55 protein-coding genes (1 of these 55 running past the window's edge) are annotated in these 57,344 nt (G+C 65.3%); 18 read left to right on the top strand and 37 right to left on the bottom strand.

All coding sequences use genetic code 11. From position 1 onward, the window contains the following. The 21 genes from nusA to mutS form a co-directional block, all read right to left on the bottom strand. A protein-coding gene (nusA, locus tag VQ045_RS11820; RefSeq protein WP_327623638.1) for a transcription termination factor NusA crosses the window boundary here: on the bottom strand, window positions 1–162 show its beginning. 1,461 nt of this gene lie to the left of the window's left edge; only the first 162 of its 1,623 coding nucleotides appear in the window; its start codon is at window positions 160–162; its stop codon lies beyond the left edge, outside the window. Between the two features lie 126 nt (window positions 163–288). Then, the gene (rimP, locus tag VQ045_RS11815) at window positions 289–936 is read right to left on the bottom strand and encodes a ribosome maturation factor RimP (RefSeq protein WP_327623659.1); all 648 of its coding nucleotides are present in this window, start codon (window positions 934–936) and stop codon (window positions 289–291) included. A gap of 217 nt (window positions 937–1,153) precedes the next feature. Then, complete coding sequence (trmB, locus tag VQ045_RS11810) at window positions 1,154–1,855, bottom strand: tRNA (guanine(46)-N(7))-methyltransferase TrmB (protein ID WP_331830234.1); 702 nt, start codon at window positions 1,853–1,855, stop codon at window positions 1,154–1,156. A gap of 6 nt (window positions 1,856–1,861) precedes the next feature. Next, the gene (gene metK, locus VQ045_RS11805; protein WP_327623636.1) at window positions 1,862–3,127 is read right to left on the bottom strand and encodes a methionine adenosyltransferase; all 1,266 of its coding nucleotides are present in this window, start codon (window positions 3,125–3,127) and stop codon (window positions 1,862–1,864) included. Between the two features lie 182 nt (window positions 3,128–3,309). Beyond that, a complete protein-coding gene (locus VQ045_RS11800; protein ID WP_327623658.1) occupies window positions 3,310–3,744 on the bottom strand; it encodes a helix-turn-helix domain-containing protein in 435 nt (144 codons plus the stop codon). 153 nt (window positions 3,745–3,897) lie between these two features. Next, the gene (gene lnt / locus VQ045_RS11795; RefSeq protein WP_331830246.1) at window positions 3,898–5,556 is read right to left on the bottom strand and encodes an apolipoprotein N-acyltransferase; all 1,659 of its coding nucleotides are present in this window, start codon (window positions 5,554–5,556) and stop codon (window positions 3,898–3,900) included. A gap of 163 nt (window positions 5,557–5,719) precedes the next feature. Beyond that, the gene (locus VQ045_RS11790) at window positions 5,720–6,799 is read right to left on the bottom strand and encodes a hemolysin family protein (protein ID WP_442879858.1); all 1,080 of its coding nucleotides are present in this window, start codon (window positions 6,797–6,799) and stop codon (window positions 5,720–5,722) included. A gap of 15 nt (window positions 6,800–6,814) precedes the next feature. After that, window positions 6,815–7,369, bottom strand: coding sequence for an rRNA maturation RNase YbeY (gene ybeY, locus VQ045_RS11785; RefSeq protein ID WP_331830233.1), 555 nt, complete (start codon window positions 7,367–7,369; stop codon window positions 6,815–6,817). After that, a complete protein-coding gene (locus tag VQ045_RS11780) occupies window positions 7,369–8,367 on the bottom strand; it encodes a PhoH family protein (protein WP_331830244.1) in 999 nt (332 codons plus the stop codon). Before VQ045_RS11780 ends, ybeY begins: the two co-directional genes overlap by 1 nt. A gap of 41 nt (window positions 8,368–8,408) precedes the next feature. Further along, on the bottom strand, window positions 8,409–9,830 hold the full coding sequence (miaB, locus tag VQ045_RS11775; protein ID WP_331830232.1) for a tRNA (N6-isopentenyl adenosine(37)-C2)-methylthiotransferase MiaB: 1,422 nt from the start codon (window positions 9,828–9,830) through the stop codon (window positions 8,409–8,411). Between the two features lie 51 nt (window positions 9,831–9,881). Continuing rightward, window positions 9,882–10,754, bottom strand: a complete 873-nt coding sequence (locus VQ045_RS11770; protein WP_327645178.1) for a lysophospholipid acyltransferase family protein — start codon at window positions 10,752–10,754, stop codon at window positions 9,882–9,884. A 54-nt stretch (window positions 10,755–10,808) separates the two neighbouring features. After that, entirely contained in the window at window positions 10,809–11,333 is a 525-nt protein-coding gene (locus tag VQ045_RS11765) for a GNAT family N-acetyltransferase (protein WP_331830231.1), read from the bottom strand. A gap of 98 nt (window positions 11,334–11,431) precedes the next feature. Beyond that, window positions 11,432–12,160, bottom strand: a complete 729-nt coding sequence (gene tsaB, locus VQ045_RS11760; RefSeq protein ID WP_331830230.1) for a tRNA (adenosine(37)-N6)-threonylcarbamoyltransferase complex dimerization subunit type 1 TsaB — start codon at window positions 12,158–12,160, stop codon at window positions 11,432–11,434. A gap of 55 nt (window positions 12,161–12,215) precedes the next feature. After that, window positions 12,216–12,788 carry a NifU family protein gene (locus VQ045_RS11755; RefSeq protein ID WP_327623630.1) on the bottom strand — a complete coding sequence of 191 codons (573 nt, stop codon included), beginning with the start codon at window positions 12,786–12,788 and terminating at the stop codon, window positions 12,216–12,218. A gap of 118 nt (window positions 12,789–12,906) precedes the next feature. Beyond that, window positions 12,907–13,398 carry a universal stress protein gene (locus VQ045_RS11750; RefSeq protein ID WP_327623629.1) on the bottom strand — a complete coding sequence of 164 codons (492 nt, stop codon included), beginning with the start codon at window positions 13,396–13,398 and terminating at the stop codon, window positions 12,907–12,909. Window positions 13,399–13,509: 111 nt separating this feature from the next. Continuing rightward, window positions 13,510–14,577: a tryptophan--tRNA ligase gene (gene trpS / locus VQ045_RS11745; RefSeq protein WP_331830229.1), complete on the bottom strand. Its 1,068-nt coding sequence runs from the start codon at window positions 14,575–14,577 to the stop codon at window positions 13,510–13,512. A gap of 108 nt (window positions 14,578–14,685) precedes the next feature. Next, window positions 14,686–16,296, bottom strand: coding sequence for a murein biosynthesis integral membrane protein MurJ (murJ, locus tag VQ045_RS11740; RefSeq protein WP_331830228.1), 1,611 nt, complete (start codon window positions 16,294–16,296; stop codon window positions 14,686–14,688). Further along, a complete protein-coding gene (locus tag VQ045_RS11735; protein WP_331830243.1) occupies window positions 16,293–19,154 on the bottom strand; it encodes a [protein-PII] uridylyltransferase in 2,862 nt (953 codons plus the stop codon). Before VQ045_RS11735 ends, murJ begins: the two co-directional genes overlap by 4 nt. Window positions 19,155–19,347: 193 nt before the next feature. Then, window positions 19,348–19,650, bottom strand: a complete 303-nt coding sequence (locus VQ045_RS11730; RefSeq protein WP_331830227.1) for a hypothetical protein — start codon at window positions 19,648–19,650, stop codon at window positions 19,348–19,350. Between the two features lie 350 nt (window positions 19,651–20,000). Next, window positions 20,001–20,375 (bottom strand): hypothetical protein, encoded by a 375-nt coding sequence (locus tag VQ045_RS11725; protein WP_327645172.1) that lies wholly within the window; start codon window positions 20,373–20,375, stop codon window positions 20,001–20,003. Window positions 20,376–20,672: 297 nt separating this feature from the next. Then, complete coding sequence (gene mutS / locus VQ045_RS11720) at window positions 20,673–23,372, bottom strand: DNA mismatch repair protein MutS (RefSeq protein WP_331830226.1); 2,700 nt, start codon at window positions 23,370–23,372, stop codon at window positions 20,673–20,675. Window positions 23,373–23,518: 146 nt separating this feature from the next. Between mutS and VQ045_RS11715 the strand changes: the two genes are divergently transcribed. Beyond that, window positions 23,519–25,801 (top strand): NADP-dependent malic enzyme, encoded by a 2,283-nt coding sequence (locus VQ045_RS11715; protein WP_331830225.1) that lies wholly within the window; start codon window positions 23,519–23,521, stop codon window positions 25,799–25,801. Between the two features lie 151 nt (window positions 25,802–25,952). Beyond that, on the top strand, window positions 25,953–26,234 hold the full coding sequence (locus VQ045_RS11710; RefSeq protein ID WP_331830224.1) for a hypothetical protein: 282 nt from the start codon (window positions 25,953–25,955) through the stop codon (window positions 26,232–26,234). Between the two features lie 19 nt (window positions 26,235–26,253). Here VQ045_RS11710 and VQ045_RS11705 read toward each other — a convergent pair whose 3' ends face one another. From VQ045_RS11705 to VQ045_RS11685, 5 genes are all read right to left on the bottom strand, one after another. Beyond that, entirely contained in the window at window positions 26,254–27,180 is a 927-nt protein-coding gene (locus tag VQ045_RS11705; RefSeq protein ID WP_331830223.1) for a GNAT family N-acetyltransferase, read from the bottom strand. Window positions 27,181–27,307: 127 nt separating this feature from the next. Continuing rightward, entirely contained in the window at window positions 27,308–28,300 is a 993-nt protein-coding gene (gene acuI, locus VQ045_RS11700; protein WP_331830222.1) for an acrylyl-CoA reductase (NADPH), read from the bottom strand. 48 nt (window positions 28,301–28,348) lie between these two features. After that, window positions 28,349–28,852, bottom strand: a complete 504-nt coding sequence (gene lspA / locus VQ045_RS11695) for a signal peptidase II (RefSeq protein WP_442872849.1) — start codon at window positions 28,850–28,852, stop codon at window positions 28,349–28,351. Further along, the gene (locus tag VQ045_RS11690; protein ID WP_331830221.1) at window positions 28,849–29,727 is read right to left on the bottom strand and encodes a TrmH family RNA methyltransferase; all 879 of its coding nucleotides are present in this window, start codon (window positions 29,725–29,727) and stop codon (window positions 28,849–28,851) included. Before VQ045_RS11690 ends, lspA begins: the two co-directional genes overlap by 4 nt. Continuing rightward, window positions 29,720–30,823, bottom strand: a complete 1,104-nt coding sequence (locus VQ045_RS11685) for a class I SAM-dependent methyltransferase (protein ID WP_331830220.1) — start codon at window positions 30,821–30,823, stop codon at window positions 29,720–29,722. Before VQ045_RS11685 ends, VQ045_RS11690 begins: the two co-directional genes overlap by 8 nt. A 143-nt stretch (window positions 30,824–30,966) precedes the next feature. On the opposite strand from VQ045_RS11685, the gene VQ045_RS11680 reads away from it, so the two are divergent. Then, complete coding sequence (locus tag VQ045_RS11680) at window positions 30,967–31,443, top strand: SRPBCC family protein (protein WP_331830219.1); 477 nt, start codon at window positions 30,967–30,969, stop codon at window positions 31,441–31,443. Window positions 31,444–31,583: 140 nt separating this feature from the next. Here VQ045_RS11680 and VQ045_RS11675 read toward each other — a convergent pair whose 3' ends face one another. The 3 genes from VQ045_RS11675 to sppA form a co-directional block, all read right to left on the bottom strand. Beyond that, window positions 31,584–31,967 (bottom strand): LapA family protein, encoded by a 384-nt coding sequence (locus tag VQ045_RS11675; RefSeq protein ID WP_331830218.1) that lies wholly within the window; start codon window positions 31,965–31,967, stop codon window positions 31,584–31,586. Window positions 31,968–32,097: 130 nt separating this feature from the next. Next, complete coding sequence (locus VQ045_RS11670) at window positions 32,098–32,379, bottom strand: integration host factor subunit beta (RefSeq protein WP_327623615.1); 282 nt, start codon at window positions 32,377–32,379, stop codon at window positions 32,098–32,100. Window positions 32,380–32,478: 99 nt separating this feature from the next. Continuing rightward, on the bottom strand, window positions 32,479–33,462 hold the full coding sequence (sppA, locus tag VQ045_RS11665; protein ID WP_331830217.1) for a signal peptide peptidase SppA: 984 nt from the start codon (window positions 33,460–33,462) through the stop codon (window positions 32,479–32,481). Window positions 33,463–33,680: 218 nt separating this feature from the next. On the opposite strand from sppA, the gene lptC reads away from it, so the two are divergent. From lptC to ptsN, 6 genes are all read left to right on the top strand, one after another. Next, a complete protein-coding gene (lptC, locus tag VQ045_RS11660) occupies window positions 33,681–34,397 on the top strand; it encodes an LPS export ABC transporter periplasmic protein LptC (RefSeq protein ID WP_331830242.1) in 717 nt (238 codons plus the stop codon). Window positions 34,398–34,400: 3 nt separating this feature from the next. Then, window positions 34,401–35,000: a lipopolysaccharide transport periplasmic protein LptA gene (gene lptA, locus VQ045_RS11655; RefSeq protein WP_327623613.1), complete on the top strand. Its 600-nt coding sequence runs from the start codon at window positions 34,401–34,403 to the stop codon at window positions 34,998–35,000. A gap of 125 nt (window positions 35,001–35,125) precedes the next feature. Next, window positions 35,126–35,875, top strand: a complete 750-nt coding sequence (gene lptB / locus VQ045_RS11650) for an LPS export ABC transporter ATP-binding protein (RefSeq protein ID WP_327623651.1) — start codon at window positions 35,126–35,128, stop codon at window positions 35,873–35,875. Window positions 35,876–36,051: 176 nt separating this feature from the next. Next, window positions 36,052–37,563, top strand: a complete 1,512-nt coding sequence (gene rpoN, locus VQ045_RS11645; RefSeq protein WP_331830216.1) for an RNA polymerase factor sigma-54 — start codon at window positions 36,052–36,054, stop codon at window positions 37,561–37,563. Window positions 37,564–37,819: 256 nt separating this feature from the next. Further along, the gene (gene hpf / locus VQ045_RS11640) at window positions 37,820–38,392 is read left to right on the top strand and encodes a ribosome hibernation-promoting factor, HPF/YfiA family (protein WP_327645160.1); all 573 of its coding nucleotides are present in this window, start codon (window positions 37,820–37,822) and stop codon (window positions 38,390–38,392) included. 59 nt (window positions 38,393–38,451) lie between these two features. Then, window positions 38,452–38,916, top strand: coding sequence for a PTS IIA-like nitrogen regulatory protein PtsN (ptsN, locus tag VQ045_RS11635; RefSeq protein ID WP_327623610.1), 465 nt, complete (start codon window positions 38,452–38,454; stop codon window positions 38,914–38,916). Window positions 38,917–38,995: 79 nt separating this feature from the next. Here ptsN and VQ045_RS11630 read toward each other — a convergent pair whose 3' ends face one another. The 7 genes from VQ045_RS11630 to VQ045_RS11600 form a co-directional block, all read right to left on the bottom strand. Further along, the gene (locus tag VQ045_RS11630) at window positions 38,996–39,250 is read right to left on the bottom strand and encodes a DUF1150 domain-containing protein (RefSeq protein ID WP_327623609.1); all 255 of its coding nucleotides are present in this window, start codon (window positions 39,248–39,250) and stop codon (window positions 38,996–38,998) included. Between the two features lie 35 nt (window positions 39,251–39,285). Next, window positions 39,286–39,720, bottom strand: a complete 435-nt coding sequence (locus tag VQ045_RS11625) for an Hsp20 family protein (RefSeq protein ID WP_327645159.1) — start codon at window positions 39,718–39,720, stop codon at window positions 39,286–39,288. Window positions 39,721–39,941: 221 nt separating this feature from the next. Continuing rightward, the gene (msrB, locus tag VQ045_RS11620; RefSeq protein WP_327623607.1) at window positions 39,942–40,448 is read right to left on the bottom strand and encodes a peptide-methionine (R)-S-oxide reductase MsrB; all 507 of its coding nucleotides are present in this window, start codon (window positions 40,446–40,448) and stop codon (window positions 39,942–39,944) included. A 192-nt stretch (window positions 40,449–40,640) separates the two neighbouring features. Beyond that, window positions 40,641–41,210 carry a fasciclin domain-containing protein gene (locus VQ045_RS11615; protein WP_331830215.1) on the bottom strand — a complete coding sequence of 190 codons (570 nt, stop codon included), beginning with the start codon at window positions 41,208–41,210 and terminating at the stop codon, window positions 40,641–40,643. 231 nt (window positions 41,211–41,441) lie between these two features. After that, on the bottom strand, window positions 41,442–41,870 hold the full coding sequence (locus tag VQ045_RS11610) for a GFA family protein (protein ID WP_331830214.1): 429 nt from the start codon (window positions 41,868–41,870) through the stop codon (window positions 41,442–41,444). Between the two features lie 130 nt (window positions 41,871–42,000). Next, complete coding sequence (gene arfB, locus VQ045_RS11605; RefSeq protein ID WP_327645156.1) at window positions 42,001–42,435, bottom strand: alternative ribosome rescue aminoacyl-tRNA hydrolase ArfB; 435 nt, start codon at window positions 42,433–42,435, stop codon at window positions 42,001–42,003. Window positions 42,436–42,616: 181 nt separating this feature from the next. Continuing rightward, complete coding sequence (locus VQ045_RS11600) at window positions 42,617–44,227, bottom strand: phosphoenolpyruvate carboxykinase (RefSeq protein WP_327623604.1); 1,611 nt, start codon at window positions 44,225–44,227, stop codon at window positions 42,617–42,619. A gap of 460 nt (window positions 44,228–44,687) precedes the next feature. On the opposite strand from VQ045_RS11600, the gene VQ045_RS11595 reads away from it, so the two are divergent. From VQ045_RS11595 to VQ045_RS11575, 5 genes are all read left to right on the top strand, one after another. Then, a complete protein-coding gene (locus VQ045_RS11595) occupies window positions 44,688–45,392 on the top strand; it encodes a response regulator transcription factor (protein WP_327623603.1) in 705 nt (234 codons plus the stop codon). A 7-nt stretch (window positions 45,393–45,399) separates the two neighbouring features. Further along, on the top strand, window positions 45,400–47,220 hold the full coding sequence (locus VQ045_RS11590) for a sensor histidine kinase (protein WP_331830213.1): 1,821 nt from the start codon (window positions 45,400–45,402) through the stop codon (window positions 47,218–47,220). Then, a complete protein-coding gene (locus tag VQ045_RS11585) occupies window positions 47,217–47,672 on the top strand; it encodes an HPr kinase/phosphorylase (protein WP_331830212.1) in 456 nt (151 codons plus the stop codon). Before VQ045_RS11590 ends, VQ045_RS11585 begins: the two co-directional genes overlap by 4 nt. A gap of 193 nt (window positions 47,673–47,865) precedes the next feature. Next, the gene (locus tag VQ045_RS11580; RefSeq protein WP_253962784.1) at window positions 47,866–48,267 is read left to right on the top strand and encodes a PTS sugar transporter subunit IIA; all 402 of its coding nucleotides are present in this window, start codon (window positions 47,866–47,868) and stop codon (window positions 48,265–48,267) included. Then, the gene (locus tag VQ045_RS11575) at window positions 48,267–48,650 is read left to right on the top strand and encodes an HPr family phosphocarrier protein (RefSeq protein ID WP_442879857.1); all 384 of its coding nucleotides are present in this window, start codon (window positions 48,267–48,269) and stop codon (window positions 48,648–48,650) included. Before VQ045_RS11580 ends, VQ045_RS11575 begins: the two co-directional genes overlap by 1 nt. A gap of 17 nt (window positions 48,651–48,667) precedes the next feature. On the opposite strand, the gene VQ045_RS11570 is transcribed toward VQ045_RS11575, so the two are convergent. Then, a complete protein-coding gene (locus VQ045_RS11570) occupies window positions 48,668–50,467 on the bottom strand; it encodes a hypothetical protein (protein WP_331830211.1) in 1,800 nt (599 codons plus the stop codon). Window positions 50,468–50,665: 198 nt separating this feature from the next. On the opposite strand from VQ045_RS11570, the gene ahcY reads away from it, so the two are divergent. From ahcY to VQ045_RS11550, 4 genes are all read left to right on the top strand, one after another. Beyond that, a complete protein-coding gene (ahcY, locus tag VQ045_RS11565; protein ID WP_327623599.1) occupies window positions 50,666–52,060 on the top strand; it encodes an adenosylhomocysteinase in 1,395 nt (464 codons plus the stop codon). 218 nt (window positions 52,061–52,278) lie between these two features. Continuing rightward, window positions 52,279–54,885 (top strand): PAS domain-containing sensor histidine kinase, encoded by a 2,607-nt coding sequence (locus VQ045_RS11560; protein ID WP_331830210.1) that lies wholly within the window; start codon window positions 52,279–52,281, stop codon window positions 54,883–54,885. 20 nt (window positions 54,886–54,905) lie between these two features. Beyond that, window positions 54,906–56,480 carry a tRNA (adenosine(37)-N6)-threonylcarbamoyltransferase complex ATPase subunit type 1 TsaE gene (gene tsaE / locus VQ045_RS11555; protein ID WP_331830241.1) on the top strand — a complete coding sequence of 525 codons (1,575 nt, stop codon included), beginning with the start codon at window positions 54,906–54,908 and terminating at the stop codon, window positions 56,478–56,480. Beyond that, entirely contained in the window at window positions 56,477–57,220 is a 744-nt protein-coding gene (locus tag VQ045_RS11550) for a nucleotidyltransferase family protein (RefSeq protein WP_331830209.1), read from the top strand. Before tsaE ends, VQ045_RS11550 begins: the two co-directional genes overlap by 4 nt. Window positions 57,221–57,344: the final 124 nt, after the last annotated feature.

The raw sequence follows: 57,344 nt of genomic DNA, 5'->3' as shown, positions 1-57,344 counted from the left end.
GATGTCGACGCGGATGTTGGTTTCCTGGCCGTAGCGGCTGCGCGCCGCCTTCTGAATGGCGTCGGCCATCGCCCCGATGACGATTTCGCGGTCGATCGACTTTTCGCGCGCGACGGCATCCGCGATCTGCAGAAGCTCCAGTCTGTTCGCACTGACTGCCATACTCTTTCTCCTGACCTTCGGTCGCTCGCCGCATCCACCGCGCCCGACCTCATCAAATTCCTGGCGGATCGCCGCCGCCGTCCAATCCTTCGCCTCGGCGGAGTGACCCCGCCGGGCGTCGAAACCTCAGTGGCCGCTGTCGGCCGCGTCAGCCTCGTCGTCGTCCGCCTTATCCCCGCCCGCCTTGCGCGCGGCCTTGTCGGCCTTCAGCGACGCTTCGACCAAATCGTCGGTCAAGATCAGCCGAGCCTCGCCGATGGCATCGAAGGGGATTTCCACCGCGCTCTCCTCGCCCTCGGCCGGCTTGTCGCGCTCGATGGTGATCGCCTCGTCGCTCACTTTGACGATCAGACCGCGGTAGCGCTTGCGCTCGTTGATCAGCCGGCTCGTCTCGAGCTTCATGAGAAAACCGGCCCAGGTCTCGAAATCGCTCTTGCGCACGAGCGGTCGATCGATGCCCGGCGAGGACACTTCCAGATGATAGGCCTTGTCGACCGGATCGTCGACGTCGAGCACCGGCGAGATCGCTCGCGAAACAGCCTCGCAGCCCTCGACGGTCATCGTGCCGTCCGGGCGCTCCGCCATGATCTGGACGGTCATCCCGTTCAGGCCGGAGATCCGGACACGGACCAGACGATATCCGATCTGCTCGATCGCCGGCTCGATAATCGCGGCGATGCGGGCTTCCAGTCCTTGCTCTTTCACGAGGCGATCAGCTGCGGTCGTCACGGTGCTCCGATAAGGCTGCGGGGCGGTTCGATCCTGCCGGATCATGCCCAGTTGCGTGTGTCTCCGCCGATCCGCGCAACGTTCCCGAAGCCCGCCCGATCATGAAACCGGACCCCCGGTAACAAAAAAGAGCGGGACCGGCAGGACCCACTCTCACGATCGCATCGCAGAGAATTTGTCCGCTCTATACGCTCTTCGGGCTTACGCATCAAGCGTTTCTCGTGGCGAAGATGGGAAAGTCCGCGGCGCGACCGCCGTCGCGTCATCGCCGCCGGAAGGTCAGGTAGGCGGGGCGGCGGCCTTCCCGGATCGCCTTGGCCTCGTAACGTGTTCCCGGCCAGGCTTCGAAGGGGGTATGCCAGTCGGCGGCGCGGCGAGCCGTCCAGGCGAAATCGGGATGGTCGCGGCAGTGATGGAGCGTCCAGTCGACATAGGTTTCGATGTCGGAGGCGAAACGGAACAACGCTCCCGGCTTGAGGACGCGCGCCATGCGATCGAGGTTGCGGGCGCTGACGAAGCGGCGCTTGAAATGCTTCTTCTTCGGCCAGGGATCCGGATAGAAAAGGTCGATCCCTGCAAGACTCGCCGCAGGCAGCCAATCGAACAGCCGCGTCGCGTCGTCGTCGTAAAGCCGCAGATTCGGGCGGGGCGATTCCGGCAGCCGGCCGAGCAGCTTGGCCATGCCGTTGACGAAAGGCTCGACGCCGATGAAGCCCGTGTGAGGGAAGCGGCCGCATTCCTGATGGAGATGCTCGCCGCCACCGAAGCCGATCTCAAGGCGGATTGCCTCGACGGGCTCGGCGAACAGCTCGCGAAGATCGGTCGGCGCCGGCTCGGCGAGGTCCAGCCGCAGGCGCGGCAGGAAGCTCTCGACGAGTTCGGCTTGTCGCGGCCGGAGTCTCGGCCCCTTCAGGCGGCCGAAAAACGCTTCGCGTGATCTCTGTGGATGGTCCCGCGCCGACATCGTCTCTTAGCTGGCGAGTGCCGCCTTCAGCTTCGGCACCAGGTCGGTCTTCTCCCAGGAAAACGAGCCATCGCGCCCGGGTTTGCGGCCGAAATGGCCATAGGCCGAGGTCTTTGCGTAGATCGGCTTGTTGAGGTCGAGATGCCGGCGAATACCGGTCGGGGACAGATCCATGACCTCCCGAATCGCCGCCTCGATCTGTTCTTCCGTCACCTTCTTGCCGGTGCCGTGCAGATCGACATAGATCGACAACGGCTGGGCGATGCCGATCGCATAGGCGATCTGGATCGTGCAGCGATCGGCGAGCTTGGCGGCGACCACGTTCTTGGCGAGATAGCGCGCCGCATATGCGGCGGAACGATCCACCTTGGTGGTGTCCTTGCCGGAGAAGGCGCCGCCGCCGTGCGGCGCCGCGCCACCATAGGTATCGACGATGATCTTGCGGCCGGTGAGGCCGGCGTCGCCATCGGGGCCGCCGATGACGAATTTCCCCGTCGGATTGATGTACCAGACGCAGTCATCCGCGATCGGAAAATCGCCGAGAGCCTCGCGGATATAGGGTTCCACGACGGCGCGGACCTTGGCCGAGTCCCAGCTTTCCTCGACATGCTGCGTGGACAGAACGATCGAGGTGACCTCGGTCGGATCGCCGTCGACATAGCGGACGGTGACCTGGCTCTTGGCGTCGGGACCCAGCAGCCCGGCGTCGCCCTCGCCCTTTTTGCGCGCGGCCGCCAGAAGCTCGAGAATCTTGTGCGCATAGTAGATTGGCGCCGGCATCAGCTCGGAGGTCTCGCGGCAGGCATAGCCGAACATGATGCCCTGATCGCCGGCACCCTCGTTCTGGGCATTCGCCCCATCGATGTGCTTGACGTCCGAGGCCTTGTCGACGCCCTGGGCGATGTCGGCCGACTGCGAATGCAGCAGGACGTCGATCTTCGCGGTCTTCCAGTGAAAGCCGTTCTGGGCATAGCCGATGTCGCGGATGGCGCGGCGAGCGGCGGACTTGAAGCGAGACGGATTGATGACCTCGTTGCCGTGCTTGTCGGTCTTCATCAGACTTGGCGGCAGCCGGACTTCACCGGCGATCACGACGCGATTGGTCGTGGCGAGCGTCTCACAGGCGATGCGGACCGACCAGGGATCGAGCCCGGTCTTCTTGGCTTCGCGATAGACCAGATCGACGATCTCGTCGGAAATCCGATCGCAAACCTTGTCTGGATGGCCTTCCGAGACGCTTTCGCTGGTGAAGACAAATTCCGAACGCGCCATCTTTACCCCTCTTCGATTCCGGGAATCGCCCGTCTCAACTCCGCAGCCGTTCAACAGCGCGATGGTTCGACGGGACGAAAAGCTGCGTGGCGGGAGATTGGGTTCCCGACACATATATTGCGCGGTGCGGTGTGGGGCAACGAGGGTGGAAGGTCAAGTGCGGCGTGTCCCGCCGGCGCGATTTACTCGCTGCGGGGCTTGTCGTCCGGCTCGGAGGTGTCGGCCAGGGTCCGCACGAGTTCGATGATGCGGCGCCGGACCTTGGGGTCCCCGATCTTGACGAAGGCGCGGTTCAACTGGAGTCCTTCGGAGGAGGAGAGAAAGTCGACCACGTAGTCCGGCCCGGACGGTTCATGCAGCCCATTCTTACCGGGCGAACTGCCTGGAACATCCTCGAAGAAGAACGCGACCGGGACGTTCAGGACCTCGGATATGCGTTGCAGCCGGCTCGCCCCGATACGATTGGAGCCCTTCTCGTATTTCTGGATCTGCTGGAAGGTAATGCCGAGGCTCTCGCCCAATTTCTCCTGGCTCATCCCGAGCATGGTGCGACGCAAGCGTACGCGCGAGCCGACATGCGTATCGACCGGATTCGGCTTCTTCTTGTTCTCGATCATCGGATCGGCCTTTTCGTCTCTGCGCATCTCCAGGCCATCATCCGTGTGGCCTGAACCCCCTCCCAGTCATTCCAGAAATTGATCGTTTGGTTGACTAGGCATTTGTCACAATTCACATCGTGCGCAGGGCGTAGGCGGTGCATGGCGGCGGAGTCAATCAATCCTCGCGCGCATCCTTAACCGGGATACCACTGCGACAACCCATGTTATTGCGAATGCAAGCCAAAACGGCAGGCTTGCGAAGCGCGCGAAAAGCGTGGAGGCACCCGCGCGCGGCAATCCGACCTCGATCGTGCCGGTCGATCCAAGCCCCAGACCGCCGATCTGCCGGCCGTAGGAGTCGTTGACGACGGAGATCCCGGTGTTCGCGCTGCGCACGAGCGGTAGGCCGACCGCGACCGAGGTGAGTTCTGCGAGACGCAGGTGCTGGTAGGGACCCGGCGTCGCTCCGTACCAGGCATCGTTGGTATCATTGACGAGGAAGCCGGGCCGCGTTTCGGCCGTTCCCACGTCGATCTCGCCTGGAAAGATGATCTCGTAGCAAATCAGCGGCAGGAACGAAGGAGCGCCATCGAGCGCCACCTTGGCGCGCGCGGCTCCGGCGGAAAAGCCGCCCGGCATCTCGGCCAGTTGCGACAGGCCGAAGCCTTCCAGAATTTCCTGGAACGGGAGATATTCTCCGAAGGGGACGAGATGGGTCTTGTCGCGTGCCGCGACGATCTCGCCCTCGTCGTCGATGACATAGACCGAATTGTAGACCCGCGAGGTCGCAATGTCCGGGCCTTCGATGCGGGCCGCGCCGGCAATCAGCGTTTCGTTCGGTTGCAGCGTGTCGGCGATGCGGGCGATTGCATCGGGCCGCTCGGTCAAAAGGAAGGGAAACGAGGATTCCGGCCAGATGACGAGGGTCTTCGGCGGCGGCAGTGCCGCGCCGGTCGCGGGCGCCTTGGTATCGGACGATAGCGCGATGGTCGCGCCGGGGACCGTGGAGGGCTCCCCCCGCGCCTCGGTCAAGCGGATATGCCGATCGAAGATCGACTCGGCCTGGGTTGCTTCCCATTTCAGCGATTGTTCGATGTTCGGCTGAACCACCCGCAGCCGCACGTTCTCGACGAATTCGGTCGGATTCACCTGCATTCGCCAGAAGCCGAACCCCAGGTGGAAGATAAGGAGCGCGGAGGCGACCACCAGCACGGGACCGCGCCCGCGGCGGTCGATGAGAACGGCTGGGCTGGAAAACACGATGACGGCAAGCAGCGTCAGGCCGTGGACCCCGACCAGGCTCGACGTCTGCATCAGCAGCGGCACCGGCGCGGCCATCACGCCGATCTCGTTCCAGGGAAAGCCGGTGAAGAGAATGGCGCGCAGATACTCAAACAGCGCGAAAGCGCCCGCCAGCGCGAAAATGCGCAGGGCGCTGTCGCCCCAGACAAGCCGGGCGAGCACGGCCGCCAGACCATAATAGATCGCCAGGATGGCGGGCAGCCCCAGAACCGCGAGCGGGATGAAAGCGGCGAAGGCCGCCGCATCGACCAGCATGGCCGCCCCCAGCCACCACAAGCCGGCGACGAAGTATCCGAAGCCGAACAGCCATCCGGTGACAAAGGCCGGCGCCATGCGGCGGATCAGCGAGCGGCCAGGATCGACGACGACACCGTCGAGCAGCCAGACGAGCAATGGAAAGCCAACAAAGCCGACCGCCGGAAAATTGTACGGCGGCAGCGCGAATGTACACAGGGCACCGGCGGCGATGGTCAGGACGACGCGGCGCCAGCCCTCCAGCAGCAAGACCCAACCGGCCAGCCGATCCAGGAGGCCCCCCTCGCGCTGGCGTCCGTCACGTCGAGAGATGACGCTCACATTGTCCCCCAAATGCTGTCGACGAATCCTGATCGTTCCCGCCCCGAATGGACCGCTAGCGAAACGTCACCGTCGCGCCGATTTCCGTCCGGCAAACGACGAAACCATGTCCTCCTCAAGGCGCATCCGCCAGTCCTTCGACGATGCGACGGCGCTTTTCCCCCTGCTGGAAGCGGACGATCCGCACCCGGCGCACGCGCCGCGGGTCGGCGTCGAGGACCTGGAATTCAAAGCCCGGGACCGCTTGGACGACTTCGCCCCTGGCCGGAATGCGCCCGAGTTCGGAGAACAGCAGACCGCCGATCGTGTCGGCTTCGTCCTCGTATTCGCTGATGTCGAAATCCTCGCCGACCAGCTTCTTGACCTCGTCGAGATCGGCCTTGGCGTCGGCATAATAGATGCCGTCGCCGCTCTCGGTGATCATCGCGGGCTCGTCGTCATGCTCGTCCTCGATATTGCCGACGACCATCTCGATGATGTCCTCCAGCGAGACAAGCCCGTCAGTGCCGCCGTATTCGTCGATGACCAGCGCCATCTGCGTGCGCATCGCCTGCATCCGCGCCATCAGGTCCGAGGCGAGCATGGAGGGCGGAACGAACAGCACCGTGCGGATGATGCCGAGATCGGCGACGCGCCGGGCCAGGTTGATCTGCCGAAGATCGAGCCCCGACCGGGGTTTCTTGGCCGGCTGGCTATCGCCGCCATTGGGCTTGGCGGGACGGGCAACCCGTGTGATGTGGCCGACGACATCGCGGATGTGGATCATCCCGCGCGGATCGTCGAGGCTCTCGCCATAGACCGGCATGCGCGAGTGGCCGCTCGCCTCGAACTGCTTCATCAATTCGCCGAGCGTGGTCGTGATCTCGACCGCCTGGATGTCGGCCCGCGGAACCATGACGTCTTCGACCCGGACCTCCCGCAACCGCAGTATGTTGTTCAGCATGGCGCGTTCTTCGGGGGAGAAGGCCCCTTCGCCGTGCCCCGGCTCGAGCAGCGCCTGGGTCAGATCCTCGCGCATCAGATTGGGCATGCGCGGTCGCAGCCGGTGGACAAGACCGCCGATAAATCCCCGCTCTTTTCTGGGTTTTCCGCCGCGCCGACTTCGGTCGTCGCCAGCGCCTCGCTCGCCGCCATCCTCGGCGGCGTCTACCGCGTCGTGGTCGTTCGGACCCGTCGCGTGCGTCTGAATGTTCATCGTCTCACTCATCGTTCAGTCGGCCATCATAACCGGCTTTGGGGGATTTTCGAGGCATTCGCGATAGGGGTCCGCAATGCCGAGGTCGGCGAGGATCGCGATCTCCAGCGTCTCCATGGCCTCGGCCTCCGCTTCGTCGATGTGATCGAAGCCCATGAGATGCAGAAAGCCATGCACCAGAAGGTGGCGGACATGGTCGGCGAGGCGCTTGCCTTCGGCGCGGGCCTCCCGCTGCACGGTCTGAAAGGCCAGCAGAAGATCGCCGCACAGCGGCCCCGGACGATCGCCGGGCGCAAGATTGGCCATCGGAAACGACAGGATGTTGGTCGGGCGATCCTTGCCGCGCCATTCAGCATTGGCGGCGCGCACGGTCTCGTCGTCGGCGAGCGTCACGGCGATCTCGCTTTGCAGATCCTCCGGCAGGCCAATCCGCCCGGCCGCCGCGGCGAAAACGCCATGCGCCATCGCCGAGACATCGCCGAGCCCCGCCGCTTCCCACTCCGTCGCTTCGATCGAAAGGGCGACCGTCAGCCCTTTATACGGAACGGATCCTGATTTTCCCGATCGCACTATCTGTCCAGCGGGCTAGCCGACGCACGATGGCGCACCGCATCCTCCTCGTAAGCCTCGACAATTGCCTGAACCAGCGGATGGCGCACCACGTCTTTCGCCTCGAAGCGCACCGTGACGGCGCTCGGCACCTTTTCCAGAACGCGGAGCGCCTCGATCAGGCCGGATTTCTGGCCAGGCGGCAAATCCACCTGGGAGGGGTCGCCCGTCACCACCATGCGGGCATTCTCGCCCAGACGGGTCAGGAACATCTTCATCTGCATCGTGGTGGTGTTCTGCGCCTCGTCGAGAATCACCGCGGCATGGGACAGCGTGCGGCCGCGCATGAAGGCGAGCGGGGCGATCTCGATCGCGCCCGCCGCCAGAGCGCGTTCCACCTTCTCGGCCGGAATCATGTCGTAAAGCGCGTCATAGAGCGGACGCAGATACGGATCGACCTTCTCCTTCATGTCGCCCGGCAGGAAGCCGAGCCGCTCACCGGCCTCGACGGCCGGCCGCGACAAGATGATCCGCTCGACCTGGCCGCGCTCCAGCAGCATCGCCGCATGAGCGACCGCAAGATAGGTCTTGCCGGTGCCGGCCGGACCCACCCCAAACACGAGCTCCGACCGCTCCAGAGCCCGCATATAGGCGTCCTGGGTGGGCGTCCTGGCGTGAATCGTGCGGCGGCGCGTCGAAATCTGCGCGAGCGACATGCGCCCCTTCTTTTCGAGCGTCGGCAAATAGAGCTGGTCGTCCTGGGCGATCGCCATGCGAATGGCGCCCTCGACGTCGTTCTTGCCGATCTCGTGGCCGCCCTGAAGACGCTCATAGAGATAGTCCAGCGAGCGACGGGCCTGCTCGCTGGCGACCTGATCGCCGCGAATCTCGATCTTGTTGCCACGGGCCCGCGCATCGATGCCAAGCTTTTGCTCGATCAGGGCCAGATTCTCGTCGAACTGGCCGAACAGCGAACTTGCCAATCGGTTGTCCTCGTAGGTCAACACGATATGCGCCATATCCGATGCGCCGGAGGCGGGCGCGGTTCCGCGTTCGGCCCTCACGCGACCCTCCTCGCATCGCCGACCCGAACCGCCCCGGAGCCCTCGGCAAGCAGGGAATTCGGCAGCGTCGCCGCAATGCGCACCGTTACCAGATCGCCGATCTCGCCGACATCGGCGGCGGCGACCACCGGTTGCAGGAAGGGCGAGCGTCCGACCCGCTGATGAGCATAGCGGCCTGGCTTTTCGACCAGGATCTCGACGTCGCGGCCGACGAGGCTTTCGGCGAAGGCCATCTGCTGCTCGCGCAACAGCGCCTGCAACCGCTGCAGCCGCTCCGATTTCACCGCCTCATCGACGTGGTCGTCCATGTCGGCGCCGGGCGTGCCGGGACGCGGGGAATATTTGAACGAGAAGGCCGAGGCGTAGCCGACAGTTTCGACAAGGCGGATCGTCGCCTCGAAATCCGCGTCGCTCTCGCCGGGAAAACCGACGATGAAGTCGCCGGACAGGGCGATGTCCGGCCGGGCGGCACGAATCCGATCGAGCAGCGCCAAGTAGTCCGCCGCAGTATGGCGGCGATTCATCGCCTTCAGGATGCGGTCCGAGCCGGACTGAACCGGCAAATGCAGATAGGGCATCAGCGTCGGCAAATCGCGATGGGCGGCGATGAGATCGTCGTCCATGTCGCGCGGATGCGACGTCGTGTAGCGAAGCCGACCAAGCCCGGGAATCTCTGCGAGCGCGCGCAACAGGCCGCCAAGAGCAATCGGCCGGCCGGCGGCGTCCTCGCCGGACCAGGCGTTGACGTTCTGGCCGAGCAGCGTCACCTCGCGCACGCCGGCATCGGCCAGCCGACGCGCCTCGTCCATGATCTGGCCGAACGAGCGGGAGACTTCGGCGCCGCGCGTATAGGGCACCACGCAAAAGGTGCAAAACTTGTCGCAGCCTTCCTGAACGGTCAAAAAGGCCGTCACCCCGCGGGCGCGGATTTGCGGCGCCTCGGCGCGCGGCAGATGTGCGAATTTGTCCTCGACGGCGTAATCGGTGTCCACGACCTTGTCGCCCTTAGCCACGCGGGCGAGCGCCTCGGGCAGACGGTGATAGGTCTGCGGGCCGATGACCAGGTCGACGACCGGCGCCCGGTCGATGATCTCGCGGCCCTCGGCCTGGGCCACACAGCCGGTGACGCCGACGCGCAGTTCCTCGCCCCGCAAAGCCTTGTCCGCCTTCAAGAGACGAATGCGACCGAGTTCGGAATAAATCTTCTCCGCCGCCTTTTCGCGGATGTGGCAGGTGTTCAGGAGTACGAGATCGGCGTCCTCCATCGTCTCCGTCTGCCGATAGCCGTCCTTCGCCAGCGCGTCGCCCATGCGCTGGGAGTCGTAGACGTTCATCTGACAGCCATAGGTCTTGATGAAGACTTTGCGGGATTTGTCCCCGGCCGCCGCCGGCTCGCGTGCTTCGATCGTTTCAGTCATGCGCCCTTCTGGTCGGACCGAGCCTGCCAGCTTGGCGCCGACAGGGATGAATTAGACCCATATATCGACAGCATCATGACGCGGCGCAAGCGCCCGATCATTTTCGCGTAGCACGGAGGGGTCTTTTGCCTCCGTTCTGTGACCGCGAAGGCTCGCAGCGTGCATGTTTCGGACGCTGGCCTCGGCCGTGCGCGCCACCAATTTGCGATCGGACGATTCGCCGAAGGGGATCGGCGTGCCGAACGAGACCTCGACCCGGATCGCGCCCTCCTTGAGAAAGGTCAGAAGGTGCGGACCCAGCGCGACGGCGCCCGGCCAGGCGGCTAACGGCCGAAAATAGCGGCCGAGCGGCACGCCATTGGCGTGGGTATAGGCGATCGCTACCGGCTGCACGGTGACCGCATGGGCCTTGTAGGAGCGAAGTGCCGACTGGGCGGCGCCGAACAGCGCCGTCTTGAACGGCAGCACCGCGTTGCCATCCGAGGTCGTGCCCTCGGCGAACAAGACCATGACATCGCCGGCCGTCAGCCGCTCGGCGATGGCGTCGGCCTGGACCCCGGTGCGCCGGCGTGCCTCCCGCTCCACGAAGATGGTGCGCTGGAGCCGGGCGAGCAAGCCGAAGGCCGGCCAGTCCCGCACTTCCGCCTTGGCGATAAACGACAGCGGCGTGATCTTGCCGAGCACCATGATGTCGGCCCAGGACTGGTGATTGGCGACAAGCAGCAGCGGATGGGTCTGGCTCGGCTGCCCGACGATCCTGACCTCGATGCCGGCGACAGTGCAGGCGATGCGGTGCCAGGCCACGGGCAGTCGACGTGCCAAGCTCCAGCCGCGCGCAATCGCCAGGCTCTGGAGCGGCCATAACACGAGAGTGAGCGCGGTGAGGATCGCGGCCACGAAGCCGACGCGCAGCCATCCGATCATCGCTCACTCCCCGGTGGCGCGGTCATCATCCTGTACGCCATGGCGCTGGCGTCGCTATCTCAATGTCCGCTTGAGCATCAACGCGCTGGTCGTGCGGCCGTCCGGCTGACGGTAATAGGCCGGCCGGCGGCCAACCTCCTGGAAGCGCAACCGGCGGTAGAGCTTCAATGCCGGAGCGTTCTCCTCGTCGACCTCGAGGAACAGCGACGCCGCGCCCTCGGCATAAAGCTGCTGCAGCAGCTGGTCCATCAGAAGGCGACCGACGCCGTGATTGCGGGCACGCTTGGCGACGGCGATCGTCAGGATCTCCGCTTCGCCGCCGATGTTGCGGGCCAAAACGAAGCCCAGCGGCGGCTCCGTCGGATGGCCGACATGTCGCGCGACGATGCCGATACCACCCTTCTGGCTGAGGAGAGAGGCGAGTTCATCGCCGGACCAGGGATGATCGAAGGCCTCGCTGTGGAGATCGGCCGCCGCGTCGATATCGGAATCCTCCAGCGGCGCCGCAGCGATCTCCTGACCGCTTAGCCAGCTGTCCAGAAACGAGACCGTCCAGGTCCAGGGCAAAAACCAGTACATCGGCCCACTTTCCTCTCTGCCCGCTCATTCCGCTGTGTCAGCGGCGCTGTCGGCCGGATGAGACCAACCGATCCGCAAGCTTCACTCGACACAGAGTATCACAGCAAGAGTTGAGGAGTGCTTTCGCTTCCAAAGGCGACACCCGCCGTCGCGGAAGCGGGTTTGGCGTCGGCGCCCCGCAGATAGAGCGGACGCGGCGGCTCGCCTGCCTCCCGCTGTGCCGCAAGCCGTGCCAGCACAGCGATATTGACGCGTGCCTCATCCGTCAGGACTACGTTGGCTCGCGGCTGGAGAACCGGGGCGGCGCCCGCCCCCCCGGTTCCGACAAGTCCGATCGTCTGGTCTTGCGAAAGACCGGCGACGAAGGCCTGGAGCGCCTTCGGCGGCAAGGCCCGCGGAGCTTCGATCTGCATCCCGTCGGCGCTAAAGAGCGCCGCATAAACCTCGCCGCGCTTGGCGTCGAGGACGCACAGGATCGGCTTGCCGCCACCAACATGGGGCGCCGCAAGCGCTTCCAGTGTCGTCACGCCGATAGCTGGAACGCCGAGCGCCAGCGCGAGACCACGCGCCGCCGACACGCCGACCCTCAGCCCGGTGAACGAGCCGGGTCCGACCGTGACCGCGATCCTGGCAATGTCCGCATAGCTAGCCGAGGCGCTTTCCAGAACCGCGTCGACGACCCCCATCAGTCGTTCCGCGTGTCCCTTGCCGATCTCCGGTTCGGCACACCCGACGATTGCGCCGGAGCGAAGATCGAGGAGCCCCGCCGAACAGCGCTCGAACGCGGTGTCGATGGCCAACAGCAGGGGTGTCATCTGGGCAAGCATGCGCTCTCGACGCGCGAAAGACGGGGACGAAGGCGCAACAATCGTTCCGGATGCATCAGGCGGCCTCGACCGCCTCCACCGCTTCGACCTCGGGCACGAAATGACGCAACAGGTTCTGGATGCCGTGCTTCAGCGTCGCCGTCGAGGACGGGCAACCGGCACAGGCGCCGCGCATGTTGAGATACACCGTGCCATCGCGATAGCCGCGGAAGGTGATGTCGCCGCCATCCTGGGCCACGGCCGGACGGACACGCGTCTCGAGCAGTTCCTTGATGGTCGCGACGGTGCTCGAATCGCTTTCCTCGAAGAACTCTTCCCCATCCGGCATCGCTTCGCCGGCGGCCATGTCCGCCATGACCGGCTCGTTCGACATGAAGTGCTCCATCAGCCCGGCGAGAATCGCCGGCTTCAGGTGCTGCCAGTCCGGCCCGTCCTTGGTGACGGTGACGAAGTCATAGCCGAAGAAGACGCTGGTCACGCCGGGGATCTGCATCAATCGCGTCGCCAGCGGCGAACGCTCGGCATCTTCGTTCGAGCGGAATTCGATGGTGCCGTTCTCGACGACGACGCGGCCCGGCAGGAACTTCAGCGTCGCGGGATTCGGTGTCACTTCGGTCTGGATGAACATGTCACGCCCCTTTCGCGGCATCGACGCCGCGGCAATCTTTGGAATTGTTCTAAACTTACAGCAGCGCTGCGCTCGCTGCAACAAGACGTAAACTGAAGATAAGGTGCCAAATCGCTCCTCAACAGAGGCTGGCGATATCCTCATCGGTCAAAGTCGCCGGCACGATCGTCACCGGGATCGGGAACGCCGCGCCCTTGCCCGACACCGAAGAAACCAGCGGCCCCGGCCCCTCGGAGGCCTCGCCGGCCGCCAGGACGAGAATCGCGATCTCGCGATCGGCCTCGATCAACGCGTGGATCTCGTCGATCATCGTGCCTTCCCGCACCACGGCCTCAGGCTCGATCCCGACCTTTTCGCGCAGTTCGTCGGCGACCTTGGCAAGCCGCGTCTCGGCCTCCTCGATCGCCTCGGCACGCATGATCTTCTCGACGCCGAGCCAATGCTGGAAGTCTCCCGGCTCGATCACGTAGAGCAGCACCGCGCCGCCGCCGCTCGCCTTGGCGCGATACGCGGCATACGCCGCCGCGCGCCCGCATTCGGGGGTTTCGTCGATGATGGCGAGGAACTTGCGTTTGCCGCCGGCGTCCCGACCGATGCGTCTTGATACCATGGCGGCAAGATGGCAGCGCCGGGCCCGGACGGCAAGATGGTGGTGGTGGCCGGCGCGTTCACTCCCGACGAACGGAAAATGACAACCGGCCTGCGCCGACGAACTAGCGGATCAATCGCGCAGGAAGCCGACGATGTCCTTGACGTCCTTCATCGTCGCGTCCGCGATAGCACCGGCACGCTCGCCGCCGTCTTTCAAAACCGCGTCGATATGCGACGGATCGGCGAGATAGCGGCGCATCTCACCGCTGATCGGCGCGAGGATGTCGACGGCGAGCTCCGCCAGGACCGGCTTGAACTCGGAAAACTGCCGGCCGCCATATTCCGCCAGCACATCGGCCTTCGATCGCTCGGCGAGCGCGGCGAAGATGCCGACCAGATTGTCGGCCTCGGGCCGCTCCTTCAGGCCGTCCACCTCGGAGGGCAGCGCGTCGGGATCGGTCTTGGCCTTGCGGATCTTCTTGGCGATGGCGTCGGCATCGTCGGTCAGATTGATGCGCGACAAATCCGACGGGTCCGACTTCGACATCTTCTTGGCCCCGTCCTTGAGGCTCATGATCCGGGTCGCCGGCCCTTCGATCAGCGGCTCGGTGATCGGGAAATAACCGGCGGTGCTTTCCTCGCCGCCGGTGATCGGCACCGCCAGCCCGGCCGCTTCGATGCGCGCGGCAAAGTCGAAATTGAACTTCGTGGCGATGTCGCGGGTCAACTCCAGATGCTGCTTCTGGTCGTCGCCGACCGGGACATGGGTCGCGCGATACAGCAGGATGTCGGCGGCCATCAGGCTCGGATAGGCCAAGAGGCCGAGCGAGGCGTTCTCGCGGTCCTTGCCGGCCTTTTCCTTGAACTGGGTCATCCGGTTCATCCAGCCGACGCGGGCGACGCAATTGAAGATCCAGGCGAGCTCCGCGTGGCCGGAGACCCGGCTCTGGTTGAAGACGATGTGCTTGTCCGGATCGATGCCGGCCGCCAGGAAAGCCGCCGTGATCGAACGGATCTGACCCGGCAAATCGTCCTGGACGAGTTGCGCTGTGATCGCGTGCAGGTCGACGACGCAATAGAGGCAGTCATGGCTTTCCTGCAGGGCGACGAACTTTTTGATCGCGCCGAGATAATTGCCGAGATGCAGATTGCCGGTCGGCTGCACGCCGGAGAAGACGCGGGGGGTGATGTCGCTCATGGTCGGCGGCTCCAAAGGATCGCGGCGGTATCGGAAATCGCGGGGGTTATGGCGGAGAGACCGGCCGCGATCAAGCGCCGGTCGTCTCAGGCAACGCCGCGGCGCCGTTCAAATCTGCGGCTTCTTGCGCTTCAGTACCGCCAGAAACAGCTTGCGATCCGCCGCGCCGGTGGCCAGCGCCAGCGCGAAATAGATCGCCATGGCCGACGACACGAGAATAACGATCGCGAAGGCCTGCGTGGTGACGGGGGATTGCGGCCGCAGCCAGTCGCCGAGTTCGATCATCTCCAGGACGAGCACGGCCCCCATCAACAGCGATGATAGAACCACCAGAGCTGAGCGCTTCACCAGTTCGCGATCGATCTCCCACAATCCCTTTCGATACAGCCCGGCGAAAAGCAGACCGGCATTCAGCCAGCCGGCGATGGTGGTGGCCAGAGCAATGCCGCGTTCCGCGATCAACCAGAACAGGACGAGCGACAGGACGATATTGGCGCCGGCCGAAATCAGCGTCGCGATCATCGGCGTCCGCGTGTCCTCGCGGGCGAAATAGCCGGGCGTGAATACCTTCGCCATGACGAAGGCCGGCAGGCCGAGGGCATAAAGCCCGAGAACCGCCGCGACGGCCGGGGTCGCAGCCGCGTCGAAGGCGCCGCGCTCGTAGAGGACGCGGATGATCGGCTCGGGAATGATGAACAGGGCGACGGCGGCCGGCAGCGTCAGGAACAGCGCGAATTCCAGGCTACGGTTCTGGGTGTGCTGGGCTTCCCGCAGCCGTCCCGCCTTGAGCGCCCGCGCCAGCTCCGGCAGGAGCACGACGCCGATCGCGATACCGACCATGCCAAGCGGCAATTGATAGGGCCGGTCGGCGTATTGCAGGGTGGAGACGGCGCCTGGCTTGAAGGAGGCGATCGCCTGGCCGACGAACAGATTGATCTGGGTGATGCCGCCGATCAGCGCGGCCGGGCCGGCCAGAACCAGAAGCCGCTTCAACCGCTTGGTCCAACGCGGCCACCGCAGCGCGACGCTGAAGCCGGCCATGCGCATGGCCACGACCACCATGGCGAGCTGGGCGAATCCGGCGATCAACACGCCCCAGCTCATCAGGAAGCCGATCGTCGCCTTGTCGGCGCCATCCCAGAGCGCCCAGCCAAGGACGCCGATCAGGATGAAGTTCAACAGCGTCGGCGCCACCGCCGCGGCAAAGAAGCGGCGAAAGGCGTTGAGGATGCCGGACACCATCGCCATCAGCGACATGCAGGCGAGATAGGGAAACATGATGCGCGAGAAGGTGACGGTGATGTCGTAGCGCGCGGCGCAGGAGATGACGTTGCCGCCGGCCGCCGGGTCGTCGATGCAGACCGCGAGACCCGGCGCGATGATCGTCTTGACCAGGAATGGCATGAAGATCATCGCCAGCACGGTCACACCCACAAGGATCGTGAACAGCGTCGAGAACACTTCGTTGGCGAAGCCCCGGGCGCCCTCCTCGCCTTCCTCCTCCAAAGACCGCGCGAATAGCGGAATGAAGGCGGCGTTGAAGGCGCCCTCGGCGAACAGCCGGCGAAACAGGTTCGGAAAGCGGAAGGCGAGGTTGAACGCATCCGCCACCGGGCCGACGCCGAGGGCGGAGGCCATCATCATCTCGCGGCCAAAGCCGAAAATGCGGGAGACGAGCGTCGCCCCGCCGACCGTTGCAAACTTGGAAAGCAGGCTCATCGATGGGGTATGCCGAATGCGCGAGGGGATGACATGACGACGGACGAGGACATTTCGCCCTCGGAGCTTTCCAGAACGCGCGTCAGGCGCGCCTCGATACGCTCGATCCGCGTCTCACTGGTGATCTTGGTGCCGATCAGATCGGTGACGTAGAAGACGTCGACGACCTTTTCGCCATAGGTCGAGATATGGGCCGAGCGAATGTCCAGATTGAGGTCGGAAATCGCGCCGGTAACGTCCGACAGAAGGCCCGGACGATCCAGCCCCTCGACCTCGATGACGCTGAACTGGTTCGACAGATCGTTGTCGACGCTGACCCGTGGCTTGACCGGAAACAGCGTCGTCTTGCGCAAGGGTTTGCGCTGCGCGATGAGGTTCGCTGGCATCTCGCTCCCCTGCAGCAGCTTGGCGATGTTGTCGCAGATACGCTGGGCACGGCGGACCTCGTCCTCGTCGGACACGAATTCGCGGTTGAGCACCATGACGTCCAGCGCGCGACCGTCGGACATGGTGAAGATCTGCGCGTCGGCGATGTTGGCCCCGGCCCCGGCACAGGCGCCCGCCAGCAGCGACAACAGCCGCGGATGATCCGGCGCGAGCACCATGATCTCGGTCACCTCGTGGAACTTGTCGGTCCGCACGCTGGTGGCAAGCGGCTGGTCGGCCTTGGCGGTCCGAATGAACTCGGCGTGGCGGACCTGATCCTCGAGCGGGGCGGTGAGGAAATAATTGGGATAGTGCAGATCGAGATAGACCTGTCGCTCGAGGGCGGGCCAGGCCGCCAGCCGCTCGGCCAAAACCGCGCGCGCGAGAGCGATCCGCTCACCCCGCGACGACTGGGTGAAGCCGCCGGTCAGCGTCGGTTCGGTCTCCATGTAGAGCGTCCGCAAGAGCTGACCCTTCCAGCCGTTCCAGACGCCGGGACCGACCGCGCGGATGTCGCAGACCGTCAGCACGGTCAACAGCTTCAACCGGTCGAGCGTGCGCACCCGTTCGGCGAAGTCGAGGATCGTCTTGCGGTCGTTGAGATCGCGCTGCTGCGCCGTCATCGACATCACCAGATGGTCCTCGATCAGCCAGGCGACGAGATCCGTCTCGCGCTCGTCGAGGCCGAGGCGCGGGCATAATTCGCGGGCGATCCTGGCGCCGGCGACCGAGTGATCTTCAGGCCGTCCCTTGGCGACATCATGGAGAAGCAATGCCACGTAGAGCGGGGTGCGGTCTTTCGGCGTCCGCATGAACCCCGTGGACATCGGCACTTCGTCGGCGAGTTCCCCGCGCTCCATCCGCGACAGTGTGGCGATCGAGCGCAGAAGATGCTCGTCCACCGTGTAGTGGTGGTACATATTGAACTGCATCATCGCGACGATCTTGCCGAAGTCGGGGATGAACCGGCCGAGCACACCGACCTCGTTCATGCGGCGCAGATGCAGCTCCGGATCGATCGGGTCGGTGAGGACGTCGAGGAACAGGCTGTTGGCATCCCGATCCTCCCGCAGATCGGCGTTGACCAGCCGGATCGACCGGCGGATCAGTTTCAGCGCGTCCGGGTGGTATTCCAGCTCATGCAGTGCCGCGAGCCGGAAGATCCGTATCAGATTCACCGGGTCGTCGCGGAAGACGTTCGGCCCGGTGACGTTGATGCGGTTGTTGTCGATATGAAAGGCGAGCGTGCCGGGGATTTTCTTGGCCCTGTTGCGCAAGCTGCGCACGAAGCCTCGGAGGCCTGGGGCGGTCTTGGCGTGCTGCTCCTCCAGCGCAGCGCAGAAGATGCGCGTCAGATCGCCGACGTCCTTGGCGATCAGGAAGTAGTGCTTCATGAAGCGCTCGACATCCTTCAACCCCGGATGGGAATTGTAGCCGAGGCGCGCGGCGATCTCCGGCTGCAGGTCGAAGGAGAGCCGTTCTTCCGCCTTGCCGGTGACGAAATGCATGTGGCAGCGCACCGCCCAGAGGAAATCCTCGGCCTTATGGAACAGCCGCCCCTCGCGCCGCGAGAACACCCCGGCCTCGACGAGCGCTTCGGTGGAGTTCACCCGGTAGTGATATTTGGCGATCCAGAACAGGGTGTTGAGATCGCGCAGGCCGCCCTTGCCTTCCTTGATGTTCGGCTCGACCAGATAGCGGGTGTTGCCGGTCTTGGCGTGACGGACGGAGCGCTCACCGAGCTTGGCGGCGATGAACTCCTCGCTGGTCCCCTCGACGATTTCGGCCTCGAAGCGCTGGCCGAGTTCGATCAGCAATTCCTCGGCGCCGGCGATCAGCCAGCGTTCCAGGATCGAGGTCCGGATGGTGAAGTCGGAGCGGGCTAGCCGGATGCATTCATCGACCGTGCGGGTGGCGTGCCCGACCTTGAAGCCGAGATCCCACAACAGATAGAGCAGATATTCGGCCACCTGCTCGCCGAGCGCGGTCTGCTTGTAGGGCAGGAGAAACAACAGATCGACGTCGGATCCGGGCGCGAGCGTGCCGCGGCCGTAACCGCCGACCGCCAGAATCGCCATGCGCTCGCCGGAGGACAGGTTCGCCGAGGGAAAGACGTAGCGCAGAGCGAAATCGTGGATTTCCCGGATCACCGCGTCCTGCAACGAGGCGAGCCGCTGGGCGCACAAGAGGCCGCCGCCATCTTCGAACAGCATCTCCTCGATCATCGTCCGACCGTGGCGGATGGTATCCTTGAGCAGCGCCAGAACTTCGGCCCGCGCCGCCGTCGAAGCGCCGCCGGAAGAGTCCTTTTCGGCGATCGACGCGAGCCCCGATCGCAGCATCTCGACGTCGAGGATGCCGTCCAGCTGGACCTGCTCGCCGGTCTCGACGAACGGCAGGAGGCTCGGCTGGGCGGGGCTGGCCTCGAGCATGGTCATATGCGGTCCTGCTGCTTATTCGCTTCGCGGCGAAGGCTATAACCCATTCGCAGACCCCTTGCGAGAAAACTCACCATGGCTTCCGCACCACCAAGGCATCGCTCCTGAACAAAAAAAGGGCCACCCGCGGAAGCGGATGACCCTTGGCCCCGACGCTGCACGCGGGTGCAGCAATCGCATTTCCGGATTAGCGGCGAACCTGTCGGCGCTCGAACTCGTCCGCCTGACGAAGCTCGAAGTCCGAACCTGGAACGATGACCGAACGCGCGTCCACGGACGGCGCGGAACGCTCGGATACGTAGCCGAAGGCGCGCGCGTCGCCAGACGCCGACGGCGCGAGGGAGACGGAGCCGTCGACGACGGACTGGCGCTGCGCTTCCTGCTGCTGCTGGATGTAGAAGTCGGAGCCCGGCACGAGCGACTGGGCCGCGGCAGGCAGAACACCGGCAAGAGCGGCAACAGCGACGGAAATAGCAAGGATGTTCTTCATATCATAATTCCATTTATTTCGTTTTGGGGCGAGGTGGCCCGGTTGCATTGGATTGCTTGGGCCGTCGACGCCGGTGAACACCAGCTAATGATGATCTATCGGGATGAAATACATATCTGTTGAACAGTCCGTCCGAAATTACCGTGTCAAAACGAAGTGATCGCTCCGTGAGACGCGGATTTGTGGACAATCGACATAATCCATTGCGGGGTGCAGTTTGGAATTTCTTCTCGGGGCCGCGATCGATGGCCCCGGCGGCGCCCACCCGGCCATAAAAAAAGGGCCGCCCGTCAGGACGACCCTTTCTCACATGCGCGCGTGGCCGTTTTGGGCTACGCAGCGATTCCCGGTTACTTCACGGCGTCGGTCGAAGCCTCGTCCTGCAGCACATCCTCGGTCGTGGTCACCTTGGCCTCGGCTTCCGACGTGCTCATCGTCGCGCCCGAACCCGGGACGAGGAGCGTGCCGTCGGCAGCCGTCTCCCCGGTGGTCTCGGCTTTCGTACCGGCTGCAACCGCGTCGCGCTCAGTAGCTTCGTTCAGCTGGATCTGAGCCTCGCTGCCCGGGACCAGTGTCTCGGTGGTCGCGTCCGCTTCGGCCGCACCGGTCGCCGCACCGGGGTTGTCAGCAACCGCATCGCGAGTCGCCGCCTCGTTCTCCTCGATGATGGTCTCCGACCCCGGAATTTTCGGTGCGGCGTCCTGAGCGTATGCAGAAACGGTCAAGATTGAGGCGCCGATGATAGCAGCGGAAAAAATAGGTGCATTCTTCATAATATAAATCCTTTCATACTTGCGGCGACAGAATGCTTAGGTCTCTGCTACCGCCCGTTTAGAGATCGTTAATCTCGTCCATTGCCAAACGGTCGCCCGCCTTCCCGGTTCCGTAGTTTTTAGCCGGCTATAAATTCAACAAAATGTGATGCGAACTACTTGCCCGGTCGTTGCGCCGAGGGAACAGCGCGGATCGCATTCTGGCGGATGCGCACCGTCACCCGTCAAACGGGATCGGGCTGGCGCGTGTCAGCGTGAAGGGCGAGCGAGCGCGCTCAACCGGTAAAGCGCTTCGAGCGCATCGCGCGGCGACAGGCTGTCGGGGTCGAGCGCCGCGAGCGCGTCGCGAAGCGCGTGGTCTGGCTCAGGCTCGTGAGGATGCGTTTCGGCGCGCCGTGCGACCGCCGAGAATAGCGGCAGGTCGTCGACGAAGGCGGTCCGCTTCTCGCCCTGCTCGCCGCGTTCGAGTTCGGCCAGCACCTGCCGGGCGCGCTCGACGGCCATGGGAGGAAGGCCGGCCAACTTGGCGACCTGAATGCCGTAGGACCGATCCGCGACGCCGGCCGTGACCTCATGCAGGAATATGACCTCGCCCTCCCACTCCTTCACCCGCATCGTCGCGTTGCGCATGCGGGAAAGCCGGGCGGCGAGCGCCGTCATCTCGTGGAAGTGAGTGGCGAACAGCGCCCGGCAGCGGTTGACCTCATGCAGGTGCTCGACCGCGGCAAAGGCGATCGACAAGCCGTCGTAGGTCGCCGTGCCACGGCCGATCTCGTCGAGGATGACCAGCGCCCGCTCGCCCGCCTGGTTGAGGATCGCGGCGGTTTCGACCATCTCGACCATGAAGGTCGAGCGTCCCTCGGCGAGGTCATCCGACGCGCCGACGCGGCTGAACAGGCGATCGACGACGCCGACATGCGCTCGCGCGGCCGGCACGTAGGACCCCATCTGGGCCAGAACAGCGATCAGGGCGTTCTGGCGCAGAAAGGTGGATTTTCCGCCCATATTCGGGCCAGTGAGCAGCCAGATCGATCCTGCCCCCTCCTGCCCGGTCCCAGGCGGCGACAGGTCGCAGTCGTTGGAAACGAACGGCTCGCCCGACCCCGCCTTCAGCGCCGCTTCGACCACCGGGTGGCGGCCGCCCTCCACGGTGAAGGCAAGGCTGTCGTCGACAAGCGGCGGCGTCCACTCCTCGGCGACGGCGAGTTCGGCCAGGGCGGTCGACACATCGAGCACCGCCAGCGCCTCGGCGCCCCGCTGCAGTGCCTCCGCCGCCTCACCGACGGCGGCGACCAGGCGCTCGAAGGCCTCGAGCTCGATCTTGAGCGCTTCGGCCGCGGCGCCGGCGATCCTCGTTTCCAACTCGCCGAGTTCGGTGGTGATGAACCGCATCGCCGACGCCATGGTCTGGCGATGGATGAAGCGCGTCTCGCCGTCTTCCCCGGCCAGCGCCTTGGCCTGCCCCTCGCCGACCTCAACGAAATATCCAAGCACGTTGTTGTGCTTGATGCGCAGATTCCGCACCCCGGTCTCGGCGGCGTAGCGGCCCTGCAGTTCGGCGATCACCCGCCGCGAATTCTCGCGTAGCGTCCGCGCCTCGTCCAGCGCCGGTATCGCGCCGTCGCGGACGAAGCCGCCGTCGCGCTTCATCAAAGGCACTGCGTCGGCGAGCGTATCCGACAGCGCCTCATGCAAGGATTGGGGCAACGCGGCGAGCGCCGTGACCGCATGGCGCAGTTCGTCCGGCATCTCGGCATCGGCGACAGCGGCGATGCCGAAGCTCGCCTCCAGGCCGTCGCGGATCGCCGCGAGGTCGCGCGGACCGCCACGGCCGAGCGACAACCGCGACAGCGCCCGCTCGGTGTCCGGCAGACCCGTGAGCGCCGCGCGCAAGCGCTGGCGGTTCGACATATCCTCGACGAAAGTGCGGACCGACGCCTGCCGGGCCCGGATCGCCGCCGGGTCGGTCAGCGGGGCGGCGAGCCGGCCGGCCAAAAGCCGGGCGCCCGCGCCGGTCACGGTCCGGTCGATGGTCGACAGCAGGCTGCCCTGCCGCTTGCCCGACATTGTCCGGGTCAATTCCAGCGAGGCGCGGGTCGCCGGATCGATCTGCATGAGCGAGCCGGCGACCACCCGCTCGGGCCGCTGCAGGGCGGGGCGCGCCGCCATCTGGGTCTTGCCGAGATAGGCGATCAGCGCGGCGGCGGCAGCAAGTTCGACCCGCGAGAAACCACCGAAACCGGACAGCGTCGCCACACCGTAGAAGCGGCAGACCCGCTCCTCGGCGGTCGCGCCGTCGAACAGCGCCTGCGGCTCGGGCCGCGCGGCGCGGCCATACCGGCGCAGCAATGGCTGCAGCGTCTCGTCATGGAACACCGGCTCGGCGACGACAATTTCGCTCGGCTCGAGCGCGGCGATATCGGTGGCCAAGCGCCCGATGTCGGTTTCCGCGAGGCGGAAGGTGCCGGTCGACAGATCCGTCCAGGCCAGGGCGAAGGCCGCATTTGGGCCGGAGCCTCCCAACCGCGCCAGCGCCATCAGATAATTCGGGCGCCCTGGCTCGAGCAGCGCCTCCTCGGTGATCGTCCCCGGCGTCACCAGGCGGACCACGTCGCGCTTCACCACCGATTTGGCGCCGCGCTTGCGCGCTTCGGCGGGGTCCTCGATCTGCTCGCAGACCGCGACCCGATGGCCGAAGGCGATCAGCTTCTGCAGATAGTCATCGGCCGAGACCACCGGCACGCCGGCCATCGGGATGTCCTCGCCGAGGTGCTTGCCCCGCTTGGTCAGGGCGATGCCAAGCGTTCGCGACGCCTCGGCCGCGTCATCGAAGAACAGCTCGTAGAAATCGCCCATGCGATAGAACAGCAGGCAGTCCGGATTGGCCGCCTTGATCTCGATATATTGCGCCATCATCGGCGTGGGGGCGGCGTCCTTGTCGGCCGTCATTGCGCGGATCGGTCTCTTTCGTTCAAACTGGGGCCGCCCGGTCGTGCGGAACGCCGACGAACGCGGCCAACCATACAAGCTCCTCTCCGCTTAGCTGCGTGGCTATCGCGATGGAAGGGGAGGTGGAGACAATTACAGGGGGAAGCATGGATCAGCGCACAACAGGTCACAGCAGGCCGTCCGTCTCGGACGCCGAGGCTCTGGATTTTCATTCCTCCGGGCGGCCGGGCAAGTTGGAGATCAACGCTACCAAGCCGATGGCGACCCAGCGCGACCTGTCGCTCGCCTATTCGCCCGGCGTCGCCGTGCCGGTGCGCGCCATCGCGGAAGATCCGGACAAGGCCTTCGACTACACCGCGCGCGGCAACATGGTGGCCGTCATCTCCAACGGAACGGCGATCCTCGGGCTCGGCAATCTAGGCGCGCTGGCTTCCAAGCCGGTGATGGAGGGCAAGGCCGTGCTGTTCAAGCGCTTCGCCGACGTCGATTCCATTGACCTGGAGATCGACACCGAGAATGTCGACGAATTTGTCAATTGCGTGCGCCTGCTCGGCCCGTCCTTCGGCGGCATCAATCTGGAGGACATCAAGGCGCCCGACTGCTTCATCATCGAGGAGCGGCTACGCGCGGCGATGGACATTCCGGTGTTCCACGACGACCAGCACGGCACGGCGATCATCGCCATGGCGGGGCTGATCAACGCGCTGCACCTCACCGGCCGCGACCTCGCCTCGACGAAGCTGGTCGTCAACGGCGCCGGCGCCGCCTCGATCGCCTGTATCGACCTCATGAAGGCGATGGGCATTTCGCCTGAGAACGTCATCGTCTGCGATACCAAGGGGGTCATCTATCGCGGCCGCGAGGCCGGCATGAACCAATGGAAGTCCGCCCACGCCGTCGACACCGACCGGCGGACCCTGGCTGACGCCATGGACGGCGCCGATGTCGTTTTCGGTCTGTCGGCCAAGGGCGCGTTCACCCCCGACATGATCGCTTCGATGGCGAAGAATCCGATCATCTTCGCGATGGCCAACCCCGATCCGGAGATCACGCCCGAGGAAGTCGCGGACATCCGCACCGACGCGATCATGGCGACCGGGCGTTCGGACTATCCCAACCAGGTCAACAACGTCCTCGGCTTTCCCTATATCTTCCGCGGCGCGCTGGACGTGCGCGCGACGACAATCAACGAGGCGATGAAGGTCGCCGCCGCCGAAGCGCTTGCCGCTCTCGCCCGCGAGGACGTGCCCGACGACGTGGTCGCGGCCTATCGTGGCCAGCGCCCGCAATTCGGCCCGGACTACATCATCCCGGTCCCGTTCGATCCCCGCCTGATCTCGGCGATCCCGCGGGCGGTGGCCAAGGCGGCGATGGACACCGGCGTCGCGCGCCGCGCGATCACCGATTTCGACGCCTATGACAGAGAGCTGCGCTCGCGGCGCGACCCGATCGCCTCGACGCTGCAGCGCATCTTCGACGGCGTGCGGCGCGATCCCAAGCGCGTGGTCTTCGCCGAGGGTGAGGAGCCGCAGGTGATGCGGGCGGCCGTCGCCTATGTGAACCAGAATCTGGGCACCGCCATTCTGCTCGGGCGCGATGCGGAGATGCGCGAGACCGCGCGCGAGGCCGGCATCGATCTCGACCGTCCCGGCCTCGAGCTGGTCAATGCGCGGCTTTCCAACCGGGTCGACGACTATACCCAGCTGCTCTACTCCCGCCTCCAGCGCAAGGGCTACCTTCACCGCGACTGCGTCCGGATGATGCGCAACGACCGCAATCTCTTCGCCAGCGCCATGGTCGCCATGGGCGACGCCGACGCCATGGTGTCGGGCGTTACACGCAACTACCAGACGGTTCTGCAGGACGTCGGCCGGGTGCTCGACGTCAAGCCGGGCCACACGATGATCGGCGTCTCGGTCGTGCTGTGTCGGGGCCGGACAGTTCTGGTCGCCGACACCGCGGTGCATGACATGCCGAACGCGCAGGAACTCGCCGACATCGCGACCGAGGCGGCGGCGATGGCCCGCAAGCTCGGCTACGAGCCGCGCGTCGCCATGCTGGCCTACTCGACTTTCGGCAACCCGCCGGGCGAGCGGGCGCAGAAGGTGCAGGAGGCGGTCCGCATCCTCGATGGGCTGAACGTCGATTTCGAGTATGACGGCGAAATGAACGCCGACGTGGCGCTCAACGCCGAGATCATGGAGCAGTACCCGTTCTGCCGGCTTTCAGGCCCTGCCAACGTCCTGGTGATGCCGGCCTTTCATTCCGCCTCGATCGCCACCAAGATGCTGCAGGAACTGGGCGGCTCGACCGTCGTCGGGCCGCTGCTGGTCGGGCTGGAAAAGCCGGTGCAGATCGTCGCGCTGGGAGCCAAGGATTCCGAGCTCGTCAATATGGCGGCCATTGCCGCCTATGAGGCCATCGATTGACGCGCGAACAGATGTAATGGCGATCGCGACATTGCCGTCGCGACCGCGAGGAACCATGTCAGGTTCGTCAGCTTCCGTTCATCGGTGCTGTGCCAATATCGACAAGCTGCCGCCTTCGCTCGAGGCGGACGATCGCCCGAGAAAGTTCCCCATGCTGAGAACCGCCCTTATCCTCGCCCTGTCGACACTCGCGCTGACCAGTCTGGCGGCCGGCCAAGGCACCGACGAGAATGTCATCGTCCTGCAATACGCCGCTGAACATCCGAGCGACAACGCACGATTGCCGACGGCGCCGCAACTCGGCGATTCCGTGCCGGATACGATTGCGCTGCAACAGGTCGACGGCAATTCCACGCTCGCCTATTTCTACTACAATGGCGAACCGGTGCTGGTCGATTTGAAGACCCGCAGCATCGTGCGGATCGGCCAGTAGATCAGGCCACGCGCGCTCTTCAGGCGGCGAAGCGGCTGGCGTCAGCGCCGTAATGACCAATATAGCGCGGGTTGATGTTGGCCCGCGGCAGCACGACGAGAACGTCGGTCGTGCCGAACTGATGGTCGACGACCGCGCCTTCGCCGATATAGCCGCCCAGCCGCAAATAACCCTTGAGCAGCGGGGGCAGCGCCGCTAGCGCCCTGCGCGCATCGACCGCGTCAGCGGATTCCGGTGGGAAAATTCCTACCTTGGCATGGGCACGCACCCGCCATTCCGCCGGCGCCGGCGCGTTCTGTCTCAGGAAGGCCAGCGGCACGGCCAGCGCCTCGGGATCGGTGCCCGCCAGCGAGGCGCAGCCGAACAACACGTCGATGTCGTGGCCGAGCACGTAGCTCCATATCCCCTGCCAGAGCAGTTCGACGGTGCGCTTGCCGCGATATTCCTTGAGGACGCAGGAGCGCCCGAGTTCCAGAAACCGGGTGCCTTCATGCCTGGCAAGCATGGGCGCAATGTCGAATTCCTGGGCGGTGTAGAAGCCCCCGGCGAGAGTTGCCATCTCGCCGCGCAACATCCGGTAAGTGCCGACGATGCGGTTCGGGATCCCGCCGCCCCGGGTGTGATCGAGCACCAGAAGGTGGTCGCAATAGCGGTCGTAGCCGTCCCGGTCCCGGCGGGTCATTTTCTGCAACTTTGACGGCTGGGCGCTCATTTCCTCGTAGAAGACGTGATAGCGCAGCTTCTGCGACGCCCTGACCTCGGCCGGCCGGCGCGCCAGGCGGACCTCGAGCTGCCCGATCCGCCCGAGAACGGGCGACATCGGATCGAACCGCCGGGTCAGGTGGCGCAACCTCGCGGGAACCGTAGCCAGACCGGCGGCGCCAGGATCCGGTGCCGTCAATCCCGCGCCGATCAGTGGCGCCTGCCTCGTGCCCTGTCCGATCATCGCATCCTCCGTCCGGCCAACTCCGCGCTGCAGTGCCATAGCGATCGACAGCGAAGAATTTGTGACCGTACCGCCGCCACTATCACTCAAGTGGCCGCGACGAACAACGTCCCGGACGCGGGTCGGTTCACGTCATGTCGACGACGACGCGGCCGCGGATCTTGCCCTCGACGATGTCCTTGGCGGCATCGAGAATGCCGTCGAAGGTGATTTCCGTCGCGATCGACCGCAGCTTTTCCGGTTCGAGATCAGTCGACAGCCGGCGCCACGCCTCCAGCCGCCGCGGTTTCGGCGCCATCACCGAATCGACGCCGAGCAGCGAGACGCCGCGCAGAATGAACGGGGCGACCGAGGCCGGAAGGTCCATACCCTGGGCGAGCCCGCAACATGCGACGGCGCCGCCATAGGAAGTCGCCGCCAGGACGTTCGCCAGCGTGTGGCTGCCGACGGCGTCGACGCCCGCGGCCCAGCGCTCCTTGGCCAGCGGTTTGCCGGGCTCGGAGAGTTCGGCGCGATCGATGATTTCGGCAGCGCCGAGATCGGTCAGCCAGCCGGCTTCGTCCGGCCGGCCAGTGGAGGCGATAACATGCCAGCCGAGCTTCGACAGGATTGCCGTCGCGACCGAGCCGACCCCGCCGGAAGCGCCGGTGATGACCACCGGCCCACGATCCGGCCCCATTCCGGCCTTCTCCAGCGCCAGCACGCACAGCATCGCCGTGTAACCGGCCGTGCCAATCGCCATCGCGTCCTTCGGCGAAAAGCGCTCGGGCAGCGGCACCAGCCAGTCGCCGTTCAGTCGGGCGCGGCCGGCATAGGCGCCGTAATGGGTCTCGCCGACGCCCCAGCCATTGAGCACGACCTTGTCGCCCTCCTTCCAGTCGGCGTGGGTGGAACGGATCACGGTTCCGGCCAGATCGATGCCGGGGATCAGCGGCCAGCGGCGCACGATCGGCGCCTTGCCGGTGATGGCGAGGCCATCCTTGTAATTGACCGTCGTCGCTTCGACGGCGACGTCGACGTCGCCGTCCATCAGATCGTCCGGCGCCATCTCCACGACATTCACCGACTGCTTCTTCTGCTCGTCCCGCGATACCAGGATCGCCCGAAACGTCTCGCTCATTGCATCACTCCCGTTCTGATATTCGACTGAGGGCGGGGACCGGCGATGTCAATCGCGGGGTTCACCGACCTTGGCGACCGTCCCGCGCCGCGGCGCCAGAATGAACTCCTCGACGAGGATCACGACCGCGCCCACGGTGATGAAGGCGTCGGCCAGGTTGAAAACGGCGAAATCCCAGACCGGCGTATGGAAATAAATGTAATCGACGACATAGCCGAGCCGGACCCGATCGATGAGGTTGCCGATCGCGCCACCGACGATGATCGCCAGACCGAGATGGAGGAGACGTCGCTCGGGTGGCGTCTTCACCCAGAGATAAAGGACCACCGCCAGAACGAGCCCGGACAGAAGCGACAGCCCGACATCGCCGAACCCCGCGAACATCGAAAAGGCGATGCCGGTGTTGCGGGCGTGATAGAGCGCGAGGAAGGGCAAGACCTCGATCGCTTCGCCCAGATCCATCGTGGCGACGACGAGCGCCTTGATCGCCTGGTCGGCAATGACCGCGACTGCGACGAGAATGACGTTGAAACCGATGAACGCGCGCATCACAGGCTGAGCGCTCCCCGGCGCACTTCGAACAGCATCACGCCGGTGGCGACCGCGAGATTCAAACTGTCGGCGCGCCCCGCCTGCGGAATCCGCACCAGGACGTCGCAAGCCTCCGTGAGCCGGTCGGTCAGGCCGGCCTGCTCGTTGCCCATCAACAGCACCGTCGCCCCGGCGCCGTAATCGGGTTTGCGGTAGTCGATCGCTCCCGCCATGTGGGCGCCCGCGACCAGGCCCTTGAAGCGCTTGCGCCATTCCAGGAATTCCGTCTCGCTCGCCCGCGCCAGCGGAACCGAGAAGATCGAGCCCATCGTCGCGCGGACGGTTTCCAGCGAGAACGGGTCGACGGTCTCGCCGATCAACACGACGCCGGAGGCGCCGGCCGCGTCCGCGGTGCGCAGCACGGTGCCGAGATTGCCGGGATCGCGGACCCGGTCAAGTGCCACCAAGACGTTGGTGCCGGTGACATCGAGCTTGGCGAGCGGCGTCAGCCGGCGGCGGAAGACGCCAACGGCGTTCTGGGGATTGTCGCGGCGGGTGATGGCTTCCAGCACCTTGGCGCTTGCCTCGACGAGGTCGGCGCCGAGCGACACGGTCCGCGCCGCCGTTTTCGCCAGCAGTTCCTGGCCGATCTCGGCCTTTGCGACGATCAGGGTCTGGATTTCCCAACCCGCGTCGAGCGCGTCGATCACCAGCTTCAGGCCTTCGGCGAGGAACAAACCGGTCTCGTCGCGATGCCGCTTCTGCGCCAGCGCGCGAATATCCTTGATGATCGGGTTGGAGATGCTGGACACCTCCTTGACCCGGCCTGGCGCGCCCGTCGGGGCGAAGTGGGGCCGGGGTTCGGCGCCCGAGGCCGGTGGTGGACGATCAGACATGGTCGGCGCTCCAGCGCGAGAAGAGGGACGTCGACAGGAGGCGCGGCTCGTCGCCGGCCTCGCGGATGACGAGTTCGCCCGATTGCAGATTGCCGCCGAGCCCGCGAAAGCTTTCGCCCATGAGCGCCGACAGGGCGTAGAACGAAGCGCGGATCGAATAGGCGGTGAGGATCACGAACAGCGGACGATCCGATAGGAGTTCACGGACGAGACCTAGCAAATAGGGCAGATCGTCGAAGAGCTGCCAGACTTCGCCTTTCGGACCCCGGCCGAATTTCGGCGGGTCGAGCAGGATCGCGTCATAGCGGCTGCCGCGTTTGACCTCGCGCTCCACATAGCGGATCGCGTCCTCGCAGATCCAGCGGATCGGACGCGCGCCGAGCCCGGCCATCTCCTGGTTCTCCCGCGCCCAGCCAACCGCCTTCTTGGAGGCGTCGACATGAGTGACCTCGGCCCCGGCGCGGGCGGCGATGAGCGAGGCGATGCCGGTGTAGCCGAAGAGATTGAGCACGCGCACCGGGTTGTTTGTCTTTTGGCTGGCGGCGCGGATCGCGGCCTCGGCATAGGCCCAGTGCGCCGCCTGCTCGGGAAACACGCCGACATGACGGAAGGAGGTGAACCGGCCCTGATAGGACAACCCGTCATGAACGAGCGGCCAGGTCTCGCCGAGCGGCGCATGGGGAAAGCGCCAGCGGCCGGTGCCCTCCTCGTCGGTGTCGCCGGTAAAGACAGAGTCGGCCCTCTGCCACTCATCCGGCTTCAGCCGCGGCCGCCAGATCGCTTGGTTTTCCGGCCGGCGAACCAGCAGCGGGCCATAGCGCTCCAGCTTCTCGCCGCCGCCCGAATCGATCAGCGCGTAATCTTCCGTCGGCTCCACGGTGAGGATCAGCGGCCCTTCTTCGCTCGGACGCGCGCCCACTCGCTCGGATAGCGTCAGCCGCGTCGATGGCTCCACCGGTCGGCCGGGTCGGCCGCCCCCGCGCTGTTCGTCGCCGCCCGGGCGCGCGCGCTCCGGCCGGTCCGCCTCATGCTTGCGGGACACCGTCCGAGCCGGTTTCGTGGCCGTCTTGTGGTTCGGCCGCCGCGTTCGCGCCAAGGCGAAACTCCCTGCTACTGTGGATCAGAGCGCTCCTTAGCGGTTCCGTGGCAGCTTGGCAAAGCGACCAAAAACGTGCAGCAAGTCGCGAGCAACATATTGCGGGCGCCAGAACTCGCGCCCGCCAAACAGGGAGGATCAACATGGATCTGAAGGGCGAATATCGACTGTCGGCGCCACGGGAGAAGGTCTGGACCGCGCTCAACGACCCGGACGTTCTTCGCGCCTGCATCCCCGGCTGCCAGAGCCTGGAAATGACGGGCGAGAACGAGATGGCGGCGACGGTCGTCACCAAGGTCGGCCCGGTCAAGGCAAAATTCTCGGGCGAGGTTCGTCTGGAGAATATCAACGCGCCGGAAAGCTATTCGATCGTCGGCGAAGGCAAGGGCGGCATCGCCGGCTTCGCCAAGGGGGGCGCCGACGTGCACTTGGCCGAGGATGGTGCGGACACCATCCTCACCTATGACGTCAAGGCCCAGGTCGGCGGCAAGATCGCCCAGTTGGGCGGGCGGTTGATCGATTCGACAGCCAAGAAGCTCGCTGGACAGTTCTTCGATTGTTTTGCCGAGACGGTCTCAGGCGGCACGGCCACGGCCGAAGGCACGACCGAATCCGTCTGAGGCGCGGCAAGCGCCTCGGCGAAGGATCGCGGACTATCTGGAACGCAAAGGCCCGCTGCATGGCGGGCCTTTTGACGAGAGTGCGACTTAGGGCCGGCTCGGTCACCCATACCCGCAGGTTTGGTATGACGCAGCTCCTACTACGCCGCCCGTGAGGTCGTCAGTGCCGTCGAATTGGAGGCGGCCTGCCCGTAGGAGGCGCGGTCACGTTCTTCCTGGAGCTGGCGAAGTTTCGCCTTGTTCTCCTCGGTTTCACGCCGCAGCTTCTCCACCTCGTATTTGCGCTTCCAGGACTTGCGCCGGTAATGCGCCTGGGTCAGCCAGGTACCGATCCCGCCCAGCACGACGCCGATGATCACCGACCCCATCAAAAGAATGAACAGCGGCGCCTCGAAGGCGAGCTGCGGCATCGAGCCGATCGGATCGAGTGAAACCGGGATCGCCTCGCGGTTGGCCACGCTGAAGACGACCAGCACGATGGCCAGAGGAACCAGAATGAGCAATGAAAGTATTTTCGAAATCATGCCTACGCCTCGGACCTCTGTCAGTTGCGGCGCCCCTGCACCGGCACCCGCGGGCCTTGTCATCGTTTGAAAATGGGCACCGAACCGGATGCGTCAATCATTCGGACGGGTATCGCGGTCGACGCCTGCCTCACTCCTCGTTCAGGCGCTCGCGCAATTCCTTGCCGGCTTTGAAGAACGGGACCCATTTCTCCTCGACCTCGACCGCTTCGCCGGTGCGCGGATTGCGCCCCGATCGGGGCGGGCGATTCTTCACCGAGAACGCTCCGAAGCCGCGCAATTCGACCCGGTTCGACTCGCACAGCGCCTCGGTGATCTCGTCGAAGATCGCCTTGACGATCGTCTCGACGTCGCGCTGGTAGAGATGCGGGTTGCGGCTGGCGATCGCCTGCACGAGTTCCGACTTGATCAAGCGATTTTCCCCTCTTGGTGTCCGGCCCGGTCGCTTCCGACCGCCGAACTCTCAGCGCGTCCCGTTTTGCAATGAGAAACGTCAAATATTTCCACGACTTCACTTTAGTGGCGCGCGCCCATCCAAAGGCTGCCAGAGCGACACCATGCCGTCAAGGTGGCCGACCTTGCGCAAAAGGGCGGTTTGGAGCGAGGCGGCGCGAGGATCGAGGCCGAACGCGCCGAAGAGCATCGCCCTGGCGGCGGTAAAAAGCGACGCATAGCCTTCGGTCTCGGGTTCCCGGTCGACAATTTTGAGCCCCTTCGTCACACCGCGATCATCCTCCAGCCAGCGCCGCACCTCGGCTTCGCCGCCCAGCGCATCGACCAGCTTGCGCTCGAGCCCCTGGCTGCCGGTGAAGATCGAGCCGTCGGCGAGGGCGCGCGCCTCGGCCAGACTCATGTCGCGCCGTTCGGCGACCAGCGCGACGAACCATTCGTAGGTGTCCATGATCAGGCGGCGGATCATCGCCTTAGCCTCCTCCGGCGCGGGCGCGAAGGGCGAGGGCTCGGCCTTCATCGGGGAGGATTTGATCGCGTTGACCTCGACGCCGATGGTGTCGAGCAGTTCCGAGACGTCGACATATTGGAAGATCACCCCGATGGAGCCGACGATGGAGGTTCGTCGGGCGACGATGTGATCGGCGCCGGAAGCGATCATGTAGCCGGCCGAGGCGGCGAGCGTTCCGACCTCGGCGGCCACCGGCTTGACGGCGGCGATGGCGCGCACCGCTTCGTAGAGCGCCTCGCCGCCCACGGTCGTTCCACCCGGCGAATCGATCCGCAGTACCACTGCCTTGACCGCGTCGTCGTCCTTGACCTTTTCGAGAAGGTCGAGAAGGTCAAGGTCTTCGGTAATCAGGCCCTCGATCGCCACTCTGGCGATCTGATCGCGCGACGAAAACGTGGCGGCGCCGTCAAAACCGGAGAAAACGGCGGCGGCGAGGGCGGCGAGCGCCACGACGACCACCGCCGCCACGCGCCAGAAGCTCAGCTTGCGGCGCAGCCGACGGCGATCGATCAGGTCCTCGGCGGTTGCGGACATGGACGGCTCCATAGGATTGCGCGTTGCGGCGAGGGTTAGCCGGAACCGCGCGTCCTGTGAAGCCACACGAAACGTTCATTCCCTCAGGTTAAGAATTTACGGCAAGTTTTTGGCTTCGACGCAAAAAGCCCGTATTGCTGTCGGATCGCCGTAAGTCTGGACAAGGCGCATCGCGGGCGTCGATGGACCGAGCCAGGACGGAGAGGACCCGATTGACGGTGGACACGAACCCAACCGGAAGGCGCGCAGCCAGGCTGATGGCCTCGCCGGCGAGGCCGACCGGGCACGGCGCGAGCACGCGGACCGAGCGGGAATTCGCGCGGGCACGACGGCACTCGCGCCTCGTGCGGGTGTTGAAGATCGGCCTGCCGGCGGTCGCGGCGCTGATCGTCGCCTTCGGAATCGCGGTGACCTGGCTGGCCCGCGGCCTGCCGGACAACGTTTCCGTCGCCGACACCTCGATCTCTGACGGCCGGGTGGTGATGCAGGCGCCACGCATGTCGGGGCTCGACAGCAGCAATCGGCCCTACGATCTGGTCGCCGAGCGCGCCATCCAGTCACTGAACGGCGGCGGTGTCGATCTGGAAATGGTGAAGGCCACAGTCTCCGTCGATGACGATACAACCGCCGACATCACGGCGGAATCGGGCAATTACGATCAAACCAACCAGAGATTGCAGCTCCGCGACGGGATCACCGTCGAGACGACGAGCGGCATCTCGATCAATCTGGCGGCGGCCGACATCGATCTTGGCGAAGGAACCCTGGACGGCGAGGGACCCGTCGCGATCGATACCCCGGCCCAGACCATTCGCTCGGACACGCTCACCGTATCGGAGGGAGGCAAGGTCTTTTCCTTCGGCGGGCGCGTTAAAATGGTTCTCAATCCGGGCCCGTCCTCCGATAGTCAAGAACAAGCCTCGAGAAACGAGTAAGATATGCGATCGTCAAAATTCGGCCGCGCGGTTCCCTTGTATGCCGCCCTGTTCGCGAGCCTGATCTTCGCCGCGCCCGTGTCGGCGCAGCAGGGGCTCGGCGAGAGTTTCACCGGCCTCCAGATCAATGGCGACCAACCGATCTCGATCGAGTCGAACCAGCTCGACGTCGATGACAACAAGGCGGTCGCCACCTTCACCGGCAATGTCCAGGTGTCGCAGGGCGAGACGGAACTGAGGACCGGCAAGCTTGTGGTTTCCTATACCAAGGCGCAGGAGGGAGCGTCCGGCGGAAAAACGGGCACCAGCGCGCTGCCGGGCGGTTCCAGCCAGATCGAGCGACTGGAGGCGAGCGAGAAGGTCTATGTGAAATCCGCCGATCAGGTCGCGACCGCCGAACAGGCGACCTTCGATATGAAAAGCGAAGTGGTCGTGATGACCGGAAACGTCGTCCTGTCGCAGGGTCAGAACGTCGCCGAGGGCTGCCGGCTGACAATCCAGATGCAGACGGGTCTCGCCCGCCTCGAAAGCACGAATTGCGGTGATGGCGACAGTGGCGGCAGTGGCGGCCGGGTACGAATGATGCTGACGCCGGACCAGTAGCAGCGATTGGTAGAGCCATTGAGGTCGAACGCGTGAAGTTTCAAACGACCGCCGAATCCGGGACGTCGGCACAGATTCGGCGCCGCTCGCCCGCCGAGGGCGACGCCGTTTCCGGTCCAGAAGGGGTGGGTCAGGATCGTCCCGACGACGCCGTCGGGACGCTCTATGCCACGGGGCTGACCAAGACCTACCGCGGCAGGCGCGTCGTCGACGACGTGCGGCTCGGCGTGCGCCGCGGCGAAGCCGTTGGCCTGCTCGGCCCGAACGGCGCCGGCAAGACGACCTGCTTCTACATGATCACCGGGCTCGTTCCCGTCGACGCCGGCCGCATCGTCCTCGACGGCCACGACATCACCAGCGTCCCGATGTATCGGCGCTCACGGCTGGGGATCGGCTATCTTCCCCAAGAGGCCTCGATCTTCCGCGGCCTGTCGGTCGAGGACAATATTCGCGCCGTTCTGGAGGTGGTCGAGCCCGATCGCGCAGTCCGCGAGCGCGAGCTCACTGCGCTGCTCGAGGAATTCAACATCAGTCATTTGCGCAAGCAGGCCTCGACCTCGCTCTCCGGCGGCGAGCGCCGACGCTGCGAGATCGCGCGCGCGCTTGCCTCCAAGCCGACCTTCATGCTGCTCGACGAACCCTTCGCCGGTGTCGACCCCATCGCCGTCTCGGACATTCAGGGGCTGGTCCGGCACCTGACCAAGCGCGGTATCGGCGTGCTGATCACCGATCACAACGTCCGCGAGACGCTGGGGCTGATCGACCGCGCCTATATCATGCACGCCGGCGCCGTCCTGACGCACGGTCGGCCTCAGGAGATCGTCGACAACGCCGATGTGCGCCGCTTCTATCTCGGCAACGAATTCAGCTTCTGAGCCGCGACAGCGCCGCCACGCGGCGATTGACAAAGAACGCGACGACCCGCTTTGATGAGGCGGCAAGGGTTGCCGCCCGTCCAGCTTTCGCGGGCAAGTGCCGGGCGGCGCGTGCGCGGTGCTGGGACATCGCGCCATGGCAGCAGCCCATACCTAGGTGAGTATATCGGCGTCTCATGGCTCTTTCCGCCAAACTGCACTTGCGGCAGACGCAATCGCTGGTGATGACGCCCCAGCTGCTGCAATCGATTCGCCTGCTCCAATACAGCCATCTCGAACTGAAAGCCTTCGTCGAGACCGAGATGGAGCGCAATCCGTTGATCGCGGAAGCCGATACGGCCGCGTCGGACGAGCCCGCGCCCGAGAGCCCGGACGGCCATCCGGCCGATACGGACAAGGCCGTCGGCGAGGATCCGGAGCATGGCGGCTTGACCGGCGCCGCGAGCGATGGCGCGGCCTTCGAGAGCGGCTTTTCAGGACGCGATGACGCCGGCGACGACAGGCCAGCGCAATCCGGCCCGAGCCTGCGCGGCGAGACGCGCCTGATCGGGACCGGTTCCGATTTCGGCATCGACGACCTGGCGGACAACCGCCCGTCCCTTCACGCCCACGCGCGCGGTGAAGTCGCCGACGCGCTGGCGCCCGGCCTGGAGCGCAAGATCGGCGAGGCGATGATCGAGCTTCTCGACGAGTGCGGCTATTTGCGGATCACCCCGGAGAGTTTCGCCGCCGATCTCGGCGTTGCGGTGACCGACGTCGAAGCGGCGCTCGTGATCCTTCAGCGCGAAGCGACGCCGCCCGGGCTGTTCGCACGCGATCTTGCCGAATGCCTGATGCTCCAGCTGCAACGCCAGGGCCGGTTCGACCCGGTCATGCGGACCGTTCTCGCCCATCTCGATCTGCTTGCCCGGCGCGACTTCGCCGCGCTTAGACGCCTCACCGGCGAGGACGATGCCGGTCTGATGGATATCTTCGCCGAGATCCGCGGCCTCGATCCCAAGCCCGGACACGCCTTCGATCATGAGGGTTTCGAGACCCTCATTCCCGACGTCATCGTCACCGAAGCGCCGGATGGCGGCTGGCGGGTCGAACTCAACCCGGACGCGTTGCCGCGTGTGCTCGTCGACAACGCCTATCTGCGCACCGTGCGCGGCGGCTGCCTCTCGGACGACGATCGCGCCTTCATCGGCGAATGCCAGCAATCGGCCAACTGGCTGGTGCGCTCGCTCGACCAGCGGGCCAAGACGATCGTCAAGGTCGCGAGCGAGATCGTGCGCCGCCAGGACGGGTTTTTGACCCATGGAATTAAGGGGCTGAAGCCGATGACGCTGATGGCGGTCGCCGAAGCGATTGGAATGCATGAATCGACCGTCAGTCGGGTCACCGCGTCAAAATTCATCGCGACGCCACGCGGCACGTTCGAGATGCGCTTCTTCTTCACCGTGGCAATCGCCTCGGCGCATGGTGGCGATGCCCATTCGGCCGAGACGGTCAAACATCGAATCAGGGCGCTGGTCGACGCCGAAAGTCCCGGCAAGGTCATGTCCGACGACGACATTGCCGCCATCCTTCACAAGGAAGGCGTCGATCTGGCGCGGCGAACCGTCGCGAAATACCGCGAGGCGCTCGGCATTCCGTCGTCGATCCAGCGTCGGCGCGAGATGAACGCGCGGCGGCTGGCCTCTTGACGAGGGACCACGGGGTAGCGCAGACCAGAGAGATGCTCGGGCTTTTGCGGAAAGGGGGATGGGCCATGATCCCCGCGTTGACAGTCTTGGCGTTCATCCCTAGAAGGCGCCACTTCGTGAATTCGGTCGGATCCGCGCGATCCGGCACCGTCGCCGCGTGAAAATTGCGGACCAAACGGCATCCAACGCCCGCCCGGCGCGTTTCACTTGACCGGCACCAGAGGCCGAAACGGTCATCTCACAGGAGCTTTCAAGCATGAGCCTTCGTGTATCGGGAAAGCACATGGACGTCGGCGAGGCGTTCCGGACGCGGATCGAGGAACGGCTGAGCGAAGCCGTCGACAAATATTTTGACGGCAATTTCTCCGGCACCGTCGTGATCTCGAAAAACGCCGCCCGCTACTCGTCCGATTGCACCTTGCACCTCGACACCGGCGTGGTTTTCCAGGCCGCCGGTGAGGCGCACGATCCAGAGTCCAGCTTTGCCGACGCCGCCGAGCGCATCGAGAAGCGTCTCAGGCGCTACAAGCGTCGGCTCAAGGATCACCGCCCACACGTCAACGGCCGCGACATGGCCTACTCCGTCATGGCGGCGATCCCGGATGAAGAGGAAGAAATTCCCGAGGACTTCTCGCCGGCGATCATCGCCGAAACCACGCTGAAGGTCGGAACTCACTCGGTCGCCGGCGCGGTGATGGAACTCGACCGGCAGGACGGTCCGGTCGTTGTCTTCCGCAATGCCAAATCCGGGGATCTCAACATCGTCTTCCGGCGGCCCGACGGCAATTACGGCTGGGTGGATCCATCGACCTACGCTGGCGACGCTTGAGCGCCGCGCAAGGTTCAAGGCTCAGGTTGACGCGCTCCGCAGCAAGAGGCACCTCAGCGATGGATTTCGAGACGCTCATCGAACCCGCGGCGATTCTGCCCGCCTTGCGGGCCACATCGAAGAAACAGGTACTTCAGGAACTCGCCGAGAAAGCAGCGTCGCTGACGGGGCTGCCCGAGCGCGAGGTGTTCGAGACCATCCTGCAGCGCGAAAAGCTCGGCTCGACTGGCGTCGGCAACGGCATCGCCATCCCGCATGGCAAGCTTCAGGCGCTCGATCACATCGTCGGTGTTTTCGCGCGGTTGACGCGTCCGGTGGATTTCGACGCGCTCGACGACCAGCCGGTCGACCTCGTCTTCCTGCTGCTCGCGCCGGAGGGGTCGGGTGCCGACCATCTCAAGGCGCTGTCCAAGGTCGCGCGGCTATTGCGCAACCGGGATACCGTCGCCAATATCCGCGACGCTCGCGATGCCGGTTCGCTCTACGCGCTGATGACCAGCGCCTCGGCACAGAACGCCGCCTGATTTTCTCCATCTCCCACGAAAAAGGCGACCACGCCGGTCCGGCATGGTCGCCTTGGTCTGTCGTCGTGGTCGGTCGCCGTCAGTGGAGGCTGACCGTCTCCAACTCGTTTTCGTTGGCGCTCGCCAGGATGCTGCCGCGGTCGTCGGACACCGCCAGCGGCGTGCCGTCGGCCGAGAACAAGGCCCAGAGATTGAGACCGGGGCGGATCGATTGCGCGGCGGGGAATCTCGCCCGCATCTCGTCCGACGTCATCTGGCGCAGATACGCGACATGGCCCTCGCCGATGGCGGCAAGATCGGTCTCGCTGACAGTCGAAATCTGGTGTTCGGTCATGGCACCGTCTCCTTTAAAGGCTACGCGATACTCGGTCAGTCGGCGACCGCGATCTCGATCTTCTTAACGATTCGCTCAGGCTCCGGCTTTGCCAGATCGATGAACAAAAGCCCGTTCTTCAACCGCGCTCCGATGATCCGCATACCGTCCGCGAGCAGGAAGCACTTCTGGAACTGCCGCGCGGCGATGCCGCGATGCAGATATTCGCGCTCGGTCTCGTCGCTCTGGCGACCGCGGATCAAAAGCTGGTTCTCTTCGGTCGTGACCTCCAACTCCTCCGGCCTGAAACCGGCGACCGCAAGGGTAATGCGGATCAGGTCGTCGCATATCTTACCGTCCTTGCCAGGCCGGATACGTTCGATATTATAGGGCGGGTAGCCGTCGCCAGCCTTAACAATCCGCTCAAGGGTCTTTTCGACACTGTCGAAGCCAAGCAGAAGCGGGCTGGAAAACGGCGTCATACGGCTCATCGGTCTGCCAAGTCCTTCAAGAAGCGACTTTCTGGGAGATGGCCCTTTAGCGGCACCTTCTCCGGCTTTCACTTCTCCATATGGCGTCGCCTGTCCGGCCATTCAATCCATCGCGCTGGTGCCGTGGATGTCACGATACTGGCACCGTTTCCTTGCCAAACGGAAAACGGCGACCCGAGCCGGGCCGCCGTTGGCTTGTCCAGTCGAACCTGCCCGTCGGGTCAGGAGGCGGTGGTCGCGCCCGGCTTGAAGGCTAGCGCCACGCCGTTCAGGCAATGCCGCTTGCCAGTCGGCGCCGGACCATCGTCGAAGATATGGCCGAAATGCCCGCCGCAGGTGGCGCAGTGGACTTCGGTTCGCGGATAGATCAGCGCGTAGTCCGTCCTGGTGCCGATCGCCGACGCCGACAGCGGCGCCCAAAAGCTCGGCCAACCGGTCTTGGAATCATACTTGTTCGCCGAGGAATATGCCGGCGTATCGCATCCGGCGCAGGCATAGACGCCCGCCTGCTTGTTGTCGTTGAGCGGGCTGGTGAAGGGGCGCTCGGTCGATTCCTCACGTAGAACGGCAAACTGTTCCGGCGTCAGCTTGGCGCGCCACTCGTCCGGGGTCAGCGACACCGGAAACGCCGCTTCGCGGCTTTTCGCGCGCGAGCCGAAAAACAGACCGCCGCCGATGGCCGTCGCGGCCATCGCCGCGGTGCTCAGCAGAAAATTGCGTCTCATCATGATGGTCTCCCTGGTTCGACGAGGCGGCATTCGCCGTCACCTCCCCGGCCGCACGGGTAGTTGCCACGTCGCGACGCGGCAGCTGATCGTCGCGACAATAGGGGCACTGAGGCCCCCGCGCCATTCACGAAGGGCGCGGGGGCGATCACATCGGCAGGAGCGACATCAGCCCGCCGTGATCGGGACCGAGCCTTATTTCGGCATCAGCACGCTATCGATCACATGCACGACGCCGTTTGCCTGCATGACGTCGGCCTGGGTGACCGTCGCGGCATTGCCGGATTCGTCGATGACGACCAGCTTGTCGCCGTCCATCTGCAGCGTCAGCGTGCCGCCCGAAACGGTGGTGACGTTATGCTTGCCGCCATCGTCCTTGATCATCTGCATGGCCGCCTGGGACGTCGCCGCCGCCGGGACCACATGATAGGTCAGGATCTTGGTGAGCTGATCCTTGTTTTCCGGCTTCAGCAGCGTCTCGACCGTGCCGTCGGGAAGCTTCTCGAAGGCTTCGTTGGTCGGCGCGAAGACCGTGAACGGTCCCTCGCCGGCGAGCGTCTCGACGAGACCGGCGGCCTTTACCGCCGCGACCAGCGTCGTGAGATTGTCGGCGGCCGAGGCATTTTCCGGGATGGTCTTGGCCGGGTCCATCGGCGCGCCGCCGACCATCGGCATGTCCTGGGCGAAGCTGGCCGAGGTGACGCCCACGGTGCCGACGGCGATGAGCGAGGCGATGGCGGTGGTGCGGATCAGAGTCTTGATCATGTTGGAAGTCTCCCTGTTTCGTTGGTGAAACGTTCCGTCCCGACTTGGGAGGATGCGGGAGATACGAAGCCGGCCGCAACCGGCTTCACTTTTCGCGATCACGTAATCGTCAGGAGGGAAGGAGGCTGGGCATCCGACACGGGCCCGCGCTTGGTGAAGCTCGCCGCACGCGCCCGCGCGCCCCGGCGGACATATCAGCCGGTATCCTATCGGGCTTTTTCTGGCCCAATCCTATTCGGGGACAGCCACGCCCGTGCCACCCAGTTCGGCTGGGAAGTCCTTCAACTTGGGCAAGCCGTCCTTCATTGGCAGGACCGTCTCGGAATAGTTCACGTGGACGCCGGGGACAAAAGCGACGCTCGGGATCGTCGCGGCATAGACATCGGTCAAGCCAAAGGTCGGATGGTCGGTCATGATATGGCCGCCGCATTTCGTGCAGAATTGACGGTCGCTTTTCTCCGTCTTCTGAAACCGGCCGATAAACTCTGCCCCCTTCGTGACGCTCACATTTTCCGGCTTCCACAAGGTGAATGCGTTAACCGGTCCAGCAGACCATGACCGGCAGGACCCGCAATGGCAGTAACCCATGGCCTCCGGCTCGCCTTTCACTTCCATTTCCACGGCGCCACAGAAACATATCCCTTTGTGTCGTTCGGGCATATCGATCCCCTTTGTGGTATGGACGCCGCGCTCGTTCTAGAAGGTCGCCAGCTTACTCCTTTCCCGCAACTTGAAAAGGCGGCGGACGTTTGCGCGCCGTACCATTCAACCGGATGACCGGCACCCGACCTCAATCATCCACGCTCCCGCGCATCCGCTTGGTCTGGGAACGGCCCTTCTTGGCTTTCAGCCGGCGCTCGATCGAGCCTTTGGTCGGCCTGGTCTTGCGGCGCGGCGGCGGCGGCGGCTTCAGCGCCTCACGGACGAGCTCGGCCAGCCGCTCCCTGGCGTCCTCGCGGTTGCGCTCCTGACTGCGAAAGCGCGAGGCCTCGATGAGGACATTCCCATCCTTGGTCGCCCGCTGACCGGCCAGCCGCAGCAGCCGGCGATGCGCATCGGGATGCAGCGCAGTGGACTGACTCCCGAGGAACCGGAGCTGCACCGCCGTCGAGACCTTGTTGACGTTCTGGCCGCCCGGGCCGCCGGCGCGGATGAATTGCTCCTCGAGATCGGCGTCGGGAATCGTCACCCGATCGTTGATCTTGAGATCGTTCTCCCCCGCCATTTGCCTCGCCCTTCGCTTGCCGCCCGGCTTCCCTTGCGATCCCGGTTCGGCCTGATCGCACTATAGAGGGTCTTCGGTGATCGCAACGCGCCCGCCTCACGCCGCGCCTATCGGCAAACGAAAAGGCCCGCAGCCGGGGCCGCGAGCCTTTGCTCGAACGAACGGTCTTTGCGTGGCGGGGCTATTCGGCCGCCATCGCCTGGGCCGGCGCGGCCTCGAGCACGTCGGCATCGACGTGGCTCTCGAATTTCGCGAAGTTGTTGCGGAACATTTCGACCAGCTTTCTCGCCTGGGCGTCGTAGGCCGCCGTATCGGCCCAGGTCGAGCGCGGGTCCAGGATGGCGCTGTCGACGCCCTCCACCGCGACCGGCACCTGGAAGCCGAAATTCGGATCGGTGCGGAACTCGGCGTCCTTCAGCGAGCCGTCGAGCGCGGCGGCGAGAAGCTTGCGAGTCGCCTTGATCGGCATGCGATGGCCGGTGCCGTAGGCGCCGCCGGTCCAGCCGGTGTTGACCAGCCAGCAATCGACGTCGTGGCGACCGATCAGATCGCGCAGGAGATTGCCGTATTCCGAGGGGTGACGCGGCATGAACGGTGCGCCGAAGCAGGTCGAGAAGGTCGCCTCGGGCTCGGTCACGCCCTTTTCCGTTCCGGCGACCTTCGCGGTGTAGCCGGACAGGAAGTGGTACATGGCCTCGGCCGGGGTCAGCCGGGCGATCGGCGGCATCACGCCGAACGCGTCGGCGGTCAGCATGATGATGTTCTTCGGATGGCCGTCGCGGCCGGTCTCGCTCGCATTGGGAATGAAGTGCAGCGGATAGGCGGCGCGGGCGTTCTCGGTGAGCGAACCGTCGTCGAAGTCGGGCACCCGGTCGGCATCGAGCACGACGTTCTCCAGCACCGTGCCGAAGCGGCGGGTGGTCGCGAAGATTTCGGGTTCGGCCTCGGCCGACAGGCGGATCGTCTTGGCGTAGCAGCCACCCTCGAAATTGAAGATGCCATCCTCGCCCCACCCGTGCTCGTCGTCGCCGAGCAGGGTGCGGTGCGGGTCGGCCGACAGGGTCGTCTTGCCGGTGCCGGACAGGCCGAAGAAGACCGCCGCGTCGCCGTCCGGACCGACATTGGCCGAACAATGCATCGGCATGACGCCGCGCTCCGGCAGGAGGAAATTGAGTGCCGAGAACACCGACTTCTTCATCTCGCCGGCATAGGAACTGCCGCCGACCAGGACGATCTTGCGCGTCATGTCGACGGCGATCACCGTCTCGGAGCGGCAGCCGTGACGCTCCGGATCGGCCTTGAACGACGGCAGGTCGATGATCGTCATCTCCGGCACGAAGTCCTTCAGTTGATCCTCGGTCGGACGGATCAAAAGCGTGCGGATGAACAAGGAGTGCCAGGCGTATTCGGTGACGACGCGCACGCGGATCGCATTGGCCGGATCGGCGCCGCCGATCAGATCCTGCACGAACAGATCACGGCCTTTCGCGGCGGCCTTGAAATCGTCGTAGAGCCGCTCGAAAACCTCGGGCTCCATCGCCGCGTTGTTGTCCCACCAGACCACGGGATCGGTGGTGTCGTCGCGGACGAGGAATTTATCCTTCGGCGATCGACCCGTGTGCTTGCCGGTGACGGCGGCAAAAGCACCGTGCGCCGTCAACTGTCCCTCGCCCCGCCTGACGGCGGTCTCCACCAGTTCCGCTTCCTTGAGGTTCCACCGTACCGAGGACAGATCCGACAATCCCGTCGTCTCGATCCCGCTATTGGCGTTGCGCGTGCCGATCTCGTCCACCCGTCATCTCCCATGCCGTGCGGCCGCTCCTCAGCAAGCGGTCTCGCAATAGACCTGCTTGATACTGCCCGAGGGCCTGCCGATCAACCCGATTCATCTGGGAATGCTTAATCGAAACAGGATGTTAATCGATTTAGACTGGCGATGGATCATTCTAATCGGTTCGATCCGCTCTACAAATCGTTTGATATGTCGGCGATTTTTTTCGCACGATGCTCCGCAACGCGGGCGCGGCCTTTCGACTTTAGCGCCCGCGGCTTTGTAATTTTGTCATTCCGCCACATTTACCGCAGATGGGCGATACTATCGCGCCAACAGCGGGGAGGTCCGGATCGACCGGCCTTCTCCCAGAAGGGACAGGCCTGCCGCCGGACAAAAGACCGTCGGCAACCGGCGAGACAGCTGGGCGCTTCAAACGACAGCGATGTCGCGTGGAGGGTGGAAAATGGAGAGTACCGCAATGCCTACGATCGCCCTGGTCGACGACGACAGGAATATTCTCGCGTCGGTTTCCATCGCCCTTGAGAATGAGGGCTACCGGGTCGAGACCTACACCGACGGGGCGTCCGCCCTCGAAGGTCTGCAGTCGCGCCCACCCAATCTTGCGATCTTCGATATCAAGATGCCGCGCATGGACGGCATGGAACTGCTCAGGCGCCTGCGGCAGAAGTCCGATCTGCCAGTGATCTTCCTGACGTCGAAGGACGAGGAGATCGATGAGCTCTTCGGCTTGAAAATGGGCGCCGACGACTACATCCGCAAACCGTTTTCGCAGCGGCTTCTGGTCGAGCGGGTGCGGGCGCTGCTGCGGCGTGGGGCTGCGCGTGAGGGCGTCGCCAAGACCGGCGTGCCGACGCCCGAATCCTCGCTCGAGCGCGGCCAGCTGGTCATGGACCAGGAACGGCACACCTGCACCTGGATGGGCCAGCCGGTCACCCTGACGGTGACCGAGTTCCTGATCCTCCATTCGCTCGCCCAGCGGCCGGGCGTAGTGAAGAGCCGTGATGCCCTGATGGACGCGGCCTATGACGAGCAGGTCTATGTGGACGACCGCACGATCGACAGTCACATCAAGCGGCTTCGCAAGAAGTTCAAGGTGATCGACGACGATTTCGACATGATCGAGACCCTCTACGGCGTCGGCTATCGTTTCCGCGAAGCTTGAGGCGCGCATGGTCTCGATAGCCGAGCCCAACGAGGACGACGGCAGCGGTGTCGGGCCGAAGGGGCAGCGCCGCGAGGCAATCCTGCGCAAACGGCTGCGGCGGCTGCCGCTGATCCGACGCGTCCTCTATCAGGCGCGGCGACTGCTCGGCCATACGATCTTTTCCTCGCTGACGCGGCGCATCGTCTTCCTCAACCTCGTGGCGCTGATCGTCCTCGTCTCGGGCATCCTCTATCTCAACCAGTTCCGGGCCGGCCTCATCGACGCGCGCGTCGAAAGCCTTCTGACCCAAGGCGAAATCATCGCCAGCGCAATAGCCTCCTCGGCGACGGTCGAGACCAATTCGATCACCCTTGATCCAGAGCGCCTCCTAGAACTGCAGGCCGGTGACACGCTGGCCCCAAGCGCCGACATCACCGACAGCCTGGAGTTTCCGATCAATCCGGAGCGCGTCGCGCCATTGCTGCGCCGGCTGATCTCGCCGACCCGCACGCGGGCGCGGCTCTATGACCGCGACGCCAATCTGATCCTCGATTCGCGGCATCTTTATTCGCGCGGCCAGATCCTGCGCTACAATCTGCCGCCCGTGGCCGAAGAGGAGCCGGCCTTCGTCGACGCGGCGGTCAACTGGTTCCGTCATCTGTTCCAGCGCAGCGACCTGCCGATCTATCGCGAGACGCCGGGCGGATCGGGCGCCGCCTATCCGGAGGTGATGAACGCACTGACCGGTGGCCCGGCCACGGTCGTACGGGCCACTGAGAGCGCGGAACTCATCGTCTCGGTGGCGGTGCCGATCCAGCGCTTCCGTGCCGTGCTCGGGGTGCTGCTCCTGTCGACCCAGGGCGGCGACATCGACAAGATCGTCCAGGCGGAGCGCATGGCGATCGTCCGGGTTTTCGCCGTCGCCGCGATCGTGACCATCGTCCTGTCGATCCTGCTCGCCTCGACCATCGCGACGCCGCTGCGGCGCCTCTCGGCGGCGGCGATCCGGGTTCGGCGCGGCGTCGACGAGCGGGCGGCGATTCCCGATTTCGGCGATCGCGCCGACGAGGTCGGCAATCTCGCGACCGCCCTTCGCGACATGACCAATGCGCTCTATGCGCGTATGGACGCGATCGAATCCTTCGCCGCCGACGTTTCCCACGAACTGAAAAATCCGCTGACCTCGCTGCGCAGCGCGGTGGAGACGCTGCCGCTGGCCCGCACCGAAACCTCCAAGAAGCGCCTGCTCGAGATCATCCAGCACGACGTCCGGCGGCTCGACCGGCTGATCACCGACATCGCCGACGCCTCGCGCCTTGACGCCGAACTTGCCCGACAGATCGCCCAGAAGGTCGATCTGGCCGCGCTTTTACGCTCTGTAGTCGATGGCGCCCGCGGCAATTCGCGGGCGCGCCGTGATGTGAAGATCACCTTCGAGAAGCAACGATTGCCCGCTTCGATGAAGCGTGGCCATGTCGTTACCGGGCATGATCTGCGGCTCGGCCAAGTGTTCACCAACCTGATCGAGAACGCCCGATCCTTCGTCCCGGAGACCAACGGCCGGATCGATGTCCTCTTGCGTAGGCGCGGCCAGCGCGTCGTCGTCACGATCGAGGACAACGGACCGGGCATCCAGGCCGAGATCATCGACCGCATTTTCGAGCGCTTCTACACCGACCGTCCGGCCGAGGAAGATTTCGGACAGAACTCCGGCCTCGGCCTGTCGATCAGCCGGCAGATCGTCGAGGCCCATGGCGGCACGCTGCGGGCGGAAAACATCGAGGACGGGGACGCGCCGAATGGTGTCGCCGGCGCCCGCTTCACCGTCTCGTTGCCGGCCGAATGAGCCAGTCCGCCAATCTGCACGGCTGCGCGATCGCGATCGGCGGTCTGGGTGTCCTGGTTCGCGGCCCGGCGCGCAGCGGCAAGTCGGCGCTCTGCCTGTCCGCCTTGCGGCGCGGCGCTTCGCTCGGCCTTCCCGCCCGCCTCGTGGCCGATGACCGGGTCGTCGTAACGCGAAGCGACGCCGGCATTGTCCTGAGCGCTCCGGCCAATCTGCGCGGGCTGATCGAGGTTTCGGGAATCGGCATCCTGCGCGAGGAAACTGTGGCTTCCGCCAACCTCGGCCTCGTCGTCGATTTGTGCGATCCGACGGCGATCGAGCGCCTGCCGGAGAACGGCACGATCACGATTCTCGATGTCAGCGTGCGCCATGCCCGCCTGCCCGCGCGCGCTGCTGCCTTCGGCGCCGACATCCTCGTCTCCCTTGTCATGTCGCCCTTGGTCGACGGTCGATGACGTTCATCGATCGATTCCTGCGGGTATGCGCTATCATTTGACTTGCGCATCGGCGGCAGGATGACAAGATGCGCCCGCTACTGACCGGAGGCTGATGCGCCTGCCGTCGCCAGGTCACGGCGACCGGTGAGACCGGTCGCCGATTTTAGGGAGTTCATCAAATGTCGGGCCAGGCAATCCAAGCGTTGTGCGCATGATCGGGTTGGTACTCGTGACTCACGGCCGGCTCGCCGACGAATTTCGGCACGCGGTGGAACATGTGGTCGGTCCGCAGGACGCCTTCGAGACGATCTCGATCGGCCCCGAGGACGACATGGAGCAGCGCCGCGTCGACATTGTCGAGGCCGTCGCCCGCGCCGAACGGGGTGACGGGGTGATCATCCTCACCGACATGTTCGGCGGAACGCCTTCCAATCTCGCCATTTCGGTGATGGATGGCACCCATGTCGACGTGCTGGCGGGGGTGAACCTGCCGATGCTGATCAAGCTGGCGAGCGTGCGGGAGGAAAAACCGCTTGCCGAGGCGCTCGTCGCCGCACAGGAAGCCGGCCGCAAATACATCAATGTCGCCAGCCGCGTCCTCAGCGGAAAATGATGACGCGACGCCTCGACAATTCTGACCCTCATGAAAAACCAAAGACGGTGACCGGGTCGGAAGTCCCGTCTGTCGCGGTCGCGCCCCCCCGCGGCAAGGGCGCCGATGGGCCGCCGCCGCCGCGCAGCCTGACAATCGTCAACCGGCGTGGTCTGCACGCCCGCGCCTCCGCCCGCTTCGTCCAGACCGCCGAGGCCTTCGACGCCGAGTTGACGATCTCGCGCGATGGCCTGACCGTGGGCGGTCAGTCGATCATGGGCCTGATGATGCTGGCGGCCAGCCAGGGAACGGTGATCGAGGTGGCCGCGCGGGGAGCGGACGCCGAAGCCGCGCTCGATGCGATCGAAGCGCTTGTCGCCGATCGCTTCGGCGAGTCCGCCTGAACGGCGGACCGCATCGCTTAATCAGCCGAGCCGGGACGGTCGGCTGCATTGCCGTCGTCCGCGTCGGGCGCTCCTTCAGCCGTCCCGTCCGGAGAAACGGAAGGCGATCCCGGCGACGCGGAATCCGACGCCTTCACATCGGGCTGCTCCGCGTCGGCATCGGGGGCACCATCAGCGGACGAATCGGAGATGATCAACCCCCACAGATCGTCGGTCGCCTTGCGCGCCCGCTCCATCGGCAACACGATCCGGCCCTCGCTCACCGCCGCCGTCAAATTGTCGCGCAGGCCGGCGGCGATCCGGTCGCCCCCGGCGGCGGCGATCGACGCCCAGCCATAGGCACGCATCAGGTTACGCGGCATCGTCGCGCCTTCGTAATAAGCAAACGCCAGGCGACGGATCGTCGACCAATCATGCGCCTCGAACGCGCCGACCTCGATCTGGCGCTGCGATTCGCCGATCTTGGTCCGCCGCCAGCGCTGCAAGGCCTCGTCCTCGGCTACGGCCAGCTCGTCCGGGCTCAGCCGGCGGCGGAGCGCGTCGAGACTGGCGTTTTGGACGGACAGCCGGTCCGCCTTGGCCAGGAGCATCGCGACATAAGCGCCGCGCAATTGCTCCTGGGCGATCGCGACGCCGGGATCGAGCGCCAGTGCACGGGCAAGAAGGCCGATCGCGGCCCGGTTGTCCGAACCGGCCGCGGGCAGGAGGAGCGTCACGCCACGGGCGATATCCTGCGGAACGCCCCGGCCTTCGATCAACGCCTCGGCCGCCGGCAGGACCGCTTCGATCGGTCCGTCGGGGGCGAGCGTGATCGTCGTCGGATCGACGAGCGCGATGAGCTGCGACGTTCCTGCCACAACCATCGGGTTGAGAGCCAGAATATCCTCAGCGCCCATTGCCCCTTGCGTCAGGCGGGCGAGGTCGAGGGGCGATGCCGGATCAAGCGACACCTCGAGCCGATCCGGCTGGGTCAAAAACGACTGGATCGTCGCCGACCAGCTGCGGGCCATCTCCTGAAGGCGCGGGCTCTGCCCCCCGGGCAGGTCGGAAAATAGCGCCGTCACACCAATTCCGGCCATCATCGAGGCCGTGCCGCGGGCCTGCTCGGCGGTCATGCCCTGCTGCCCGCCGAAGACCTCGTACAGCACCGAAGCGAGACCTGCGTCGGCGAAGGCGATCCGGGCCGATCGCAGCTGGCCCGCGAGTTTCGGGCTTCCGCCCGCCTCGGCGTCGTCGAAACCCTCGAGCGGTGCGAGAATATGGAAGCCTTCGAGGTCGGCGGTGATCTCCAACGTGCCGGCACCGTCGATCCGCAGCGACGCGCTCAGATCGTAATCCGCCGCCGCCGCGTCCACGCGGCCGGTCAACGCGACATCCCCCGTCACGATCTCCCGGTCCAGCTTGCGCAAGACGGCGCGTGTCGTGGGATCGAGCGGCAGGGCCCGCGTGTCGACGGCAACGTTCTCATACACGGCCTCGTCGCCGGACACGCGGAGTTGGCCAATGCTCGCCTGGAACGCATCGCGGCGAATCTCAAGGTCGGTCACCACCAGCGACCGCGTCACCGGATCGTAGCGGCGCGTCCCATAGGTGATCTCGGCGACACTGCGGCCCGCATAGACGACGAGGTCGAACACATGGGGGGAATAGGGAAGCGCGAAGGCGATGAACCCGTCGGGCCATTTGGTGTCCGCCGTTGCCACCGGCCGCTGCGCCGGAACGATCTGGGCAGCGACGGTCTGGGCCGCGGCGGTCTGGACGCTCGTCACCCCCATAGCGGCCATGGCCGCAGCCAGCAGCGCAATCTTCACGCCCATGCGGCCGTCCTCCCCGACGATATCCCAGCGGGCCAAGCTACCGCGAAACGCCGTGCCGTCAAAATGCCGCACCCCATCAAGACATAAGCAAATGTTTATATCCTCTTGCCGCGACGGTCTCCGCCTGCTATGGCGTCGCCGAGAACGCTGGAGCCAGGCTCCGGCACGATATTCTTTTCCAGCACGAATGGACGCCGCATGGCCAACGACTACGTCGTCAAGGATCTCTCGCTCGCGGACTGGGGCCGCAAGGAGATGGACATTGCCGAAACCGAAATGCCAGGCCTGATGGCCTGCCGCGAGGAATTCGGCGCCGACAAGCCGCTCAAGGGCGCGCGGATCACCGGGTCCCTGCACATGACGATCCAGACCGCGGTGCTCATCGAAACGCTTCAGGCGCTCGGAGCCGAGGTGCGCTGGGCGTCCTGCAACATCTTCTCCACCCAGGACCAGGCCGCGGCGGCGATCGCCGCCACCGGCACGCCGGTCTATGCGATCAAGGGCGAAAGCCTCACGGACTACTGGACCTATACCGACAAGATCTTCCAGTGGCCGGACGGCCAGCCCACCAACATGATCCTCGACGACGGCGGCGACGCCACGATGTACATCCTGACCGGCGCGCGCGCCGAGGCCGGCGAGGACGTCCTGTCCAATCCCGGCAACGAGGAAGAGGAGATCCTCTTCGCGCAGATCAAGAAGCGCATGGCCGAGACGCCGGGCTTCTTCGCCCGCCAGCGCGATGCCATCAAGGGCGTCACCGAGGAGACCACCACCGGCGTCAACCGGCTCTACCAGTTGCAGAAGAAGGGGCTGCTGCCGTTTCCGGCGATCAACGTCAACGACAGCGTCACCAAGTCGAAATTCGACAACAAATATGGCTGCAAGGAATCGCTGGTCGACGGCATCCGCCGCGCGACCGACGTGATGATGGCCGGCAAGGTCGCCCTGGTCTGCGGCTATGGCGATGTCGGCAAGGGCTCGGCCGCTTCGCTCCTCGGCGCCGGTGCCCGGGTCAAGGTGACCGAGGTCGATCCGATCTGCGCCCTGCAGGCGGCGATGGACGGCTTCGAGGTCGTGACGCTGCAAGACGCGGCGCCGACGGCCGACATCATCATCACCACGACCGGCAACAAGGATGTCGTGCGCATCGACGACATGCGCGCCATGAAGGACATGGCGATCGTCGGCAATATCGGCCATTTCGACAATGAGATTCAGATCGACGCGCTGCGCAATCTCAAATGGACGAACATCAAGCCACAGGTCGACATGATCACCTTCCCGGACGGCAAGCGGATACTGCTTCTGTCCGAGGGCCGACTGCTCAATCTCGGCAATGCCACCGGCCATCCGAGCTTCGTCATGTCGGCGTCCTTCACCAACCAGACGCTGGCGCAGATCGAACTCTTCACCAAGAGCGAACAGTACAAGAACGAAGTCTATGTGCTGCCGAAGCATTTGGACGAGAAAGTTGCACGGCTGCATCTCGACAAGCTCGGCGCAAGGTTGAGCGTCCTCTCTGAGGAGCAGGCCGCCTACATCGGCGTGACGCCTCAGGGTCCCTACAAACCCGAGCATTACCGTTACTGACACCGTCGCGTCGTCAGCACATTCAGAAGAGCCGTCGGGATGCAAGCTATCCCGGCGGCTTTTTCTTTTTGGCGGACCCGCTTTCTTCTGGATTGCGTAAGATCTTACAGGAGTTACCATGACCGAATCGCGGCGGTCCGGGGGCGGCTGGCCGGCGTGATCGCGTTTCCTTGAGTCATGTCTCGAAAAAGCGGCGGCAACATACGGGGGCAGACAAGATGATCGAGGGTTTCGGATCCGGGCGCGCGGGCGCTTTCCGGACAAGGAGCGATTCCGATCCCATCGGGCTGGTAGCGAATGACAGAGGGCCGAGCGACGGGGCCATCGCCGCGGCGGCCAGCCTGGCTCTGGGGATCATCCTGACGCCGGTAGTCGCCCGCGCCCAACTGTACACAATCGCCGGCGGCGTCGACGCTATGCTGAGCCCGGTCGACGTGTTGTATCTCGCGCTTCTCGCCATGCTGCTGGGTGCCGCCATGCTGAGCGCGGTCTTCCTGATCCGCCAGCGCGCGGCGATCGCCGCCGAGAACGAAACCTTGCGCGCGAGCCTGGCCGAGAGCCGCGCCGAGGCCGACGCGCGAGCCGCGCTTCTGGCGGCAGGCGCGGAACGGCTCGTCGTCTACGCCGGAGCGGGCGAAGCGGAAGTCTTCGGCATCCTGCCCGGAACCTGCGGAGCGCCAGCGGAGGAAAAGCGCTTTCTCGCCTTCACCGACTGGATGCCGCGGCAGGACGCTGAGAGCCTCGCCGGAGCGATCGGCAGGCTGCGTAGCGACGCCGAAACTTTCCGGCTCGAGATCGACCTGCAGCGCGGCCGCATGATCGAGGCGACGGGCAGCACATTGGGGGGCCTCGCGGTGGTGCGGTTCGTCCTTCTGGAAGGCGTGCGCGAACGGCTTCATGAGCTCGATGTCGCCCACCGCCGCTCGCTCGCGACGATCGAGACGATGCAGAACCTCTTCGATGCCGCGCCGCTGCCGATCTGGCTGCGCGATCAGGACGCCCGTCTGACCTGGATCAACGAGGCCTATGCGCGTGCTGTCGATGCGAGGACGGTTGCCGACAGCCTCGACCGGCAGATCGAATTTCTCAGCGAGCAGGATCGCCGGACGATCGCCGCGCGCCTCAGTGAGGATCGGATCTTCTCCGGCAAGCTGTCGACGGTGGTCGAGGCCGACCGCCGGAACTTCGCCGTCGTCGAGGCGTCGGGTCCGCTCGGCTCGGCCGGAATCGCGATCGACGTGTCGGAAACCGAACAGGTTCGCATGGAGCTGCGCCAGACCATCGACAGCCAGTCCGAGACGCTGGATCAATTGACCACGGCGGTCGCGCGGTTCGACGAAAAAACCCGCCTGACCTACTACAACGCGGCGCTGCAACGGCTGTTCGACCTCACCAACGCCTATCTGGAGTCCGAGCCCGACCATCTTTCGCTGCTCGACAATCTCAGGACACGCGGCATTCTGCCGACGGAAAAGCTGTTCCGCAGCGAAATCCAGGACCAGGATCTCGCCGCCTATCGGGCGACCGAGCCGACGGAGACGCTGTGGCATCTGTCGGACGGGCGTACCCTCAGGGTCATCGCGACACCGCAGCCGCGCGGCGGCGCCACCTGGGTGTTCGAGGACATCACCGAAAAGCTGGAACTGGAAAGCCAGGTCAAGTCGACCGTCCAGCTGCAGCGCGAGACCATCGACTATCTGAGCGAGGCAGTCGCCGTGTTCGGCAGCGACGGGCGGCTGCGGCTATCGAATCCGGCCTTCGCCGAGATGTTCGGCTTCGATCCGGACTATCTCCTGTCGCGGCCCCGCATCCACACCCTGCCGGACCTTGCGACCGTGACGATCCCGGCGGACGGCGACAGCGCGCAAGGCGCGGGATGGCCCTTGTTCAGCCAGGCGGTCACCGCCTTCGACGAGGCCGGGCGCGATACGGAGACCGGCGAACTGACGCTCTCCTCGGGTCACACCATCGCCTACGGTATCGTGCCGCTGCCGAACGGCCAGACCATGCTGACCTTCTCCGACATTTCCGACGCCCGCGAGGCCGAGCGGATGCTGCGCGAAAAGAACGAGGCGCTGGAACAGGCGAACCAGATCAAGAACGATTTCGTCCAGCATGTGAACTACGAGCTGCGCTCGCCGCTGACCAACATCATCGGCTTCTCGGCGTTGCTGCGCTCGCGTGATACCGGCCCGCTCAACGAACGCCAGAACGAGTATCTCGGCTATATCTCGACCTCGACCTCTTCGCTGCTGACGATTGTCAACGACATTCTGGACCTGGCCACGGTCGACGCCGGCATCATGGAACTCGAATTGTCCGAGGTCGACATCGCCGCCACGGTCGAACATGCGGTCGACGGCGTGCGCGAGCGCCTTGCGGACGCCGAGGTCACGCTCGATGTCGATCTCAGCCAGGCCGGCGGGACATTTTTCGCCGACGGCCATCGCCTGACCCAGATCCTGTTCAACCTTCTGTCCAATGCGGCGAACTTCGCGCCGTCGGGCTCGGCGGTCGCGCTGACGGCGCGGCGCGAGGCCGGCACGATCTCCTTCGGCGTGACCGACCACGGCCCCGGCATCGCCCCCGACCGGATCGATCGGATGTTCGAGCGCTTCGAGGCCAGCCCGGCCGGGGCACGGCAATCGGGGGCCGGCCTCGGGCTGTCGATCGTCAAGAGCTTCGTCGAACTGCACCACGGCACGACGCACATCGATTCAGGTCCCGATCGCGGCACCACGGTCACCTGCACCTTCCCGCTCGATCCCACCTCGCCTGGTGAGATCGGTTCGGAGCAGGCGCGATTCGAGGACGCGGCCGAGTGACCGCCCTAAATGCCCCGCGGATGATCGACGACACGTTTCCCGAATCCCCGCCGCTCGCCGCGATTGCCCGCCTGACGCTGGCCGACGACCCGGCGACGCGGCGTCTCGGCACCGATCTGGCGCTGGCGCTCACCCCCGGCGACGTCGTCGCCCTCTTGGGCGATCTGGGCGCCGGCAAATCCACCCTGGCGCGGGCGGCGATCCGCACGCTGGCCGACGACCCCGGCCTCGACGTGCCCTCGCCGACCTATACGCTGGTGCAGGCCTACGCGACGACGCCGCCGGTCGCCCATTTCGATCTCTATCGCCTCGCCGGCGACAATGAGCTCGACGAACTCGGCTTCGAAGACAGCACCTGCGACGGCATCGCCCTCGTCGAATGGCCGCAAAACGCGCCGAGCGCCCTTGCCGCCGCCACGATCGTCGTCGAACTGGCCATGGCGCCGGGCGGCGGACGCATCGCCACGATCAGCGCGATCGAGACCGCCGGCACCCGCATCCGCCGCAGCCTCGCGATCCGCGAATTCCTCGCCGGAGCCGGCCTTGCCGAGGCGCCCCGCCGCCGCTTCACCGGCGATGCCTCGACGCGCCGCTACGAGACCGTCGAGAGCAATGGCGAGACGCTCGTTCTGATGGACGCGCAGCGCCAGCCGGACGGGCCGCCGGTCCAGAACGGCCTCTCCTACAGCCGCATCGCCCATCTCGCCGAAGACGTCCCCCCCTTCGTCGCCGTCGCGCAAAGCTTGGTCGCGGCCGGTTTCGCCGCCCCGGAGATCCGCAAGGCCGATCTCGACAACGGCTTGCTGCTGATCGACCATCTGGGCTCGGACACGCTGCTCGACGATGCCGGCCGGCCGGTGGCCGAGCGCTACGAGGCGGCCGTCGCCTGCCTCGCCGAGCTGCACGCCACGCCCTGGCCGCGCGAGATGCCGGTCGCGGACGGCATCGTCCACCCTATGCCCGCCTATGATCGCGGCGCGATGCGGATCGAGGTCGAGCTGATCGTCGACTGGTATCTGCCCCGCGCCAAGGGCCGTCCCGCCACGGACGACGAGCGGGCGGCCTTCGCCGATATCTGGAACGGCCTGTTCGACGCTCTCGCCACCGCCGAGACCAGCCTGACCCTGCGCGACTTCCACTCGCCCAACATCATCTGGCGGCCCGGCGAATCGGGGCGGCAACGCATCGGGCTGATCGATTTCCAGGACGCCGTCATCGGCCCCTCGGCCTACGACGTCGCCTCGCTCGCCCAGGACGCGCGCGTCGATATCCCGTTGGAACTCGAAGCCCGGCTGGTCGCCCACTACGTCGCGCTGCGCCAGGCCGAGGGCGGCTTCGACGCGGACAGCTTTCAGCGCGCCTACGCCATCATGGCGGCTCAGCGGGCGTCGAAAATCCTCGGCATTTTCGTGCGCCTTCTGGAACGGGACGCCAAACCGCAATATCTGCGTCACATACCGCGGATAAAGGCCTATCTGCGGCGCACGCTCGGCCATCCCGCTTTGGCCGCGCTCCGCGCCCTTTACCAGGACTGGGGCGTCCTCGACGACGACGACGCGCCCCAGCCCATCAGACTCTCGGATAAGACCCCATGATCGAAAAACCCGCCGCCGCCTTCAAGCCGACCACCGCGATGGTGCTTGCCGCCGGCCTCGGCAAACGGATGCGCCCGATCACCTCGACCATCCCTAAGCCGCTGGTGGAAATTCGCGGGAAGGCGCTGATCGATTACGGCCTCGACGCGCTGGCCCGCAACGGCGTCAAGAAGGTCGTCGTCAACGTCCATTACCTGCCCGACCTGATGCGCGCCCATCTACGCAAGCGCAAGGACATGGAGATCGTCATCTCCGACGAGCGCGACGAGCTGCTGGATTCGGGCGGCGGCATCGTCAAGGCCCTGCCCGAGCTCGGCGCCGAGCCGTTCTACGTGATCAATTCCGACACCTTCTGGATCGACGGCTACCGCGACAATCTCGATTTGCTGGCGAGCTTGTGGGACCCCGCCAGCATGGACGTCTCGCTGTTGATCGCCGACATGCGCCAGGCGACCGGCTATGACGGGCCCGGCGATTTCGTCATGGACGCCGAGGGGCGGCTTACCCGCGTCGAGGAGCGCGACATGTCGCCCTTCATCTATGCCGGCGCGGCGATCCTCAAGCCGCAGGTGTTCGCCGGCATGCGGGAAGAGAAATTCTCGCTCAACCGCATTTTCGACAACGCCATCGACGCCGACCGCCTGTTCGGCGTGCGCCTCGGCGGCCTGTGGATCACCGTCGGCACGCCCGCGGCGATCCCGCTCGCCGAAGCCGCGTTCGTGGCCAGTGCGGCGGCTTAGGGGGGTGTGCCCTTAGAGCGTCAGGCGATTAATCTGCAACATAGCCAGCGGCCTTGAGGTAGTTCCAACATTCTTCGGGCTCGAACAGGTCGCAGATGTTGCCGACTGCACGCCAGAGATCGTC

Origin of the sequence: Aurantimonas sp. E1-2-R+4, from assembly GCF_036549515.1 — a bacterium.
Lineage (GTDB): Bacteria > Pseudomonadota > Alphaproteobacteria > Rhizobiales > Rhizobiaceae > Aurantimonas > Aurantimonas coralicida_A.
Note: the sequence above shows the minus strand (reverse complement) of the source record. Positions and strands in the feature narration are given on the sequence as shown.

Coding starts and splice junctions, on each gene's coding strand:
- rimP (WP_327623659.1), bottom strand. CDS start 936: ATGATCCGGCAGGATCGAACCGCCCCGCAGCCTTATCGGAGCACCGTG.
- trmB (WP_331830234.1), bottom strand. CDS start 1,855: ATGTCGGCGCGGGACCATCCACAGAGATCACGCGAAGCGTTTTTCGGC.
- metK (WP_327623636.1), bottom strand. CDS start 3,127: ATGGCGCGTTCGGAATTTGTCTTCACCAGCGAAAGCGTCTCGGAAGGC.
- VQ045_RS11800 (WP_327623658.1), bottom strand. CDS start 3,744: ATGATCGAGAACAAGAAGAAGCCGAATCCGGTCGATACGCATGTCGGC.
- VQ045_RS11790 (WP_442879858.1), bottom strand. CDS start 6,799: ATGAACATTCAGACGCACGCGACGGGTCCGAACGACCACGACGCGGTA.
- VQ045_RS11780 (WP_331830244.1), bottom strand. CDS start 8,367: ATGGCGCATATCGTGTTGACCTACGAGGACAACCGATTGGCAAGTTCG.
- miaB (WP_331830232.1), bottom strand. CDS start 9,830: ATGACTGAAACGATCGAAGCACGCGAGCCGGCGGCGGCCGGGGACAAA.
- VQ045_RS11770 (WP_327645178.1), bottom strand. CDS start 10,754: ATGATCGGATGGCTGCGCGTCGGCTTCGTGGCCGCGATCCTCACCGCG.
- VQ045_RS11765 (WP_331830231.1), bottom strand. CDS start 11,333: ATGTACTGGTTTTTGCCCTGGACCTGGACGGTCTCGTTTCTGGACAGC.
- tsaB (WP_331830230.1), bottom strand. CDS start 12,160: ATGCTTGCCCAGATGACACCCCTGCTGTTGGCCATCGACACCGCGTTC.
- VQ045_RS11755 (WP_327623630.1), bottom strand. CDS start 12,788: ATGTTCATCCAGACCGAAGTGACACCGAATCCCGCGACGCTGAAGTTC.
- VQ045_RS11750 (WP_327623629.1), bottom strand. CDS start 13,398: ATGGTATCAAGACGCATCGGTCGGGACGCCGGCGGCAAACGCAAGTTC.
- trpS (WP_331830229.1), bottom strand. CDS start 14,577: ATGAGCGACATCACCCCCCGCGTCTTCTCCGGCGTGCAGCCGACCGGC.
- murJ (WP_331830228.1), bottom strand. CDS start 16,296: ATGAGCCTGCTTTCCAAGTTTGCAACGGTCGGCGGGGCGACGCTCGTC.
- VQ045_RS11735 (WP_331830243.1), bottom strand. CDS start 19,154: ATGCTCGAGGCCAGCCCCGCCCAGCCGAGCCTCCTGCCGTTCGTCGAG.
- VQ045_RS11730 (WP_331830227.1), bottom strand. CDS start 19,650: ATGAAGAACATCCTTGCTATTTCCGTCGCTGTTGCCGCTCTTGCCGGT.
- mutS (WP_331830226.1), bottom strand. CDS start 23,372: ATGACGGCCGACAAGGACGCCGCCCCCACGCCGATGATGGCGCAATAT.
- VQ045_RS11715 (WP_331830225.1), top strand. CDS start 23,519: ATGGATCAGCGCACAACAGGTCACAGCAGGCCGTCCGTCTCGGACGCC.
- VQ045_RS11710 (WP_331830224.1), top strand. CDS start 25,953: ATGCTGAGAACCGCCCTTATCCTCGCCCTGTCGACACTCGCGCTGACC.
- VQ045_RS11705 (WP_331830223.1), bottom strand. CDS start 27,180: ATGATCGGACAGGGCACGAGGCAGGCGCCACTGATCGGCGCGGGATTG.
- acuI (WP_331830222.1), bottom strand. CDS start 28,300: ATGAGCGAGACGTTTCGGGCGATCCTGGTATCGCGGGACGAGCAGAAG.
- VQ045_RS11690 (WP_331830221.1), bottom strand. CDS start 29,727: ATGTCTGATCGTCCACCACCGGCCTCGGGCGCCGAACCCCGGCCCCAC.
- VQ045_RS11680 (WP_331830219.1), top strand. CDS start 30,967: ATGGATCTGAAGGGCGAATATCGACTGTCGGCGCCACGGGAGAAGGTC.
- VQ045_RS11675 (WP_331830218.1), bottom strand. CDS start 31,967: ATGATTTCGAAAATACTTTCATTGCTCATTCTGGTTCCTCTGGCCATC.
- sppA (WP_331830217.1), bottom strand. CDS start 33,462: ATGTCCGCAACCGCCGAGGACCTGATCGATCGCCGTCGGCTGCGCCGC.
- lptA (WP_327623613.1), top strand. CDS start 34,401: ATGCGATCGTCAAAATTCGGCCGCGCGGTTCCCTTGTATGCCGCCCTG.
- rpoN (WP_331830216.1), top strand. CDS start 36,052: ATGGCTCTTTCCGCCAAACTGCACTTGCGGCAGACGCAATCGCTGGTG.
- hpf (WP_327645160.1), top strand. CDS start 37,820: ATGAGCCTTCGTGTATCGGGAAAGCACATGGACGTCGGCGAGGCGTTC.
- ptsN (WP_327623610.1), top strand. CDS start 38,452: ATGGATTTCGAGACGCTCATCGAACCCGCGGCGATTCTGCCCGCCTTG.
- VQ045_RS11630 (WP_327623609.1), bottom strand. CDS start 39,250: ATGACCGAACACCAGATTTCGACTGTCAGCGAGACCGATCTTGCCGCC.
- VQ045_RS11625 (WP_327645159.1), bottom strand. CDS start 39,720: ATGAGCCGTATGACGCCGTTTTCCAGCCCGCTTCTGCTTGGCTTCGAC.
- msrB (WP_327623607.1), bottom strand. CDS start 40,448: ATGATGAGACGCAATTTTCTGCTGAGCACCGCGGCGATGGCCGCGACG.
- VQ045_RS11615 (WP_331830215.1), bottom strand. CDS start 41,210: ATGATCAAGACTCTGATCCGCACCACCGCCATCGCCTCGCTCATCGCC.
- VQ045_RS11610 (WP_331830214.1), bottom strand. CDS start 41,870: ATGCCCGAACGACACAAAGGGATATGTTTCTGTGGCGCCGTGGAAATG.
- arfB (WP_327645156.1), bottom strand. CDS start 42,435: ATGGCGGGGGAGAACGATCTCAAGATCAACGATCGGGTGACGATTCCC.
- VQ045_RS11595 (WP_327623603.1), top strand. CDS start 44,688: ATGCCTACGATCGCCCTGGTCGACGACGACAGGAATATTCTCGCGTCG.
- VQ045_RS11590 (WP_331830213.1), top strand. CDS start 45,400: ATGGTCTCGATAGCCGAGCCCAACGAGGACGACGGCAGCGGTGTCGGG.
- VQ045_RS11585 (WP_331830212.1), top strand. CDS start 47,217: ATGAGCCAGTCCGCCAATCTGCACGGCTGCGCGATCGCGATCGGCGGT.
- VQ045_RS11580 (WP_253962784.1), top strand. CDS start 47,866: ATGATCGGGTTGGTACTCGTGACTCACGGCCGGCTCGCCGACGAATTT.
- VQ045_RS11575 (WP_442879857.1), top strand. CDS start 48,267: ATGACGCGACGCCTCGACAATTCTGACCCTCATGAAAAACCAAAGACG.
- VQ045_RS11570 (WP_331830211.1), bottom strand. CDS start 50,467: ATGGGCGTGAAGATTGCGCTGCTGGCTGCGGCCATGGCCGCTATGGGG.
- ahcY (WP_327623599.1), top strand. CDS start 50,666: ATGGCCAACGACTACGTCGTCAAGGATCTCTCGCTCGCGGACTGGGGC.
- VQ045_RS11560 (WP_331830210.1), top strand. CDS start 52,279: ATGATCGAGGGTTTCGGATCCGGGCGCGCGGGCGCTTTCCGGACAAGG.
- tsaE (WP_331830241.1), top strand. CDS start 54,906: ATGATCGACGACACGTTTCCCGAATCCCCGCCGCTCGCCGCGATTGCC.
- VQ045_RS11550 (WP_331830209.1), top strand. CDS start 56,477: ATGATCGAAAAACCCGCCGCCGCCTTCAAGCCGACCACCGCGATGGTG.